This is a genomic window from Flocculibacter collagenilyticus (genome assembly GCF_016469335.1).
Classification (GTDB): Bacteria; Pseudomonadota; Gammaproteobacteria; order Enterobacterales; family Alteromonadaceae; genus Flocculibacter; species Flocculibacter collagenilyticus.
The window spans coordinates 1,614,587-1,672,257 of sequence record NZ_CP059888.1 but is presented as its reverse complement, the minus strand read 5'-3'; the positions used below and the strand labels follow the sequence as shown (position 1 = coordinate 1,672,257).

Below are 57,671 nucleotides of genomic sequence, written 5' to 3'. Positions count from 1 at the left end.
ACCATTTTGAGCGAAGCTGACAATACTTTGCCCATCAAATTTAGGCTGTTGCATATCATAAAGTTCACACTCAATATTCGTACAATAACTAATACCGTCGGTTTCTCCTCCATCTTCAGATCTAAAAAACGGCATCTCATTATCACAACTATTACAAATTTGTTTTTTCATATGTAACACCGCTTATTTGGAAATACGCCCTATGCCTAACGCCCACAATAATGGGCAAATAATACTTGGCTAAAATAGTGAACGGAGTGAACAAAAGCCAAGCTGTTATTTGTCCACTTTAATTAGCTTGATACTTATTGAACCTTCTCCCCGAAGTTTAGCGAACAGCTAAACTTCAAGGCGACCAAACCAAAAGGAGAAAGCTCAATGAAATTCTATACTACTTTCAACAAATATTATTGTGGAATTGACCTTCATGCACGCATTTTATACGTTTGCATTCTTGATGAGCGTGGCAGTAAGCTTGTTCATCAGAAAATAAAAGTCGATAAACATGAATTACTTAAACTGATTTTACCTTATCTTGAAGATATTGTTGTTGGTGTTGAATGCATGCATTGCTGGTATTGGGTCAGTGATTTATGTGCCGAGCATAATATCGATTTTGTACTTGGTCATGCGCTGTACATGAAAGCCATTCACGGTGGTAAAGCCAAAAACGATAAGATTGATTCTTATAAAATTGCTAGCCTATTGCGTGGAGGCAACTTTCCACTGGCTTACAATTATCCTGCTCAAATGCGCTCAACTCGTGATTTACTTCGTAGAAGAACACGGCTTGTTCAACATGGTGCGCAACTTAAAGCGCATATTGTTAATACAAACAGCCAATACAACTATCCGCCTCTTGAACTGCATATGAAAAACAAATGTGTTCGCCAAGAGTTTCAAACGCGTTTTGACGACCAAGCTGTTCAACGCAATGTCAATTTTGATTTAGCCATCCTCGATGCCTACGCCGAGGAACTTAAAAAGCTTGAATACTATTTAGAGAGTAAAGCTAAAAAGCATCAACCAAACTATTACGCACAGCTACGTACTATACCTGGCATTGGTCTCATTCTAGCGATGACTATCTTGTATGAAATTGGTGACATTAATCGATTTGAGTCTGTACAAAAGTTTTCGTCTTATTGTCGGCTTGTAAAGTGTAAAGCGGAATCTGCTGGCAAAACTTATGGCACTAGCGGCAACAAGATTGGCAATGGTCACTTAAAATGGGCGTTCAGTGAAGCCGCAGTGCTTTATTTACGTGGAAACGACAAAGCAAGGCGTTATTTAAACAAGCTACAAAAACGTATGAGTAAAGCCAAAGCATTATCTGTGCTTGCTCATAAGCTTGGTCGTTGTGTTTATTTCATGTTGAAAAACAAAACGGTATTTGATGATGATCGATTTTTAAAAAGTTAAGTCGCACAATGGGATGAGCTCTATACCTAACTAGATAGCCATGAACAACCATGTACTATTTGTGTTTAAGTCAGCAAAAGTTGAACGTTACAGGTAAGTATTGTCGAAGTAATAAGCTATTTGGCCTTGATTAGACACCCCATTGGTGCGCATTAATTTAAGCAATGCATTAAATCGTTTACACCTTAGCTGAGCCTTTAACTAACTGGACGAAAGAGCCATCCCCTTGAGTAGTGCCAGACTAAGGTTAACCGATAAATGTCTAGTGCCCCTAAACGACAGCTGTATCGACTGATTTAGGCAGCGATGAGCTCGCAATAAGAGAGCCTCAATATGTGTTTGCCGTAAACGATTTTAACGGCTACCCGACATAGCGAAGTTGAATAGATTTAAAACATTGCTAAAACAAATTAGCTGCTTAAAAGCAGCTAAAAAGAATCGTTATGCTTACTTGACCCGAGAAGGTTCATATGTGTTAGCCGGATATTTCTTCTACCTGCACTAAGACACCACTATGATCATTAACATCATAAGAAATACCTGCGCCTATATTAAAGTCTTTAACATATGACTCTAAATCTTCAGATTGAGACTCAAATAAGATAAACCTAAATGATTTTTTTATATCAGCTTTTTGGTCGAGTGTTTTAACATTTATATGAAACTGATAGTCTCCTGGTTTCCATATAAACTTATTTTTGAACATTTGGGTAAATGGTTCAACAAATTGGTCTGTAACTTTTACGTTGGTTTTATCACCATCTTTTAATGGTTCTCTTAATCTTATTATTTCCTCTCTCAAAGCTTTCTCAGAAGCTTTAAATGACTTCTCTTCTTCTCTGTCAAAATAATTCAACAAGTTAACCCTATTTGACCACTCATCATTTGGAGAAAGTGAGAAATTTGTAAATAAAACGCTTTGATTGTTCAATGCATCAGGTAGGTAATTTTGTGCAATTAATGTATCTAAAAATTTACCATCTCTTTCTATATCAATACTAATTTCTTTAATTCTAGTATTACGGCCACCAATGTTTCTTAAAATGAGATGTGTTTGAATATTAGGGTTTCCAACTTTGTGTGTTATATGAACTCTTGAATACAGTTCAAGATCCAACTTGGCTTTTTTAAACCAAAGTCTAATCGGTGGGAGTTGAGACAAAATCAATGCAACAAAAGCAACTAAGAACGACCAAAATTTCCAATCCATTTAAAACTCCTTACTCACTTTGAAATACTCCGAACCCGAGATACGGCTAACGCCTAAATGACCTGCCCCGCCAGGGGTCAGGTTGATTTATTTGTTATGTTGACAGCCACTTATACATTACCAAAGCATCAACAAACCCTTTACTTGGATGCGAGAAAGCATTTGGCAATCGGCCCACTGTTTCAAAACCAAGTTTATTCCAAAGCCTTACTGCACCTTCATTAGTAGAAGCTACAAAGTTGAATTGCATAGCTTTGTAACCAAGTTCTAGTGCTTGAATCTGCGAGTGCTCGCACATTTTTGTTGCTATACCTTTAGCTCTAGCTTTCGAAGACACCATATAGCCACAATTACAAACATGCTGACCAGGGCCAGATTGATTAGTTTTTATGTAATAGGTGCCCATAATCCCATCTTCGTCTTCAAAGACGAACGTCTTACGTGGATAGTCTATCCATAAGCCTTTAGCTTCATCTTTAGATATGTCCGTTGGATAAGCATATGTTTCTCCGGCACGTGCAATCTCCTCGAATATAGGCCATATCCTATCGAAGTCATTCTCTGTTGCTTCTCTTATTTTCATATTCCCACCTTACGAAACATAACGCCCGCATAAAATGCGGATAATGCTTGGCTATAATTCGCGAAGAATGAGCGTCAGCCAAGCGTTTGACGTCATTTTTGATGCGCTTGTTAGGCTTTCTTTTCACCTAAGTAGGCCAACATTTCCCTCTCTATTTCTTCCGGATTCCCGTAAACACAATCATATGCAAGATCTAGCGAGTCCCAAAATGAAACAAAGCCTGAATAGCCCTCCAACGATGTTTCATATGCTGACCAAAAAAATAACCGTCGGGCTACTGTTGAATAGTTCGCAACGCCATTTTTTAAAGCTTCATAGCATAAGTCAAAAAAGAGTTTCATTGCTTTTTCTTCGTCATAGCCCGCTGACAAAATCTTTAATTGAAGAAGAGCTTCGCTTTCTTTTTGGGCGGCAGATAATTCTATGATTTCGATACACGGTTCATCTTCTTCAACAATCGCAGTATCCGCCCACTTAACAATGTCTTCTAAACTAACTACACCAGAAGGTAAAGCTTGGAGAAATGCGTATGCAACATTACATCGAACCATCGTGAAAGCCTAACGCCTTACTAATGGGCGCATAAATGCTTGGCTACAATTAGCGACGAAGGAGCGCAAGCCAAGCGTTTTGCGTCCTTTTGAGTAACTTGTTAGCTGCCGCTTAATTAATCAAACTTAGGTCGAAGATCTTCAATAAATTTTGCATCAATCCAATACATGTCATGGTGTCTATTAAAAAATAGATATTTACCATCAGGAGTTATATACCCAACGGCCTCCCATGATTCTGAATTGACCTTATCTCCCAAGTTGATGGCCTTTCCCCATGATCCATCTTTTTGTCTAAAACTGATATAGAGGTCAGATTCGCCAAACCCTTCTTCTCTTTCAGCATCCCAAATTAGATAAGTTTCATCCGGTGATATAAATGGATGTGCACTATATTTACCAGCATTGATCATGGGAGGCATTTTTCGAGGTGGTTGCCGTTTGCCATTTTCAAAAGTAGATATACGTATTACATCACCATTTTTATAATCATCTAAAACATAAGTTCCATTTTCAGAGGCAGAAAGCCGCATTATGCCCCAATCTTCTCTATCAAACATTGGCCCAAGACTCTTTATATCAGACCAACCTATCTCGGTTCGCTCCATGTAGTGCTTCCCTAAATGCATCGTATTACCATCAGGAGAGAGGATCGGCCTACCAACTCGTGGGCCGACTGTAGATTCGCGCCATTGATTATTTTCATTTTTATAAACAATCAATGTCCACTCTTCTGTTTCATTATCCATCCTTGTGAAATAGAACTCTTGCATATCTGGCGAAAAAAAGCCGCTAAAATCTCGATGTTCTGTCGAAACAATACCAGGTGCAAAAATTTCAGCATTTTCCCCCGGAGGCTGCTGCCCTAAATAAGCCCCTTTAATAACTAAGCTATCATTTTGGCTAAAACCTTTGTTACCCAAAACGGATAAAGAAAGCAAACTAATTAAAATCCATATTTTTTTCACAGCTATTCCTTAAAGTAAAAGTATTCATAAAATGCATCCGACTACAACTCGAAGCTCAGACAGGCAGCTAACGCCCCTATTAAACGGCCCAGACTTGCTGGCTATACTTTGCGAAGAATGAGCTAAGCCAGCGAGTTTGGGTCCGGTTGAATGGTTTGTTATATTGCTTCACTTAATACAACCACCTTGTTGCTACTATTTGATGATAAAAAGCTGTTTAAACATATTAGTTGACCGTACTCGTCCATGTCGTTTTCACGATTCGTTTTATTTAGCCAAGTCGAGTAAAAATCATCAAAACTTCCATCCGCAATGGGAGTTGGGTACTCATTTAAAATAAAACTTGAATCTACATCATCGATTTGAGGTAACGAGTCATTTGAAACTGACGAGTTAAAACAATTAAGCAATATCATTAACTCCTGTTCCGACTTCAAACATATCGTTTCTTGATGCTCAATTCGCGACTCTAGGTCATTTAGTAATGTAAGATCTAAATCATCCAAGAGCACAAAAGAAAAATGCTTCATTACTCCATTCCTCTAAGCAATATAACAATTTATTGGATCCCATTTTGGGGTGTTTAAACACCCCAAAGTGGTAAATAATATTCATGTGCGTTTTTACCACGGCTACAGGCTATATTCAATAACGCTTTCCGGCCTGTCTGTTTTTTGTACGTTTAAAAAAGACATTTTGTCTTATATCTGCTGTTATTTGACATTATGATAGTGGCTGTAAGAAAAACCAGTATTTGTTTAGCAATGAATGTTATTAATAATTTTCTTTCTAACAAATTGCAGAGTTGATGTTCGGCAGAAGATGTCAGCTTTGTAACACCTAGAAATTATCATTTAAATGTTGATGCCATAGACTCTGGTGTGGCTTTAGCGATCTATACGATCAATGGACGTAGTCAATAAGTTCAGGGTAGAGAATAAAAAAATGAATTAAAAAAAATTTAAAATGCGGCACAGTAAAATACAGCTAAACCAATTTAAGTTATCTTATCCTTGGTTAAGTTTACTTATGTTCATGTGCACTGTGCCCCGCCAGAAAAACTGACTTGAGGCACAGTTAAAATGAGCGGCTAAGACCTTCTTCTAAAGCCTAGCGCGCCTAATAATAACAAGCCAAATGGCCAGAATATGCTTGCCCCTTTACGCTCTGTTTGAACATTATCAGGTGTTCCGCATTCTTCTTTTTCGCCATTGGCAATTGGTGTTAGTTTAATGGCACGCAATGTATCAACCATCACTGTGTTACCATCATCGTCTTTAACCACTTCACCTTTTTCGTCTTTTTGTTCAACAGTTACTAATGCTGTTGCTGATATTTCACCATTGTCGTTAATGCCTCGGCCACTCACTATTGTGTAAGGGCTGTCGCACGCTAAAAAGTCGTTTAAGTCTGTAAACGTGTCGGTATTAATATCATATAAAAAGCCGTGACGTCGTCTAGTTACTTGAGTTTGAGTTTCAACTTCACCCTCACCTACTACTTGACCAAGGTTATTGATGGCATGCGGAATACTTGCCGAGCCATTAAAAAAGTCACTAGGAAATGTTGTTTGCTCTGTAGCAATATCGTAAGTGAAAAACTTGGTACGAAAGAACCCATTGACGCGCTTTGAGATATATCCAACAACCGTATTGTTGTCGTTTATGTCAGTGGCTCTACCGCCTGATATATCTGTATGGTCAATAAAATCTAATACTTCACCATTGTTGAATATTGCAGGGTAAGTCAACACTCTTTCTTCACCCTCTACAAACAATGCTGACGAATATCCCACCGCAGTTCCCGCTTCATTTACTGCTAAAGCAACGCTGGTATATTTTGTTGAGCTATCAGCTTCTGGCGTTAATGCCAAACCTAGGTTTGTTGACTCAACAATTTGGTTGTTTTCATCTAGCTTCCAGCGGTAAGCTCTTATTTGGTATGGCTCATCACCAAACGAATTATAAGATAAGTGTCCACCTTTTAAACTCCATTCACAAACAGTCAAGGGAAGTAGGTTCTCATCACAGTTTTCAACTAAAGTAGGAAAAAAGCTGAGCACCGACACGCTGCTATAGCCAACCATGTAGCCGCTATCTGATATATCAAGCACACCAGAATTGCCGCCATGGCTAGTATCTTCAGGCATCACGGGGAAAGCTTCACCATTAACTACATAGAATCCGCGTTTACCAAACTCACTTTCCCACAGTACTCTATCAACTGGATCTGTGTCATCGGTTGGTGTAGTTGTGAACTGAATTTGTTGATATGGATCAGAAGCAAATCCAACAAATATCCCATTATTATTTATCGCTGTAACATAGTCGAACGTGCTATAAGTTAGGGAATTATTCAGAGCAGGCTCTTCCACATCAAAAATAACCTGTTGTTCCAACCCGCTTTGCTTCAAGATGAAAACACTATTATCACCAACTTTTTGTGCTGTTGGCGTATTGTATATGACAGGAGTAGGGTCTAACCGTGTTATTGGGGGCTTTAAATATAATTTAATTGTCGCTAACGCATCCGCGTTAATCGTGCCAGCCTTTACATCTTCTACACTTTCTATACTGGCAATTGTGGCGTTAGTATAATCTAAATTTACATAATCAATCGGGAAGTTAAATCTACCTGATTGAGAGCCAACCATTGTACCGTTATTATTAATATCAACTGCTACACTCTGTGTATGAGTGCTAGTGTTATTTACTTCTGCTACTTGATACACAGCAGCATTGACTGAAAGAGTGACACCACTTAATGCGAATATTGCTGCAATACTATTTAATTTCATGTGTTATACCTAACTACTACTATTTTGTAGATCTTCTAATTCTTCCCATCTGCCGTATGCAAACTCAAGCTTCGACTCACTTTCTGCAAGTTCGTTCAATTTAGCTTGTGTTTCTTCTGAAGATTGTTTGAAAAATTCTGGGTCATTAACGTCTTGCTGTAACGCTTCAATTTTGTTTTCTAGTTGTTCAATTTCAGCAGGTAACGACTCTAACTCCAATTTTAACTTGTATGATAGCTTTTTCTGCTTAGGTGCTGAACCTTTTATCTCTTTATTTACTGGTTTAGTGTTTTCTTGATTTGATTCGGTAAGCTTTTCTTTAGATGAGCCTGTATGAAACTTTTTATGCTCGCTATATCTTAAATAGTCCTCATAGCCACCTACAATCTCTACTAAATTACCATCAGGCTCAAAACAATAGGTATTAGTTACAGTATTATTTATAAACTCTCGGTCGTGGCTAACAATTAATACCGTGCCATCATAGCTATCTAAAATATCTTCAAGTAGCTCTAACGTTTCTACATCAAGGTCATTCGTTGGCTCGTCCAGAATCAACACATTACTTGGCTTTAAAAATAATTTAGCCAGTAATAAACGATTTTTCTCACCACCTGATAACGCCTTCACTGGCGTTCTTGCTCGTAATGGGCTGAATAAAAAATCCTGCAAGTAGCCTAGTATATGCCTTGAGCGGCCGTTAACCATGACTTCTTGTTTGCCCTCGCCCACGTTTTCTTGAACGGATAATTCTTCATCAAGTTGATTACGATATTGATCGAAGTAGGCAACATCTAAATTAACGCCTTGCTTAACTTTACCGCTAGTTGGCGCTAAATCACCCAATAACACTTTAATTAATGTTGTTTTACCAACACCGTTCGGCCCTAAAATACCAATTTTATCGCCACGCATAACCAGTGTAGAAAAGTCAGAAAAAAGCGTTTTATCGTTATATTTGAAGCTAACATTTGTCGCTTCAAACACTAGTTTGCCCGACTTTTGTGCGGTTTCAATGTTAAAGTCGGTTGTGCCTTGTCGCTCAATACGCTGGCTGCGTTCAAAACGAAGCTGCTTTAACGCACGAACTCTGCCTTCATTACGGGTTCGTCTTGCCTTTATTCCTTGTCTAATCCAAGTTTCTTCTTGAGCAAGCACTTTATCAAACGCTGCATTATGCTGTTCTTCAACTTTTAGCCATTCTTCTTTTTGCTCTAGGTAAGTTTCGTAATTACCCGGATAGCTTTTTACAATACCACGATCTAAATCAACAATTCTTGTTGCTAGTGCACGTATGAATGCACGGTCATGGGAAATGAAGAGAATTGCACCTTTAAAATCTTTAAGGAAGCTTTCAAGCCATTCTACACTTGCTACATCTAAGTGGTTTGTTGGTTCGTCAAGTAGCAAAATGTCAGGATCACATACTAACGCCCTTGCTAACGCAACCTTTCTTAACCATCCACCTGATAATGATTCCAATTGGCTTTCTAAATTAAGTCCTAAACGCGTTAATACTAACTTAATTCTAGATTCTAGCTTCCACGCATCAGCAACGTCTAACTCATGTTGAACACGTTCTAATTTTTTTAGGTTTTGCTCAGACGGGTCGTTAACAATTAGGTCATTGATATGATGATAGCGCTTCAGTAATTCAGCTGCTTCAGGTAACCCTTCAGCAACGTAGTCAAACACTAGCCCTTGTGCAGATTTAGGTGGGTCTTGCTCTAATCGCGCTACAGTCAAATCTTTAACGCGGTTAATTTCACCTGAATCTAGCGCCACATCTTTATTAATGACTTTGAGTAGCGTTGATTTACCTGTGCCATTTCGGCCAACAATACAAACACGCTCGCCCTTAGCAATTTTAAACTCAGCATCTTTGAGTAAAGGCGTTGTGCCATATGCTAAGTCAGCATTGGTTATTCTTATTAAATCCATGTTTTATAACTCTAAAAATTCGGCTAACTGACGCTCTGTAAATGGCCAGTATAATCGCAGTTTTTGTTCTTTATTTTCAATCACCGGAATGTGGACACCAAATTCAGCAACTAGTTGATCATCTTTAGCAATATCTATGACTTCAAATATTGCTGCCTGCCTCAGATTGGCTATCAGCTGCCAAGCTTGTTCACATAAATGGCAGCCGTCGGTTGAATACAGTATCTGCGTTTTCATTACACCGTAAGTTCCCAACAATTATGTATTTTGTGGTTGCGCTTGTAGTCCAGTGGTATGGTTTGTTTAGTAATTTCTTTTACATTAAAGCCTGCGTCTTGCAGTGCAGTAATATCCATTTTGAAGTTACGTTTGTTGTTTGAAAATATAATCGCGCCACCCGCCATCAAGCGTTTTTTCAACGTTAAAAGTATCTCTAGATGATCTCGTTGAATATCTAAACTGTCTTCCATTCTTTTTGAATTAGAAAAAGTTGGTGGGTCGATAAATATTAAATCGAAAAACTCATTTGCCTTTTCAATATACTCTAAGCAGTTGGCTTGAACAAATTGATAGTTTTTGCTGTACAAGCGGTTTAACTTAAAGTTGTCTTTGCCCCAATCTAAATACTTTTTAGACATGTCTACCGATGTGACCGATTTTGCACCACCTAAAGCCATGTGTACTGATGCTGTAGCCGTATAGCAGAATAAGTTAAGTACATGCTTACCTTCTGCCATTTTTTGCAATTTGTGGCGCGTAATACGATGATCTAAAAACAAACCTGTATCTAAATAGTCGTAAATGTTAACCCAAAACTCAGCGTTATATTCTTTTACCGCAAAACGCTCGTCACGTTTATCAATGGCAGTATATTGATGGCTACCTTTTTGTTTTTGACGCACCTTTAAACTAACTTTATTAATATCTACGTCAAGTATATTCACAGCAATAAGTAAAGCGTCTTCTAAACGTTTTCTCGCTTTATCCATATCAACTGTTTTTGGTGGCGCATATTCGTTTATAACTAAGTGGTCGGCATAAACATCTATTGCAAAATTATATTCTGGAATATCGCCATCATAAACACGGTAACATTCTATCCCTTCTGACTTAGCCCACTTTCTTACTGGTTTTAAATTCTTTTTAACCCGGTTAGCAAAAGACAAACTTTCTTCAAAATAAATAGGTAATTCTTCAGCATATGGTTTAAGTGTTACTTGGCGTTCATCAAGATAGTAATTTGTTAATACGCAATCTAATGGCCCATTCGATAATTTGTATTCTTTTTGTTTACCTAACTTCACACTGCGCAACACATCTAAATTGCTGGTAAATAACGAAACATTCCAGCCCTTAAAATTGCGTTTTAAGTTAAGCCCTAGATATGCGTGTAAATGAATAAGCTGAGGCAAATCACCTAAACGCTCGCCGTAAGGTAAGTTAGATAAAATAGTGCCGCTATCACCATACACATTATTTGTATCTGCAGCATCGGCAACATTAAACTCAATATATTGTGCAACATCGGCTACGCTTGCATTCTTTCTTGCTTTATCAAGCACATGCGAATTGATATCAGTACCAATTATTTGAATGTTATCAATTGCTTTAGTATCAGCTAGGTCAAAAATTGCTTGTTTTTCTTGCTGAAAAGCTTGCTCGTCAAAGTCTGGGAAGCGTTCAAATGCATATTCATCAACACGAAGATAACCTGGAAAGATATTGGCTGCCATTAGTGCGGCTTCAATTAATATCGTACCTGAGCCACAGCATGGATCAATCAGTGGTTGTGACATATCGTTTATCCAACCACTACGGATCACAAGTGCCGCTGCCAAGTTTTCTTTAAGGGGGGCTTTACCCTGCGCAACACGATAGCCTCGTTGCGATAAAGCATTTCCGGAGAAGTCGCGATAAATGTGCAATTTATTTTGTATTAAGCGCCCTTGAAATACATATTCAGCGCGCTCTTTATCTACGTTTGGTCTTGAACCGCATTTATCTCTGAAGAAATCTACAATGGCATCTTTTATTAGTAAGCCACCAAATAAACTATTTTGTACAAGTTTATTCTTTCCTACAAATTCGGTAGAAAACGTACTTCTTTCATTGAGGAACTTTGACCAATTTATTTTATTTTTTAACGATGCTACTAACTCATCTTTATTTTCAACAGAGTCAACCGTTGCTATTTTTTGCATCACACGCGTTGCTAAACGCGTTCTTAACACGACTTTAAAAGCAACATCTAATTCAGCTCTAAATTCAACTGAGCCTAAGCTAGTTTTATCTATTTCACCACCAAGACGCTCTATTTCGTCTTGTAATAATGATTCAATACCTTTAGATGTTAGTGCGATATAAGATTTCATGATGACTCCAGTATGTATAAGGCGCGAATTATAGCAGGAAACAACAAGAAATTGGCGAGCAATATTAAATACGAACTGATAGATTAAAAATCAAACACGAATATTACAAAACTGTATGAATGCGATCATTTATCGAACGATATTTGAGTAAACAGTCGTTTTTTGAAAAATAATTTCACTTTGGGCTTGTCATAATGATTAATAATGGTAGTATGCACCCCGCTTTAACGGACGCGGGATGGAGCAGCCTGGTAGCTCGTCGGGCTCATAACCCGAAGGTCGTCGGTTCAAATCCGGCTCCCGCAACCAATTCTTCTAAAATGAATTAAAACTTTTAGGGCTTATCATTCGGACGCGGGATGGAGCAGCCTGGTAGCTCGTCGGGCTCATAACCCGAAGGTCGTCGGTTCAAATCCGGCTCCCGCAACCAATTCTTCTAAAATGAATTAAAACTTTTAGGGCTATATCATTCGGACGCGGGATGGAGCAGCCTGGTAGCTCGTCGGGCTCATAACCCGAAGGTCGTCGGTTCAAATCCGGCTCCCGCAACCAATTCTTCTAAAATGAATTAAAACTTTTAGGGCTATATCATTCGGACGCGGGATGGAGCAGCCTGGTAGCTCGTCGGGCTCATAACCCGAAGGTCGTCGGTTCAAATCCGGCTCCCGCAACCAATTCTTTCTATATTTCTTTCTATTCCCCTTTTACTTTACTTAATTAAATCTCATTCTCTATCTTATCGATATTAACTGCAGTACCGCTAACAACCAGATCATCGATGGCTTTAGCTTTTGTACATTATAAAGAATAATTTACCAACGTAATGTGGTTTAAAAAACGGAAACTAAGCAGATTGTTTGGATACACTTGGCGTTAATTGAATATCGTAAATACGATCTATAGACACTTTAATCACATCAAATTGCTTTAACGACTTGGTATCTGATACTTGAAACTGATCTTCAACGATAAGTAACATTACAAAATTCGTACTCGCTTCAAGCACTATACAGGTGGAAAAAGCAAAATCCGAATATAACGCAACCAATAGCGGAATCGCCCGCCTTTGTTGATTATTTACTTTAAAATGCCAACTCTTAGGCATAACAGGTTTATAAAAGCGTTTTACCGCTGTTGCATTTAACGCAGTTTGCGTACAAAAAGCCCGAGACCAAAGATTTAAATTCAACAGCGTATCTTGCAAATAGGTAAAATAATTCGCGTCTTCTACGTTAAACGAGTCATCAACATGAATCTCATTCGTTAGTTGGCAAGATTGATAAGGCGTTAAAAACGCCATCTCATCACTCATGTCCAAAATAAGTGATGAAGAGTGTTTACATAATTGCCAACGCCATTGATTAGTGGGATTCAAACTACTTTCCTAACATTACTTTGCTTAGCATACCGTAATGTATATGGCACTTAGCAACAATACACAAAAGAATATTTTGGAATGAATAAAGCCCAAGCATTACTGATCCTTATAACGAATTAACGATCTGCTTGATCAAGTTCGGCCCTTTATAAATAAAGCCTGTGTAAACCTGCACTAACGATGCACCCGCTGCTATTTTTTCTTGAGCTGCGTGATCAGAATCGATCCCACCTACTCCGATAATTGGCAATGATCCATTTGATAGTTGATTAATCTTTTGAATAACGTTGGTGCTTTTTTCTTTAACCGGTGCACCACTTAGCCCGCCAGCTTCATTTGCATATTGCAAATGCTGAACGTCGCTACGATCTAATGTTGTATTCGTGGCAATAACACCATCAATGTTATTTTCAATTAATGACGATGTAACCTGCTCTACTTGAATGTCATCTAAATCTGGCGCTATTTTAACAAACAAAGGAACTTGCTTATTGTGATGATTAATTAAATCAAGTTGTTCATTTTTTAGTGATGACAGTAACTCGTCTAATGCTTCACCATATTGTAAGTCGCGAAGCCCAGGTGTATTCGGTGATGAAATATTTACCGTAATGTAATCTGCATACGTAAAGACTTTGCGCATACAAGTAATATAATCATCTTTACCCTTTTCGTTAGGCGTATCTTTATTCTTACCAATATTAATGCCAAGCACACCGTTATACTTTGCTTGTTTAACATTAGATACAAGCGCATCAACGCCATGGTTATTAAAACCCATACGATTAATAATCGCATTGGCCTCTGGCAACCTAAACATTCTCGGTTTAGGGTTTCCATCTTGCGGCTTAGGGGTAACAGTACCAACTTCTATAAAGCCAAAGCCCATTGCAGAAAATGCATCAATACATTCGGCATTTTTGTCTAAGCCAGCCGCCAAGCCAACTGGGTTTTTAAACTCGATACCACATACTTCGCGTGGTTTAGCCTCTACCGACTGTCGCCACATATTTTCAATTGGTGTATTAGCAAACCGTTTTAAATTATTAAGAGTAAAATCATGCGACCATTCAGCGTCTTGAGTGAATAGTAACTTTCTGGTTAAGTCGTAAAACATATTTTCCCCTAATAGTAAAAAGCCCCAGCTAATGCCGGGGCTTATTCTAATGATTTTTCAATTAAATAGAAGTGTCGCAGTTATGACTTAATAACATTAACTCACGCAATGCAACCGAGAACTTAGCAAACTCATGGCTCTGAGTTGTTTTAAACTCAGCTAACATGTGATTCCAGCGTTCAAGTAATGACGAGTGCTCTTCAACCCATTGATCAATTAATTCTTGTGCATCTTTTGGATCAGTTTTACTTGTTGAATGTAATACAACAGAGGTTAATGCACGTTGCTGCCAGTCAAGCTCTTCACGATAAGACGAGCGAGCTAATGCCTGCCAATGATTTGCTACTGGTTGATTGGTAATTTGATCCAAGAACCAGTGTAAGTCCATTGTTGCACCTAACTTGAAGTAGATATCAGCAACTAAATTAATATTTCTTTGTTCTAAGTTCGCAATTTGCGCTAAATCCATTACCGAGAACAGGCTACTTAATTGCGAGATTCTACGTGCAATATCTTTTGGCACACCTTCACGTTTTAAGTCTTGCTCAGAGCGTTGTAATTGTGAAACTTCTTGTTCAACCAAGTAATCATCTAAATTAGATGAAATTTCTTTAAACGCAGGAGCGTAGAAATTGATGGTTTCAACAATATCCATCGCTTTATTTCTGTGGCGCAAGAACCAACGTGTGGCACGACGGATAGTACGACGTAATTGGAACAGCATTTCTGTTTGCACAATAGCCGGTATCTTGTTATCAAGATCTTCAATTGCTTCCCATGTTTCTCTAAGCTCAAATATTTCTCGTGCCATTACATAACAGCTAGCAATCTCAAATACTGTCGCACCTGTCTCTTCTTTCATGCGATGCACAAAATTAAGACCCATATCATTGATTATTTCGTTAGCAAGCTTAGTTGCAATAATCTCTGATTTAAGTGGATGCTGAGCCATCTGCTTACTGTACTTTTCTTGTAATTTCTGAGGGAAAGCACCAATAAGTAAGCTTTGGAAATAAGGATGTTCTGTAATTTCGTCAACAACAAACCACTCTTTCATTACCATTTTGCCATATGCAATAAGTACTGAAAGTTCTGGTCGTGTGAAACCTTGGCCTGTTATCGCACGTTCTGATAATTCTTCATCAGTTGGTAAGAATTCTAATTCTCGGTCTAAGTAACCATCCTTTTCCAACTCATGAACAAATCGAATTTGCTCTTTAAGGTGCTCAGGTCCTTTAAGTTGCGTAATTGAAATAGAGTGAGTTTGGCGATAACAGTCTTGTAGAACAACTTCACCCACATCGTCAGTCATATCATATAGTAATTGATCACGTTGCTTACGGGTCATATCACCATCGGCAACTAAACCATTTAGCAAGATTTTGATATTTACTTCATTATCTGAGCAGTCTACACCGCCAGCATTATCAATAAAGTCGGTATTCATTTTGCCACCGTTAGCAGCAAATTCTATACGACCTAACTGAGTAACACCTAAATTACCGCCTTCACCAAATACTTTTGCATTTAACTCGTTACCGTTAACGCGCAATGGATCGTTTGCACGGTCACCTACTTGAGTATCAGTTTCTTTAGTACCTTTAACGTACGTGCCAATACCACCATTCCAGATTAAATCAACATGCGCTTTTAATAACGCTTTGATTAGCTCATTTGGTGTTAGCGATGCTTTTTGTGAGCCAATTAGCTTCTTAATTTCTGGTGTAAGCTTAATAGACTTAGCAGCACGAGAAAAAATACCACCGCCTTGAGAAATTAATTCTGCGTTGTAATCTTCCCACGATGAACGTGGCAAGTTGAATAAGCGCTCACGCTCTTTATAACTGGTTGCAGCATCAGGATTCGGATCAATGAAAATATGCATATGGTTAAACGCTGCGACTAAGCGAATATGCTTTGAAAGCAACATGCCATTACCGAATACATCGCCGGCCATATCGCCTATACCTATACAGGTAAAATCAGTTGTTTGGCAGTCAACACCTAACTCTCTGAAGTGGCGTTTAACCGATTCCCATGCACCTTTGGCAGTGATACCCATTTTCTTGTGGTCATAACCAACGCTACCACCTGATGCAAACGCATCGCCCAGCCAGAAGTTATATTCGTCAGCAATGCCGTTGGCAATATCAGAGAATGTGGCTGTTCCTTTATCCGCAGCAACAACTAAATATGGATCGTCTCCATCCAGTCTTACTACATCTTGAGGGTAAACAACTTTGCCATGAACAATATTGTCAGTAATATCTAATAGACCGCGGATGAAGGTTCTATAACACGCTTTACCTTCTTCAAAAAATGCTTCTCGTCCACCAGTTGTTGGCAGTTGCTTACATACAAAGCCACCTTTTGCACCAACCGGCACAATGACAGTATTTTTAACTTGTTGCGCTTTTACTAAGCCAAGTATTTCTGTACGGAAGTCTTCCATACGATCTGACCAACGCAAACCACCACGTGCAACTTTACCGCCACGTAAGTGAACACCTTCAACACTTGGTGAGTAAACAAAAATCTCGTACTCAGGTAAAGGCTTAGGAACTTCTGGAATTAGCTTAGGTTGTAGCTTAAAAGAAATATACGACTTGAAGTTACCTTCAGCATTCTTTTGGTAGTAGTTGGTACGCAATGTTGCATTTACCATATCAACAAAGCGACGAATAATACGGTCGTCATCTAGGTTTGCAACATTGTCTAACTCTTCGTTAATTTGCTTAAGAAGTTTTTCAATTGTTTTAGGTGAAGCTTTAGTTTTAGGAGAAAACTTGCGCTTAAATACTTCAACAATCAAACCGGCAATATGCGGGTAATTTGCAAACGTGCTTTCAATATAACTTTGGCTGAATGTACCACCAATTTGTCTAAAGTACTTTGCGTAAGCACGAAGAATAGAAGCTTCTCTACCCGTTAAGTCAGACCCTAATACAAGTCGGTTAAAACCATCATCTTCTAGGTTATTTCTCCAGACTTTAGCAAATGCGTTTTGAAAACGAATTTGTGCTTTCTCTAGGTCAAACTCTGCCCCAGAGTTAATCATCATCGAGAAATCAAGTATCCAGTTTACACTTCCATCTAACGTGTGAACTTCTGATGGCGTTTCACCAATAACTCTTAAACCAAAGTTCTCAAGCATAGGTAAAACATCTGAAAGGTGAATAGGTTCATCTTTATGATATAACTTGAGCCTTACAAGGTTATTAGAAAGCTTTTCTTCTTGCGGTTGATAAAAAAGCATCTCAAGTTTGTTGTCATCATTCAGTAGTTCTAATTTATCAATATCGACTAACGATGCTGATGGTAAGTTATCTTCTTTATAACTACGTTGGAATGCGTTTGAGTATTTGCGAGCAAGCTCTTTGCCTGTAGCTTCACCAAAAGATTCAAGTAATGCACTGTGTAATTTATCATCCCAAGTGCGCGCAGCTTCTCTTAAGTTATTTTCAATATCTTTCACATCAATTTCTTTATTATTATCTTGAACTCGTACAATGTAATGAGTTCTGGCTAATACCGATTCTGAGAAGTATGTTGTAAACTCAACATATTCGTCACTGCCAAACGCTTTTTTGAATAACGCTTGCGTATCTCGACGTAGTTGGGTGTTATAGCGCTCGCGCGGTACATACACCATACAAGAGAAAAAGCGTCCAAAGATATCTTTGCGAACAAATAAGCGCGACATGTCACGCTCTTGCATCTGTAATACGCCTTGAGCCACATCTTTTAATTCAGCTTCACTTGCTTGAATCAACTCATCTCTTGGATATGTTTCTAAGATATTTAACAACGCTTTGTATGCATGACTATCTTTTTCATAGTCAAAGCTATCCATAATACGGTTAAGCTTGTTGTTTATCAGTGGGATATCAGACGCGCGATTATTATAAAATGAAGCGGAGAATAAACCGATAAAGCGATCTTCGCCAATAACATTACCTTCATCATCAAAGCGCTTAATGCCAATATAATCGATATAAGCAGGACGATGAACGCGAGATTTAGAATTCGTTTTCGTTAAAATTAATAGGTTATCGCTTAGTGCTTCTTTTCGAGCTGATGTAGGTAATTCGCTAAACTTCCGTACCTTGTTCGATACTGAGTTTTTCATTAAGCCTAAGCTGGTACCCTTCACGCCAGACAGCTCATGGTCACCTTTAACAGGTTTAACTGTGTACTGACGGTAGCCCATTAAGGTGAAGTTATGATCTGCAACCCACTTTAGGAAATCTTGAACTTCTTTTATTTTTGCTTTTGAATTTTTTCCAGCAGATTTAGGTATCTCTGTAATCACTTCTTTTAAGCGATCACTTATTGCTTGCCAGTCAGAAACAGAAACAGACACATCAACAACTACTGACTGTAGTTCTTCTGTGATTGCTTTCAATGTTTTGGTATTAGTCTGCCTGTCTACTTCAATTAAAAATACCGTTTTATTTTTGTCAAAACCTTGTGCTGCACTGCCTGTTGCCAAGTCTGTTATTTTTCCACTTTTATCAGTAAATAATTTAAGTGGGCAATGCATTAACAAGTGAGCAGTAATACCTAAGCGGTTAAGAGACATGCGCACAGAGTCAACTAAAAATGGCATATCTTCAATAATAAGTTCAACGATGGTATGTTGAGATTCCCAACCGTGTTTAGATAACTCTGGGTTATACACTTTAATGGTTGGTTTTGTACTATCTTGGTTTAACCCATTCCATAAACTTAATGCTGCGCCATATAAATCGCTATCATTACGATTCGCTAAATCTTCTTTCGACATATTGCCATAAAAAATAGTAGCGAACTTTTCGATTAAAGACGTTTGATCGCCTTTCACTTTCTTACGAATTAAATTGATGACATTTTCTAATAACACTGAGGGTTGACCATCGATAAGCGCCATATATTTTTACCTTCTAATTCTTGCCCTGTTTTTGAAGCAAGCTTAATTTCTAAGCTTAACCACCCAATAGTATAGGCGTATTCTCTCGCTTTGACTGCTAACATGCGGAGTTTATTAAGAAAGCTAGCGCTTTTCGAGCTTTTTTTAATACTTTTGTAATGGTCGGTGGAGTTAACTGAGTGAAAATGAGGATTTTATTCTTACTTCAAAAATAAAAAGTGGCCAAAAGGCCACTTTTCTATCAAATATTGCATGAATATGCAGGATAAATTATTTTTTCTTATTTTTAGGCTTCGGCCATAAAATCGCTGAAATCGCCGGTAACACAATAACGGCACCTAACATATTCACCAAGAACATAAAGGTAAGCAATATACCCATATCAACTTGGAATTTAAGTGCAGATAACACCCACGTACTTACCCCAATTGCCAGCGTAATCCCGGTAAAGAATACCGCACTACCACGCTCTCTTAACGCAGCTAAATACGCCTCTGGAATCGTTTTTCCTTGGTTAATTAGCCCAACCATGCTTGAAAGTATATAAATACCGTAATCAACGCCTATACCAACACCAAGTGCAATAACTGGTAGTGTTGATACCGTTAAGCCAATATTAAGTTTAGTCATCAGTGCTTGCGCAAGGGTTGATACAACAAACAGTGGTAACACAACCGCGATGGTTGCCCTAATGGATCTAAAGCTTAATAAACAAAGTAGCACCACTGCCCCATATACATAGTACATCATAGGTTCTTGTGCTGCGGCTACGGCTTCATTAGTAGCTGCCATTACGCCAACTGGACCTGATGCTAGCTGGAATTTTATATTGTCAGTATCAAATTCTTGCTTTAACTCTTTTACTTTAGCCACAACACGCTCAATGGTCTCTGCTTTATGGTCTTCCATAAACAGAATAATAGGCATAACGCTACAGTCTCTATTTAATAGGCCTGTTGATGTTTCTACGCGAGAAGTTGCCTGAACCAAACTCTGTGTGTTGCGAGGTATCGTACGCCACTTTGGATTACCTTCGTTAAAACCTTCGTTAACACGCTTTGACACCGACGCTAAACTAATAGCCGACTGAACACCTGCAACATTTTCTAAACGCCACTGGAATCTATCAATTCTTTCCATTACATCATGATATGTACACGCTTCAGGCTTTGCTTCAACAATGACTCTCATATAATCAACAGAAATGGCGTATCTGTCGGTAATTAAGAAAGTATCTTGGTTATAGCGAGACTCTTCATGAAGCGCAGGTGCTCCTGCATGAAGGTCACCAATTTTCATGTCTTTACTTTGTTGATGGCCAATATAAAACAGCACAGAAACACACAAAATAACAATCATTGCAGGTACTGGCTTAGCAAAACCACTGATTAACTGCCAAACACCATCAGCAAAATGATTCGGCTTACTTACGTTTGCTTTAAATCGTTCTGAGAACTTGATGTAAGACATCAGCACAGGTAGCAATATTAAGTTGGTTAAAATAATAACCGCTACACCTAAGCTTGCAGTAATGGCAAGTTCTCGAATAATGCCAATTTCTATAGTTAATAGCGTTAAAAAGCCTACTGTATCAGAAAGTAAGGCAATACCACCTGGTACCAATAAACGGTTAAAACTCTTTTGCGCTGCCATTTTAGAGTCATCGCCAGCCGCAACTTGCTTACCCACGGAGTTGATCATCTGAACACCGTGACTCACACCAATGGCAAAGACTAAAAACGGCACAAGAATTGACATTGGATCAATACCAAAGCCAATCACAGACAATAGACCCATTTGCCAAACTACAGCAATTAATGAACATACAATGGGTAGTACTGTCAGTAAGATAGACTTCGAAAAGAACAGTACCATCAATGCGGTGATACCGATGGCAATCGCAAAAAAGACAACAACGCCTTTGGCACCTTCGGCAACATCACCAACCATTTTAGAGAAACCAATAATATGCACAGAAATATTATCGTTCTCGTACTTTTCTCTAATATCTCTTTCGAGTGTTTCAGCGAAAGTAATCGTATCTACTTTCTTTTTAGTATTAGGGTCAATATCAAGGAGTTGTGCTGTCACCATTGCGCAGCTGTAATCGTCAGAAACTGAGCGCCCTACTATTCCAGCTTTTTCTATATTACCTTTAACAATTTTCATGCCTTCTGGTGTAGGTTGAAAATCAGCTGGTATAACAGGTCCACCGGCAAAACCGTCTTCCACAACTTCAATAAAACGCGTACTTGGCGAATATAATGATTTAACTTGAATTCGGTCGATACCACTAATAAAGAAAAGCTGATCATGCACGCCTTTTAACGAGGTGAAGAACTCTTCATTAAAAATATTTCCACGCGTATCGCACACACTGATTAAGATGTTATTCGCGCCACCAAAATCTTTTTGGTGCTTTAAATACGTCTGCATGTATTCATGCTTTAGTGGGATGTTTTTAGTAAACGCAGCATCAAGTTTAATTTGTGTTGCTTTATAGCAAAGGAAAACCGTTGCCAGTAAAAAAACAAAAATAACAGCTAAACGATGACGAAATACGAATCGTTCACAGAAAGAAATAACCGAGTTTGATTTCATAATACTTATAATTTTTAAGAGTTAACTTGTTTAATACCAACTTCAGACACTAAAAGGAGATTTTTATTGTAAATAATACCGTTTAAAATCGCCTTTCTATCTGCTTGTTCTATCAACTTGAACGACTTGCCATCATCTTCACTAATTAAAATTGCACCGGCGTTACCGACCAATACCACCCGATTAAATTGATCGACGAATGCACTATTTAGTGATGCGGTAATTGGTGAAGTTACTTGTTCCCAATCAACGCCATTATTTGTACTGCGAAAAATATTACCGCGTAGGCCTATCGCAATGATACTAGACTTAGGCGTTCTGATGATGTCATAGAATGATCCCATATAAATTTCAGGTAAGCGCTCCCAATTACTGCCAAAGTCATTACTCTTTGCCATAAAGCCTGCTTCACCAACCATAAACAAGGTTACGCCATCTGCATATAATCTATTGAAATGAGGCAATATGAATTCTTTCTCTAAGTTATATGCTTCAACATCTTCTTCTTTTAATTCTTCCAAATAAATTTGATCATCTTCTATCAGTAATTCAGACTGAAACTCTTCTTGCCAAGTAATGCCACCGTTTGTTGTTCTGAAAAAGAGGCCGTAAGCACCTATTGCAATGCCCTCATTTTCATTACGAAAATGAATATCTAATAGTGGTTTATCTGTTTCTGGCAAATGCTGTTGCACAAACCAATGCTCACCCGCATCATTTGTTCTTAAGATTGTTGCATCATGACCTACAGCCCAGCCAATATTATTATTAACAAAAAATACTGCAGTAAGTAATACATCTACTGGAACATTTTTCTGAGACCAATTAATGCCGTCTTCTGATTTAATAATGTGTCCGCGTTCACCAACAGCAATAAGGTGATCTTGAGAAGTTTTTACAATGTCAGTAAGTAAAGATTTAGACGCAAGTTGTGCTTCAACTGAAGGTGCCGCTTTTGCAAAGATTGAGCTTACCAATACAACAGAACAGCAAAGAAAATGGATAGCAAATTTATTCATATTAATAGAGCATTTACTCAGGTGTTAAATTGAAATTAAAACGGTTGGCCTAAGCCAACCGTTCGTCGATATTATCTTCGACCTTCTCTACGCAGCGCTGCTGGCGTAAACTCTCGGTCATCGAAGTTAACCTGAAAATCGTACATCTTCTCTTCGTTATCTAAACCAATGGCAATATAACGACGAGAGTTCAGATCATGATAAACGTCTAACGTACTCCAATGAGTTGGTACTTCATAATAGTTCAGACCATAAGCAAATGCCACACGATAAAGCTCATCACGGTTATCGTATAGATCTGCAACATGGATCTGCCAGCTATCTTCGTCTATGAAAAACTTACGCTTCTTATAAACATGACGCATACCATCTTTTAAGTTTGCTTCAACAACCCATACACGGTGCTTTTCCCAGCGAACGTGTTCTGGGTTAATATGACCAGCATGAAGAATATCGCTATATGCTAAATCTTTGCTATGAAGCTTATAGCTGTTGTAAGGAATATAAAGTTCTTTCTTACCTTTTAGTTCCCAAGTATAACGGTCTGGTGAGCCGTTAAAAATGTCAAAATCATCGGTTGTTCTTAAACCATCAGATGCTGTACCTGGTGCGTCATAAGCTACATTTGGCGCACGACGTACACGGCGTTGACCAGTGTTATATGTCCAAGCTAAACGAGGTGTTTTAACCTGATCCATTGTTTCATGAACTAATAGTGCAGTACCGGCTAAACGCGCTGGCTCTGTTACCTTCTGCTTAAATCTAAATAAGATATTTTCCTTACCTAGCTCTTCTGCAGTGGCATCTTTATCACCATATTTATTCATTAGTTTTTCATCAAAACCAATAATTGTATAATCGCCAGAAGCCGTTGGTGCTGCTTGTCCACCAAAACGCTTCACCGATGCACCACGATAACGAACAATATGGTTCCAAATCGCTTCTATACCGTTTTTAGGTAGAGGGAATGGAATACCAATTGCAGCATCTGCCAAACCATTTCCGCCTTCAACAAGCCTTGCATTTACTGCATTTTTCTTTGTTGCTTCATACACAAACTCTGGGTAACTAGCAGAACGACGTGTTGGGTATACATGCATTTTAAACGTGTCAGGATAAAGCTTAAATAGCTCTAATTGACCCGCTGATAAATGATTTTGATATTCCGCAAGATTATCTTTTGTAATAGTAAACTTAATTTTGTCGTCAGCGAACGGATCTGGGTGATGATCACCAGCACTAAATCCTTTCGGTAATTTATTAATACCACCAGTCCACGCAGGAATAGAGCCATCAGCATTTCCTGCAACTGTCGCTCCCATTGGCGTTAACTCTTTGCCAAGTTGTGCAGCTTCTTCTTGAGAAACTTTTGCATTAACAGAAATAGATGTTAATGCAAACGTTATAGCTGCTGAAATGAGGGTGATTTTTTTCATTATTTTCCTATCCCCTAAATTGAATACTTAATACTGAACGAAACGTAGTCACGGTCAGCAAAATTATTTGTAGTGCCTTGGCCACCCCAGAAAGAGTTGTACGAGAAGTCTGCTGAGATTTTACTTTGATAGTCAAAGTTAATGCTCACACCAACAGATTTTCTGTCTTCAACAAATAGATATAGTGGATCTGGTGTAATACCACTTACATCGTGTGCGAAAACAATTTTAGGCGACACGTTAACACCGGCAAACACGTTGTTATAATCGGCTTTAGCAATTAAACGGTAACCCCAAGAATTTTTAGTCGGGAATGGGTTTGTTTCAGCGCCGTTGGAAAGCCCAGTGTGTAAACCTGCTACACCAGTATCCAATGCAGCTGTACGCGCAGTATTAGGGCCATTTAAACGCAGTTCGTCAAATGCAGGCATATCATTAATTGTTACACCACCTACTTCTGCAACCACTGCAAAATTATCAGAACCTAACGTAGGTCCAAATAAGTGCGCAAACGTAAATTGTAGCTGGGTAGTATCACTTAAAATATAACCTTTTGCATATTGACCAGAGCCAATACCATCTACTTGAGAAATACCTGCTAAATCAGGACGTAACCCAGCATTAGCAAGCTGTTCTGGCATACCTGCATATAAGATTTCAACATCATCAATTTGGAGTGGCTCATCTTGACGATAAGCTAACTCACCTGAAACAGCTGTTTCACCAATTGTGGTGTTAAAACTTAAACCGTATAACTTAATATCTTCAGGGTACTCTAAAACACCTTTACTGAAAGCTTTAAGCTCAGTAACGTTGTCTTTCGTGATTTCCTTCGTGGTTAGCATTTGTAAATCGTGCTGTAGTGCAGGAAGCCTAAAGTCAGCGGAGATTCCAGAAATAACCGGACGTCTTGAGTGATAATTTACGTAGTATAAACCAAACTCTGTATCGTTAAGCTGAGGAGCGAATAAAGCTAATTTAGCACCGTACTGACCTGAATCCTTTGGCTCATTAACACCGTATTGGTCAAAACCTGCAACCTGCAAATCATCCTGTGGACGTAAAGTAACTTTAGTCGGATAAGTCATGTACATCTTAGTTAATAACTGCTGTGCTTGTGGCGATGAAGGATCAACACCTAGAGTAGCCATTGCAGTCATCCAGTCACCTTGTAAACCATTTAAACGTTCAATCAAGAAGTCTAAGTCAATATCAGGGTTAGCAGTAAAGCCAAGTTGGATGTTATTTAGGTAACCACCTTCACCAGCAAAGTCGTTTGTTGAGAAATATGAACCTGGTGTCGGAAGGTAAGTTTCTTGCCAGTCATACTGATAGAAAAATTCTGCTGAAATATTTTCAGTTATGCCAACTGAAGCCCAAACCATACCCACAGGTATGAATGCTTCTTTTAACTCTGCACCTGGAGCACGTAAACGGGCAATATCTACAGGGTTAATATTAATACCGTGAGAAATAAGGGTACTTTCCCCCCAACTTAACACTTGATTACCGATACGAACTGATACTGGTGTCTCGCCATCATTAAAATCAAAATCAGCGTATACAAACGCATCTAATAAGCGAATGTCAGAACATGATAAATCTGATGCGTCAGAATCACGACAAGGATCTAATTCTTTTCCTGAAGTAGGGTTAACGTACGAACCGCCACCATTCTTCATTTTAAAATCATAGAAGTACATAAAACGGGTAAATAAACCGTAATTGCTCATTACTGAGCCATAGTCTTCTTTATTGATTGATAATTCGTGCAAACCTTTAAAGATTTGAGAGAAAGCGCTGCCTGAATCCCAATTTAGGTTACCTGCATCGCCATTATTTGAGTAGCTACCCGTTGGTGTATTCCACACATCGGCAGAGCTATATTTTTGCGCGCTTAAATATAAAGGAGTATTTTGATAAGCAGCGCCAAGTGCTGGGTTATAATTACTCCAGTCAAATGACGGGTTGTTTGACTTACCAATTAAATCAAAATTTCGGTCTTCTACGCGCCATGCAGCGCCAAGTGAAAAGGTTGAGTCGAAACTGACTTGAAAGTCGCCAACATCAAAGTTGACTGCTGAAGCTTGTGTGCTTGCGAGCGCCAGTATTGCAGAGGCAACACTTACGGCTAACGGCTTTTTCGCAAAATAGCCTGGCCCTTTGTTCATATTTTCTGTCTCCCCCTGTCCCTGCAGGTTTATTGTTTTATATTGCTTTTATTATTTTAGCCACATTAAGCGGCAATTTAAGGCAATAATTACATCATTTATAGTGATTAGCAAGGTCTAACCACTTGTAAATTTCAAGTTTATGCCTTGATTTTGTTATCAAATTTCTCTAGCTATTCTCAAGCTTAATAACATTAGTTTGCTAAATTTCTTTTTAAATCAACAGGCTAGACATCTTACCAGTCAAACCTGTTACTAATTCAGTTTTTCTAACGTCACAAATGCATTGTTTTCAGTAAGAACAAGTTTAAAACGGCCTCTAATTCCTAAGGAAGATCCGAACGGCCGTAACCTATTCGCGGGTAACTGAATTCTTTTACCATAATCATCCTTAACAATAACTGAATGGTAATCACCTCGATAAAACGGTAACCACTCGTTATAGCTTAATGTTAAGTTAAAATAGTGTACTTTCATCCTTCGCCAAGCCTAGTTTTCAGCTAACGCCTTTTGCACCTTTTCATACAAATCACTAGACAAGCTTTCAAGTGCTTCTATCCTTCTTAATGTTTGCTTCATTAATGCTTGGTTTGATTCAGGGTACTTTCTCCATGACAATAACGGAGTAATCAGATTAGCTGCTACTTGAGGATTCACAGCATTCAGTTGAATAATAATATCTTCTAAGAAAGCATAACCTTCTTGCTTATGGAATTGTGCAGGATTACGCATTACAAATGCGCCAACTAGCGACCGAGTTCTATTAGGGTTCTCAAGATTGAATGCTTTATGCGTCATAAGGTTTTTTATGGTCAATAAAGTCTCTTCACTATTTACCGTCGCATGTAACGCAAACCATTTATCCATGACCAAAGGCTCGTCAATCCACTGCTGCTCAAATTCGCTCATTAGTTCGTTAAATAACGTTTTATTGGCCGATTTAGCCCCAGCTAACACCGCCAGCTTATCGGTCATATTTCCGGTGGCTCGGTACAACTCTTTTGCAAGACGTATTTGCGTTTCAGAATCAACGTTAAGCATATATTTCAAACAAACCGATTTTAAACTTCTAATTTGTTTATTAATTGTCGAATCGGTTGCGTTGGTATTCTTTGTAGATGCTTCTTCCAATGATTGATATAACGACAACCACTCAGCGTCGAACCAATTTGCAATATTTTTCTCTAACTGCTCAATAGCATTTGTCAGAAGCGCTGGTTGAATAATCTGATATTGCGCCGCTAAAGCATCAAAACTTGGTAATGAAAATAATTCAGCCGCAAACTGCTTATCTTCTGGCAGGTTACTAAATAAATAACTAAGCGCCTGCTTTAACTCGCTTTCAAGCTTGCTACTTTCTTCTTGTGCGACCCTGCTCTTTAGTACTTCAAGATAAACTTGTTGTGTTGCATCCCATCTTGCGTACTCATCTTCTTCAAATTTCATTATACGAATTAGCTCATCCATGCCATATGAGTATGCGATCTGCACTGGCGCTGAAAAACCTCGGTTAAACACAGGCGTAACGGCTTTCACATCTTTAAACTCAAACTCATACGTTTGTTGCTCAGCCTTTAATTCAAGTAACAGCTGTTCAAGTACAGTTCCGTCGTCAGCGAGTAATGAAAAGTCGATAGGAATATGCAGAGGAAGTTTTTCTTTTTGATCAGCCGTCGGTAAGTTTACTTGTTTACATTGTAGGATTAGCTTGAGGCTATTTTCAGTGCGCTCTTGCTGTAACTCAAATTTAACTGTGGGCGTGCCTGATTGCGAGTACCAGCGCCTAAAGAGTGACAAGTCAATGCCTGATGCATCTTCAAGTGCTTTTACAAAATCATCACAGGTAACCGCTTGCCCGTCATGTCGTTCAACGTACAAGTCAATGCCTTTATAATAGTTATCTTTACCTAATAAACGATAAAGCATCCTGATCACCTCAGCACCTTTTTCGTACACTGTAACGGTGTAGAAATTATTCATTTCTATTACTTTTTCAGGACGAATAGGATGAGACATTGGACTTGCATCTTCTTTAAACTGTACCGTTCGCATGCCTATTGCTTGATGAATACGATTAACGGCACGCGAGCCCATGTCGGCGCTAAACTCTTGATCACGAAATACTGTCAAACCTTCTTTAAGGCTTAATTGAAACCAATCTCTGCACGTAATTCGATTACCCGTCCAATTGTGGAAGTATTCGTGAGCAATCACAGCTTCTACGTTATCAAAGTCTGTATCAGTAGCTGTATCTTCACTTGCTAAAACATATTTACTATTAAAGATATTTAAGCCTTTATTTTCCATCGCGCCCATGTTGAAAAAATCAACAGCAACAATCATGTAAATATCTAAATCATATTCAAGACCATACACTTCTTCATCCCATTGCATCGATTTTTTCAGCGATGCCATGGCATGAGTCGCTTTATGTCGATTACCTTTATCAACATAAATTTCTAACTGCACTTCTCTTCCAGAGCATGTGATGAATGTGTCTGAAAGCAAATCAAAGTCACCTGCAACTAGTGCAAATAAATAGCATGGTTTTTTAAAGGGGTCTTCCCATTGCACCCAGTGCTTACCATTATCTAATTTGCCAGCACCAACCTTATTGCCGTTAGATAAAAGCTGTGGGTAAGTTTCTGCGTCACCAATAATTTTAGTGGTGAATTTGGCCATCACATCGGGACGATCCAAGTAATAGGTTATCTTTCTAAATCCTTCGGCTTCACACTGAGTACAGTACGCACCACCAGATTTATATAATCCTTCAAGGGACTTATTATTAGCAGGGTCAATATGAGTAACAATTGTAAGCGTAAAAGACTGTTTACCTGTATTAATATATAATTTTTCATCCGTTAGCCGATAATCATCTGACTTGATGGTTTTGCCATCAATAGCGATGCTTTTCAATTCCATTTCATGACCGTCTAATTCTAACGTACAGCTTTCAGCGCTAACTCTCTCTATTTGAGAAACGGCTGTTACAACAGTTTGGTGGTCGTCTAACTCAAAAGTAAGATCGATATGATTGATTAAAAAATCTGACTGTCGGTAATCTTTTAAATACTTAGCTTCAGTGGTCATGTGTACCCCAAACAAAATTATTTACTTGATGTGTAGTAAGCTGATTTTCCTTGTCTTGATGATGATAAATAATGGAAAGGCAGCTCATCTTAAAAGTAATACAGGATTTATCATTTCGAATCGGAATATTAGAAATAATTTAGATTGGAAATAAGTATATTGTATTACGTTAAATTTGGCTTATTAAAGAAAAAGCCTACCAGAGGTGGTAGGCAGTTCCATTACGCTGTTTGCTCTTCACGCATTAAGTGTTTAGGTTCTATACGTAAAATTTTGTAGCCTAAATAAGCATAAATAATGGCTAGCAGAGGATTGATAAGATTAAAGAAGCAATAAAACATGTAATCAAGAGGATTAACAGATAGCACACTTTGCATATAGGCACCACAGGTATTCCATGGGATTAATGGACTAGTAATAGTGCCACCGTCTTCCAGTGTTCTAGAAAGGTTTACGCTATCTAACCCTCTACGCTCGTACTCTTCTTTGAACATTCTACCTGGCATCACTATCGCCATATATTGGTCAGCCGCAATAACATTTGTGCCTAAACTTGTAAGTAGCGTACTCGTAATTAATGACCCTGTTGATCTTGCTGCTTTTAGAATAGCTTCAAGTAGCTTTTGTAGTAAGCCAACTTTTTCCATCACTGCGCCAAACGTTAGTGCCATCATCACTAACCATACCGTATTTAACATACTGGACATGCCACCACGGCTTAACAAGTCATTTAACTGAGCATTGCTTGTTTCGATAGAAAAGCCATTAAATAATGTTTCCCATACAACTTTTAAATAGTTAACCCAAGATGCCGAGTCTGCCCCCGACATGTTAGCCACTACATCACCTTGAAAAAGAACAGCCCAAAGCCCTCCCAATAGCGCGCCAATAAAAACGGTTGGAAAAGCGGGTACTTTTTTAATGGCCATGGCTAATAGTACGACCAATGGCACTAGCATGGCTAAGTTGATATTGAAATGCGCTTGAAGTGTGTTAGACAAAACCGCCACGTTATCCGCATTCCCATCAACTGTTTCAGTTAATCCGATTACGACAAAAATAATAATAGCAATAATAAACGATGGCACTGTGGTCCATAGCATGTGCTTAATATGACTAAATAAATCTGTGCCTGCTACCGCAGGTGCTAAGTTTGTTGTTTCTGATAATGGTGACAGTTTATCACCAAAATATGCACCTGAAATGATTGCACCTGCCGTAATAGCTGGCGATAATCCTAGCCCTGTTGCCACACCAATCAAAGCCACACCGATTGTTGCAGCAGTTGTCCAAGAGCTACCAATACTCATTGCAACAACACCACACAAAATACACGACGCGGCATAAAACCAGCTAGGATCTAGTATCTGTAGACCATAATAAATAAGCGTTGGAACCGTACCAGACAACAACCAAGTGCCGATTAACGCACCAACAGATAGTAAAATCAGTATCGCACCAAGCGAAATAGAAATACCATCGACCATTGCTTGTTCAATGTCTTTCCACTTATAGCCATTTTTTAAGCCGATAACTGATGCAACTAGCGCTGCAAGAATTAACGCAATCTGATTAGGCCCATAAGACGAGTCTCCACCAAACAATGCCACAGATGCTGACAGAAGAACGATTAAAAATATAACCGGTATAAACGCATCAGAGTAACTCGGTTTTTTCACAGTTTCATTCATTTAATTAGTACCAACCACTTAACTTCATGTCTTTTAAATATAAACAGCGGAATAATAAATACATTTTGCAGTTTTAAACCTGAATTTTGACCAGAGGAAATGAAATATAATTTCATTCAGAGGTTTCATGAGCATCGTTCACAGACTGAAATCTTAAGCAATGAAAATACAAATAGCTACAGGCTACTTATTTCATTTTTATGACTAACAAGCTTAAAATTGTAATATTGTGATGTTTTACCCGTCCAGAATTAAGGTTATTTAGTTATTATGCTATTTAATCTTGTAATTATTAGATATGCAGCAGGTTTGTAAATCTACCCAGAAGTGGTCTAATGACCATGACGGTAATAGGCATAAGCTGCGGTGCGTATCATAGTATTTGCAGCTGTTTCTGACAACCATATAATGAATAAAACATGAGAATTGGGCTTAATTTATTTAAATATAGATATTCATAAATTTTGACTAAACTCAACATATCATTCCTTTTCTAACTTCTAAAACTAAAAAAAGCGCCTAAGCGCTTTTTTTAGTTATTAAATGATATAAACAACTTATTTTTTAGCTAATTTATCATACATTATTAAATCGGCAGTAATATTCGCTGCCTCTTCTAAAAATGGATCGATTTCTTCTACTTCTTTAGGCAAGTCGTCTAATGATTTAACTTTTTCTAAACCAAGGCGTTCAAGTCGCTCATTCGCCCTAACCAAGTTAGTTTTTTCATTATCTTCACGTTTAGCTTTACGCTCTGCTTCAACTAAAGAAATAGACTTCTTATCTTTTTCCGTTTTATAACGTTCAATATCGTTAGCCAAATACTTAAATTCTGGCTCACTTTTTATACGCTGTTGATGCGCTTGTTCCAGCTTATTCACTAATTGATTCATTTCACCTTGAGCAATATATCCCGCTTTACCAATACTATCCCAAGGCAAAGCGTTTTCTTCTTGGCTTTCACCCCATTCACTTGGATCAATTGCTGATGGGAATTGAATATCAGGAATAACCCCTTTGTGTTGGGTGCTGCCACCATTAATCCGATAGAACTTCGCCATGGTGTATTGTACGCTGCCCAGCTTATTATCATAAAGATCAAATACTCGACTTAAACCACGATGTTGTTGAACAGTACCTTTACCAAAGGTTTGCTCACCAATAACAATCGCACGACCATAATCCTGTAAAGCAGCTGCAAATATCTCACTGGCTGATGCACTGTAGCGATTTACTAAAACCGTTAATGGACCATCATAAAACGTTCTGCCATCATGGTCTTTTTTAACATTAACATTACCTCGGCCGCTTCGTATTTGTACTACAGGCCCTTTGTCAATAAACAAACCTGTTAAACGAGTGGCTTCTTCTAATGAACCGCCACCATTATCTCGTAAATCGATAACTATGCCGTCTACTTTTTCTTTTAAAAGCTTGTCTATTTCAAGTCTAACGTCTCTAGCTAAATTGTTATAAAAGCTAGGAATAGTAATTACACCCAGTTTGGCGTCAATTTTAGAATAGGTTGGCTCAAATACTTCAGACTTAGCAGCTCTGTCTTCAAGTTTAATTTTATCTCGTACGATAACAACTTCTTTAGTGCTATCACTTGATGCTTTTTCACCACTGATAATTTGTAACTTAACCGACGTTCCTTTTGGTCCTTTAATTAATTCAACAACATCATCTAAACGCCAGCCAATGATATCAACAAATTCTTCGTCACCTTGTGCAACGCCAATAATTTTGTCTTTAGGCTTTAACTGTTCAGTTTTATCAGCAGGTCCGCCTGGTACTAGGCTCCTAATAACTGTGTAGTCTTCATCTGATTGTAATACAGCCCCAATACCTTCTAATGAAAGGTTCATTTCCATACGGAAACGGTCTGCATTTCTTGGTGATAAATATGAGGTGTGCGCTTCAATGCTTCTTGCATAAGCGTTCATTATGATTTGGAAGGCATCTTCGCTTTGGGATTGGCTTAAACGCTTAATCGCATTGTTATAACGTTTAGTAAGAACGTCTTTTATTTCGCTCCAATCTTTGCCCGTTAACTTTAAACTTAACGCGTCAAACTTAACTTTTTGACGCCAAATTTCATTTAACTCAGCTTCGTTTGCAGCCCAGTCGGCATCTTCTCGATCGTAAAAATATTCATCTTTTACGTCAAACTTCATTTCTTTATCTAGAAGTGAAAGTGCGTATTCAAAACGCTGAAAACGACGCTTCATGTTTAAGTTGAAAATAGAGTATGCATCTTCAAGCTTGCGTTTTTCTATTGCATCATCAAAAGATTTCTCTAAATGATCAAATTTTTTGACGTCATCAGCTAAAAAATAGCTTTTGTTACTATCAAGCGACTTTAAATATCGATGATAAATTTTTTCAGACAATGTGTCTGACAATTCTACTTCAATGTAGTGATTACGGGTAAAGTGCTGAGTCAACCGTTTTATCGCAGCGGTGTGTTGCTGTTCTTGACTCAATACGGGTAGCTCGTTAATAGAAACGGTTGAATTTACTTTTACTGCAAAACTGGGAAGTGTAACAACACTAACGGCCCCAATTAAACAACTCAATACTTTACCCATAATTCCTCCAATTAGGCCGTGAACAAACTCTCAGCTCTCGTTTTGACAACCATACCTGTGTCTAGTTGAACATGTATGTCGTCTTTTGCTACTTCAGTAATAGTACCTTTCATTGGTGACTTGCCTAATTTCACATGCACCTTAGTACCGACCTTCATTAGAGACTCATCTAGCTTAGATAGTTCAACTTGAGGTTTAACTGTTTTCTTTTGAACTTTAGCAGGAGCGTTTTCTCTCTTTTTCGATTTTGCGCCCTTTGGTGGAACTGTGCCAGTTTTGCTTGCACTATTTTTGTAAGATTTCTTTTCGTTACGTTTAGCCGCATTTTCTTTTTTGCGCTGCTCGTAACGCTCTTTACTCTCTTTCAGCGCTTTAGCTGCATGCTCTGCATGTTCAGCTTCAACTTTTTCACACTGTTCACCTTCAAGGTTAATACGGTGTTCGCCTTCTTTTACACATTCTAGATAACGCCAAGAAGCAGTATATCTTCTTAGTGCCTGCCTTAACTGTGTACGACTAACTTTTGGCTCGTCTTCAGTTTTTTCTGCAATTTCTTTAAAAATACCAATTTTTAATGGCTTAGCTTTACCTTTTAAAGTGAAACATTGCGGAAATTTTTCTGACAAAAACGTCAGTACTTCATTTACATCTTTTAATTTTTGGTTGTCATCCATCAGACAATTACCTTAAAACCTTAATTTTCATTCTGTTTACATTGCTCAACGTACTGCTCAGTCCACATCAACAAGTCGTCTAAGCTTGCTTCTAATATGGCCGTTTCACCACGAAACTGCTCCCAAATTCCAGCCAGTATTGTATCAGCTTTTTCCGTGGAAATATCCTCGGGAAGATGATTCCATGCCAAATAAAGCATTTCATTGAGCCTGTCGGCCACAATTTCTTCTTCACCTTCCCAATCGCCTACATCCATAGATGTAAACAAGTAATCCCTAATATCTATTAGTTCTTTCATTGCAGCATACGCTCTAACACAGTGATTACTTCCTCTAAACCAGATTGATCTTCATGGTCAAAACGGCTTAATAACGGACTATCTATGTCTAAAACACCAATCAGTTCACCATTTTTATGAAGTGGTAAAACGATTTCAGAATTGCTTGCGCTGTCACAAGCTATATGGCCAGCAAATTGATGTACATCTTCTACTAATAATGTTTTATCTTCAGAAAATGCTGTGCCACATACCCCTTTTCCAACAGGAATACGAACACATGCGGGCTTGCCTTGAAATGGGCCAAGTACGAGTTCGCTTTCACTGTCTTTTAAATAAAAGCCAGCCCAATTAACGTCTTCCAAGGCTTCAAAAATTAAAGCACTAACGTTAGCTAAATTGGCAATTAAGTTTGGCTCTCCGCTTGTTAAAGCCTCTACTTGTTTCGCTAATAGCGAGTAGGTTTCATGTTTCGAACTATTCATTAATCATCATTCGAATTGTTAAAATTGCGGTAAAGGTACTCTTTCTAGTAACTAAATTAAAGTCTTTAGCGCTATTTTTTTAATTTATATTAACTCATTAAGCGTATAACTATTTAATTTCAAAGCGAATTCTTAAGCTTGCTTCGACAGGACGAAGTGCTACTTGCATACTTTCTGCACTTTTAAAAGCCTGTACATCTGCCATCATTATGCCTTGTGCCTGACTCATTTCTATAACGTTATGAACACCCAAAATTGATGCGTTACTCTTTTTTGCAATAATCCCAGCTTTCTTTTTTGCGTCAGAGAATGCTAGCTCTAGCGCTTTTTCATACGCTTTGTCTGCCTGTGAATAATATAAGTTTTGCTGGAGTATTTGCGATGCGCCACGACGTGTTAAACCGTCAATAACTTTAAACAAACTTCCAGTATCGTTAAGCGTGAAGCTAATCTTTCTTGATACTCGGTAACCAATTAAATCTTTACCTTCTTTATAATTATATTGAGGATAAATATTGTAACTAGATGTATCTAGCGCGGTTTCATCGATATTTTGATTTAATAAAAACTGGGTTATTTGCTTTGTATCTCCGTCAACAACTGCTTTGGCTTTTTCCGCTACACGAGACATTTGTTCAACTAACACCACCACACTTGCACGGTCTGGCTTGTTATAAACCATGCCTTTACCAGATACTTCGATGACTTTCGTTTCTTTCGTGTCAGCATTAACACCACACGTCCCAACCAGTAGTGAAAATAAAAATATAAATTGCACCAAAACCTTAGTTCGACTAAAAAAATTATTCATAGTTTGTCCCATTGTTTTTAAATCACAAATTAAGCCTGTACTAATGTACGCCCTTTATAAGCTTAAATCTTCAGAAGTGAACCTTGACTGAACTCATAGGTATTTATTTGAAATAGATTTCACTTGTTTGGTACTTATTCATCACCTTTCCTTTTAAATAACAAACATATCTATAAATTCATTAACTGACATTTCAGATAGCTCATCTTGATCCGCACACAATTCAAATATCTCTTCACAGCGCCATTTAGGAAAGCGGGTTGCTAGGTTATCTTTAAATTTTTGTTCTAAAATGGGCAAACCTTCATCGCGACGAAAACGATGCCCGATTGGATATTCAACTTCTACGTTATCGGTACTTGTTCCATCGCTAAAATATATTTGAACTGCGTTAGCAATTGAGCGCTTTTCAGGGTTAAGATAATCCTTGCTATAACTTTCACGTTCAACCACTTCCATTTTACTTCTTAATTCATCTATTAACGGATTACTTGCATGAAATGAATCTTCATAATATTCAGCACGTAGGTTACCAAATATCAATGAAACCGCGACCATGTATTGTAAGCAGTGATCTCGATCTGCTGGATTTGCTAAATCACCAACTTTTGAAATAATTCGAATGGCCGATTCATGAGTCGTTAGCACAATTTTATGAATATCTTTTAGCCTATCTTTCACTTCTGCATGTAATGTAACAGCAGCTTCACATGCTGTTTGTGCATGAAATTCCGCAGGAAAAGACAGTTTGAATAGAATATTTTCCATCACATAACTGCCATATTCGCGCTGAAACTTAAACTTACTTTGTTCACTAGGCTTTAGTTTGTTATCTTGGTTAAGTTTACTGAACAGCACATTATAGAACCCCCATTGCTCAGCTGTTAGCGCACTAGGAACACCCATTTCACCTCGCATAGCCATGTCTACCAGCCGAACGGCTCTGGATGTTGCATCACCCGCAGCCCACGATTTCCGTGAGCCTGCATTTGGTGCATGCCTATATGTTCGTAGCGCCTGCCCATCTACCCAAGCATGTGAAACGGCAGAAAGTAGTTCTTCACGAGTAGCCCCCATTATTTTTCCAGCGACCGCTGCTGAAGCCACTTTTACAAGAACAACATGATCTAAGCCAACTTGGTTGAAGCTATTTTCAAGTGCTAATACCCCTTGGATCTCATGCGCTAGCACCATTGATTCTAAAACGTCTTGCATTTTCAAAGGGGGATACCCTTTCGCCATTCTTACCTGCGAGGCATAATCTGACACAGCCAAAATTGCACCTAAATTGTCAGAAGGATGTCCCCACTCAGCAGCTAACCAAGTATCATTAAAGTCTAACCATCGAACCAAGCAACCTATATCCCACGCCGCCTTTACCGGATCTAGTTTCAACTGCGTACCCGGCACACGAGCGCCATTTGGGACAACCGTGCCGTCCACAATTGGCCCTAAGTGCTTTGTACACTCAGGAAAACGAAGGGCTAACAATGCGCAACCTAAACTATCAATTAAACAATTACGAGCTGTATTCAAAGCCTCTTCAGACGTAACATGATAACTCAGCACATAATCAACAATATCTTGTATTTCGTGATCGTAATCTGGACGGCGATTGGTATCAGCCGTTTCTGCTTTACTCATAAAATCCTACATTCATTTCATTAAGTGGCGTGCTTTTAGCGCATAAAGCTAGCAACAACATCAATACGCCTACGTATGCCAACAAGTAATAAAGTTATAGAATGAACCTGCTATTAAGTACAATAAATACTAATAAAAACCGTTGAATATTAATAAGATAAATCTAGCCAAAGAACCAATAACATACCGCAATTGCAGCAGTTATACCGGCTACATCAGCAATTAAGCCACATGCAATTGCATGGCGTGCATGCTTTATCCCTACAGAGCCAAAATACACTGCTAACACATAAAATGTTGTTTCTGTTGAACCTTGAATGGTTGAGGCAATTCGACCGACAAAGGAATCTGCCCCATGTGTAGACATTGTCTCTATCATCATGGCTCGAGCACCGCTGCCGCTTAGCGGCTTAATCAGTGCGGTAGGTAGTGCGTCTACAAACCGGGTATCCCCCCCCAAAGCGGCAACAAGAAACCGAATTGAATCGATTAATATATCAAGTGTGCCGCTGGCTCTTAACACACCAATCGCCACTAGCATTGCCAATAAATAAGGAATTAATGAAATGGCTAAACTGAACCCTTCTTTTGCACCATCAACAAATGCATCGTAAACATCCAGTTTTTTTCTAGCGGCTACTGCCAAGCAAAAGACTATAAAGCCAAAGATTAAAAAGTTGCTTAACAATGATGATTGCTGAGAAAGTTGAGTAGCCGTTAACGTTGCAAAATAACCTATTAAGCCCATTATCAGTGCCACAAAACTGCCTAAATATAAAAGTACCACAAAATTTGTGAGCTTGATTTTTTGAACAAACGCGACCGCCAATAATCCCGCAAAAGAAGAAGCCGATGTGGCAAGTAAAATAGGAAGAAAAACATCAGTAGGCTCAACAGCTCCTTGTTGAGCGCGATAAACAAACACAGCGATAGGAAAAATAGTTACCGAAGATGTATTTAACACTAAAAATAAAATTTGCGCGTTAGTTGCCTTTTCAGGTTCAGGGTTCAAGGTTTGTAAGTCTTTCATTGCCTTAATCCCCATTGGCGTGGCGGCATTATCTAAGCCAAGTACATTGGCAGATAAATTCATTGTCATACTGGCAATCGCAGGATGATTTTTTGGCACACCCGGCATTAGTCTTACAAAAAGTGGTGTTAACGCCACTGACACTTTGTCTACTAGCCCTGCCTTTTCGGCTATTTTCATTACGCCTAACCAAAAGCTCAGTGCACCCACTAAGCCAATTGCTATTTCTACCGTAATTTTAGACATAGAGAATACTGAGCCAACGATGCGCTCGAAAACTAAGCTATCGCCGTTTACCAACCATTGAAAGACACCAGAACTAAAGGCAATAAAGAAAAATGCTAACCAGATCTTATTTAACAAAAGGTGTTCCTATTTATCTCGTGCTAGAATGCAATTTTTTGATAGTCTACCTGAGGTTATAAGTGAACGAAAATAGTTATATTCCTGAATCGTTTATAAAAAAAGTAAAAGAAATAATTCCGGAACATTTAAACCTTGATGATTTCATACGTAGCTGTCGACAACCTCTTAGACGAAGTATTAGAGTTAACACGCTTAAAATAAGCTGTGCCGCCTTTATCGACAAAGTCAAATGCAAAGGTTGGCAATTATCTCCTATTCCGTGGTGTACTGAAGGTTATTGGTTGGAAAGGCCAAAAGAGGAAGAAGCTATATTACAACTCGGTAATACTGAAGAGCACTTAGCTGGCTTATTTTATGTTCAAGAAGCAAGCTCAATGCTACCTCCATTCGCCATGCTTACAAACGGATCTCTTGATGCTGAAACCGTACTCGATGTTGCGTCAGCACCCGGCTCTAAAACTACCCAATTAGCAGCTTATATGAATAACAATGGCTTTATCGTTGCTAACGAGTTATCGGCAAGTCGCGTAAAAGTGTTGTATTCAAATATTGAGCGATGTGGAGTAAAGAATATTGGCTTAACTCACTTTGACGGGCGGGTATTTGGCGATTATATGCCCGAGAGTTTTGATGCTATTTTGTTAGACGCCCCCTGCTCTGGTGAAGGTACAATCAGAAAAGATCCCGACGCATTAAAAAATTGGAATCAGGCACACTTAGACGAAGTTGCTGTTCTGCAAAAAGAATTAATAATAAGTGCATTTAAAGCATTAAAACCTAATGGTGTACTTATTTATTCTACTTGCACATTAAACCTTGAAGAAAATCAGCAGGTTTGCCAACACTTAAAGACGACCTATCCTGAATTAGTCGAACTTGAGTCGCTTCAAAATATGTTCACAGATGCCAGCAAAGCAACAACCCCTGAAGGCTTTTTACACATTTGGCCACAAATCTTTGATAGTGAAGGATTCTTTGCAGCACGCATACGAAAAACTGGCTCACTGGAAGATAATCGGCCCACCAAAAAGAAGCTAGGTAAATTTCCATTTGAGCCTGCAAAAGAAAAACAAACCAACGCGCTTGCTACTTATTTCAATAATCAGTTTGGCTTAAACTTAACGGATGAACTAGGTAAAGTAATGATTAGGGATAACGAATATTGGTTATTTCCTCATGCTGCTTTGCCACATATTGAAAAAGTAAAATACCAACGCGTAGGTATTAAGTTAGCTGACGAGCATAAAAAAGGGTTTCGTACACATCACCAAGTAGCAATTACTTTTGGTAAGCATTTCATCAAAAATATATACCAATTAAACGCAGATCAAGCCGTTAATTACTTTAAAGGGCAAGACGTACAGCTTAATGACCTAGTGCCAGATACGGGAGAAGTATTATTGATGTTGAATAACGCGCCCATTGGGTTGGGTAAATGGCAAAAACGTAAAATTAAAAATACTTTGCCACGAGAACTAGTAAAAAATAGCCGAGTAATTCAGTAGGACAAATAACGTTAACGCAAGCATGTAACTGGTACATGCTTGCAGGAAAGTAGGATTAATTCGCAGGGTGCCATTTACCGTCTTTAAACGCAGCTAGAAGAATTTTTGCCCTTCCCTCGCCTAAATCTAAATATGAATTACCCGCCAAGAAGAAGTCGTTTAACCCTTTAATCGATCTTAAATCGTCTGTGGTCACTTTTGGGTAAGCCATAGACCATTTCTCAAACGCTCTTTCTTCAATAGGCTCTTCCACTACCTTTTTGATGTCTGTGTGGCGTGGATCGCGCGAAATCTTGTTATAAAGATTATTAATAACTTCTTTGTCTCCCTCCAACACTTGGAAGAATGAACCTTTGTGAAAAAGAAGGATGCCTGTTACATCTATTTTTTTATTATTCTGTCTACTCGACTCTAATAAAGCTTCAAGTGCTTCTTTACTGATATTTTCTTCAGTAGTGGCACTACAATAAATTAAATGTGTTAACTGCATAAATAACTCCTTATACCTAAAACTGATGAGGTACAAACAATATTACGAAGCAAAAATGCTATTGGTTCAATTTTTATTCAAATATAGCTAATTTTTTATTTTGTGCCTATTTAAGAAAATATAGATATCAGTATTTTTGGTATTAAATCGTAATTTATGTACCATTAGCATCATATAAAACTAAGAGAACACATCATGATCGGCACTTTGTCAAAAATGAAATCATCACTAACCCAAAACAATAGTGTTGAGTATAACCTGCCCATTGGCGAACATTTAGTCCCACTCAACCCACTGCTAGGCAAACACATTGCTTTTAAACATACAGGACAAATTTTTTGCAGTTCATGCGGCAAAAAAACAAAAAAAAGTTTCTCGCAGGGCCATTGTTTCAGATGCATGCAAAAACTAGCAAGCTGCGATATGTGTATTTTAAAACCGGAAACATGCCATTTTGCACAAGGAACCTGTCGCGAGCCTGAGTGGGGTGAGCAAAACTGCATGATCCCTCATTTTGTATACTTATCTAATACCTCAGGTTTAAAGGTGGGTATTACTCGCCATAGTCAAGTGCCAACACGTTGGATTGACCAAGGTGCCACTCAAGCTCTGCCTATTTTTAAAGTAAATACCCGCTTGCAGTCAGGGCTAGTTGAAACTGCACTGGGCGAGTTTATTGCTGACAAAACAAATTGGCGAGCAATGTTAAAAGGCAACAACGAGAGCATGGATTTAAAGCAGCATGCCAACGAGTTAATTCCGCAAATTGCAGCACGATTGGAACAGATTCAGCTTGAGTTTGGAGAAGAAGCGGTTCAACAACTTGAAGAAGACATTGTTAATATTGACTATCCGGTAGACCAATTCCCAACTAAAATAACCTCGTTCAACTTAGATAAGCACCCTGAAGTTAGTGGAATACTACAAGGTATAAAGGGGCAATATTTGTTGCTTGATACAGGGGTAATCAATATTCGAAAATTCACTTCATACGAGATTGAAATGCTCGATTGACGTTAGAATACATAAAAAGTGCTCAGTTAGTCGTAGGCTAACTGAGCATCACACACTCTAAATTTCGGCTTTGAATTAAGTAAATATTATAATTATCTATTTTGTGCCATTTCCTCCTGTTTGTTAATGAGTTCAATAGATACTCTTCGATCAAAGAAATCATTCTCATATGATTGGTTGGTTTGAAGCGGTTGACTTTCACCATACGCTGAAAGGCTAATTTGGCTATCAGCTACTCCTTGGCCTATTAGGTAGCTTTTTACAGCACTGGCACGTTGCATTGATAATTTATGGTTAAATGCTTCATCGCCTCTTCGGTCTGCAAATCCAGATAATTTAATATGCATATCTGGCTCTTTTTGTAATTTTTCTGCAACCTCAGCTAGGTACGCTTGATAAACAGGCTCTACTTTTGCCGAACCCGTTTTAAATTGCATTGCAACTGGAATATTCATTAATTCAGCATTTTTCTCATCAAGGTAATTTTGATAACGTTCACTTTGGCTAGCCAACAAGGCGTTTTTATTTTCTAACTCATCAGATAGTGATTGTGCCGCTTGTCTTGCTGCGACTAAATCGTTCCCTGTTTCCATTAGCGCAATTTCCAGTTCCTTTTTGTGCTCGTGCTCATTAACTTGATTACCCATCATGATGCCAAATACACCGGTTACAACCGCGCCAACTGGTCCAGCAATTGCGGCACCAATTAATACGCCAGTACCAAATCCTATTAGTTCTTCTTTTCCTGAGTCATCTTTGGCAGGCACTGTAAATTCTGAAGTATGGCTATTTGCGTAAACCGGCGGAGTGATAAATGGTGAAACTGCTAAAGAAAGTGCTAATGCGATAGTGGTTAATTTCATGGTAATACCCTTCTACTTTTTATTTGTCTTGGTGCAAGAATGTTTCTCGTCACCTGAAGTTGTGTTTTGTTTCGATGGAACACATTAAACACTTGCAACATTGCAATGACAGGGAAAGAAAAAGCGAATACAACGATGAAATATGGCAAAAAAATGGCAATGTATTGTTTGGGGTATAATTTCATTCCAACCATAGGTATATTGCGCCTAACAAAAGTGCTGAAACATGATTAAGTAAAAAGTTATGCCTAAAAGAATCGCAATAGTAGAAGACGAAGCAGCAATCAGAGAGAACTATACCGACGTACTCACCAAGCAAGGCTATCAAGTTTCAGCCTATGCCAACCGTGAATCAGCGTCTAATGCTTTTAATACTCGCTTGCCTGATTTAGCCATCATTGATATTGGACTAGAGGATGAAATAGATGGTGGATTTGCATTATGCCAGCACTTAAGAACACTTTCGCCAACCTTGCCAATTATGTTTCTTACAGCACGCGATAACGACTTTGATACCGTATGCGGTTTACGCATGGGGGCGGACGATTATTTAACAAAAGATATTAGCTTCCCTCACCTTATTGCACGTATTGCAGCGTTATTTCGTCGCCTTGAAGCAATGGAACAGCCACCACAGCAACATGCATTGCTTGAGCAAGGAAGCCTGACCATTGATACAAATCGTATGGAAGTGCGCTGGCAAAATACCTTGATAGATGTAACTGTAACTGAATTCTGGATGGTTTATGCATTAGCAAAGCACGTAGGCCATGTAAAAAGCCGAGATGATTTAATGGCTGAATCAAAAATTGTTGTGGACGACAGCACCATTACCTCACACATCAAAAGAATTCGTAAAAAGTTTATCGCAGTAGACAGTCAATTCGATTGTATTGATACGGTTTACGGCATGGGCTACCGCTGGAATGTTTAAGTTTTTTTTGGGGTTGCGCTTTAAGCTTGTTTTACTATCAGGCTTTTTATTTACCATTCCTTGGCTGGGTTACCAATATGTTTGGGAAATGGAAAAGTTTTTACGTGAAGGACAAGAAAAAACATTAACGGGTACTGTTTCTGCGCTGGCAACAGCTCTTCACGAACGACCTAACCTGTTTAATACCAAAGCCAGCTTTTTGCAACAAGTTGAAAAAGGGAAAGACCTTTACGCCTACCCAATAAACTCTGCCATTCAACTAGATGGTAAATTAAAAGATTGGAATCACTATAAAAAGCATGCGCTAATGTATAGTGAACAAAACATAATCGAGCATAATAAATTAACTGAGCAACCAAGTGACCAGCAACTCCTTGTACAGGAATATCAATCGGAAGATTTATCTTTCATTCATTTAGTGGGTCAATATGGTAACTATTTATACGCCTATTTTGAGGTCACTGATAATAACGTTATTTATCGCCCAAGCAATTTATTAAGTGTTGACCAAAACGATCACCTTCGTATTAGTGTTTTAACACCAAGTGGAGAATTTGAACGCTTTATTATTTCCCCCAAACAAGCTGGCTGGATTAACGCTTATACCCTTTCTGATGATCGTTCCCGCTTATTGGCCGCCAAGTTTAGTAACAACATACAAGGTTATTGGCGGCAAACAGATCAAGGCTACAACATAGAGTTGCGTATGCCATTAAGCTTGTTTAGCCACAAGCTTAGTTTCGCGATTGCAGACTATGACGCGCCGTTTGATGAACAAAAAGGCAATCAAGCACCAAAATACGTGATTGGCACAGCACATACTCAAACTCCTGATAATTTAGGCTCTGTGTTAGTTCCATCACCTGAAATAGAACGTATTATTAAAGGGATGGCACAGTCTGAATCTCGTATTTGGGTTGTAGACAAACACCGCCGAGTACTAGCCAGTTCTGGAGATTTAACTCAGTCTCATGGTATTTGGAGTAGCCAAAACAAACATCCGGCGCCTGCCTCTTGGTGGCATACGTTTGAACAACAATACTTACATCCTCTTTATTATCGCGTTTTAACTCGCCCTCCTGAGTCGTTCGTTGATCAACTGTACGATTCCGCTCAACTGGAAGGCAAACATATATCTCATGCATTAAACGGCCAAACAGGATCGCACTGGCGATTATCGTCAGACAATCAAGCGGTAATATTATCTGCCGCTCATCCAATATGGATAGATGGTCAAGTGATGGGTGCCGTTATTGCAGAAGAAACCACAAATGGCATTCGAACCCTGAGAAATAAGGCGTTAGAAAAGCTTTTTAACGTCATCTTAGCGGTTTTATGTGTAGGTACCCTTGTCTTATTCTTATTTGCATCTCGTATTTCTTCACGTATAAGGCATTTGCGTGATCAAGCAGAACAGGCCATTGACGCACAAGGACGCATTACAGATATTATCCATGCCTCAAAAAGCCATGACGAAATTGGCGACCTAAGCAGAAGCTTTGCTAGCGTTGTTTCCAGATTAGGGCAATATACCCATTATCTTGAAAATATGTCTAGCCGACTGTCTCATGAGCTACGCACGCCCGTTGCTGTTGTCAGATCTTCACTAGATAACTTAGCAATGAACTTAAAAGACAGTGAAAATCAAAAATATATGGCTCGTGCACAAGAAGGTATAAGCCGCTTAAATACGATTTTAACGAACATGAGTGAAGCAACACGTTTAGAACAAACACTAAAAGACTCTGAACGCATTCCATTTAATTTAACTGATGTAGTAACAGGATGCATGCAAGGCTACCAGCTAGCTTACCGTGATACAGCATTTGAGCTTGAATTAACAGACCAGCCTTTATCTGTGGTAGGTTGCCCAGACTATATTGCCCAGTTACTAGATAAATTAGTCGCCAATGCGTGTGATTTCTCTGACAACAGTCCAATTGAAGTAACACTTTTCCGACAAGGTAATCAGGCAATATTCAGCATCACCAACTATGGCGCTCAATTACCTAATGAAATGAAAGATAGAATATTCGACTCAATGGTATCCGTTCGCTCTCAAAACCAGCAGCAACAGCCTCATTTAGGTATTGGCTTGTATATTGCCAGAATGATCACTCTTTTTCATGAAGGGGCTATTTCAGGCACAAATAACTGTGAGGAGAACAGTGTTACGATAATGGTAACACTGCCTTTATCTAGTGAGTAATAAGTTATTATTTCAGGTGATAAGTGACTATTCATCACCTCGCGTCAAATAACGCATTAACTGGTCTTTTAAATTAGGTGGCAGCCCTTTGATAATCATGGTGTCGGTTTCTGGTTGATAAATGATGCGATCGCCTAGCAGTTTTTTCTCAAAACCTAAGCTTAAACCGCCACCTTGGCCACTAAACTTTACGAGTGTGGTGATGGTTTTTTTATCAACAGGGAATTGCTCTTCTAATTCGTAACCCTGCTCTTTGTAAAACGAAGAAAAGTCTTCATCAACTTTGCTGTTCAATGTGCTTGAAAGCTCATTAACGTTTGCTTCTTCTCCTAGTTGAACTCGCTCATTACAGTAGTCGTATACTTCTTTTCGGGCTGCTGTTTTTTCACCATGATCCAATTCAGTAGTTGAGATAAAGTCTTCAACTGCGTCTAGCATTACTTTGCTTTGCTGCTTGGCATCTACCCCTTCTTCGCACCCTAAAAAGTCTAGGAAGAAATCAGATACTTTTCTGCCTGCTCTCCCTTTAATAAATGAAATGTATTTATTACTTTCAGGGTTAGTTTTATATTCGGTGAGATCAACACGTGCAGCCAGTTGCATTTTAGATAAATCTAAATGACGGGAAGTTAAAATATCCATTTCTGCGGAAACACTAAAGTGTTCTTGGATGTTTAATAGCATAATGAATACATAGCGCGTAGCAAGGTATTCATAATCAGCAACTAATAAATAGCCTGTTTCGTCGAACGCATACTTTTTTAATTCTTCACCTAATTGCTGGGTAGCACTGCCCGCAAAGTCATGAAAACTAATTTCATTTGTGTGGTAGCTCTCTAATGTGGAGGCAAACAAGCCACTTTTTTCATCTGAAAAACAACAAAAGCCTTTGCCTGGTTTACTGTTATAAGCAAAATGGATTTTTTCCATTAATGCGGCTACTTTTTCGTTAATTAATAAATCTTGTTCACGAATTCGGGAAATTACATCACCGTCTTCGCGTTTTTCAAGATAATTTATGACCAATCGATTAACTTCTATAGACATCTGCGTTTTAATTACCCTAAGTTTTTGTAATAATGCTGCGTATTATTATTTACGACATAAGTACATTCATGCCAATCATTTCTAAGTATTCTAATCAAGAAGTAGAACAGATTATAGCCGAGCTATTAGCAACGCTTAAAAAAAATAATGCAAGTGCCGAACTAAGCCTAATGTGTTTAGGAAATGCGGCAAGCATTATAATTAAAGATAACTTCCCAAAACAGACCCGTGAACAAATAGCTGAATCATTTTCTGCCGCATTAAAAGACGCAGCTAAGTAGCATTATGTTAATTAACCCTAACCATGGCTTTGTCTCAAAAGTTCAACAACTGATGAGTTGGGGCCACTGGTTTGTATTTTTTAATATTTTTCTCTGTGCTGTTATTTCGCTTTTATACGTTTTTGCAGAACCGTTGCCAACTACCCTACTAGGCACAGCTTATTTACTGACTAATTGGATTGGCCATACAGCTTTTCTTACTTTTATAGTTTTTCTTTTTACTATTTTTCCCGCTACTTTACTGTTTCCTTATCTACGGCATGTTCGTGGGCTTGGTGCTGTTCTCACAACTATTGCGTTTCTTATTCTTTGCGTTGATATATTTACATATCAAAAACTGGGCTACCACTTAGGGCCAAACTCTTATATCCAAGCGATTGAATTACTCAAGCATAACCTTAAAGTGCATCCGTTAAGGTTTGTAGCCGTTTTAGGCGTATTAACATCAACAATATTAGTGGTACAAATCACGCTTAGTAATTTAGTTTGGAAACGTATTGGCCAATTAAGGCAGGTTTCTTGGGGCAAATATGCAACGGCATTTTATTTAATTTGTTTTATTTCGAGCCACTCTTTACATATTTGGGCAGATGCAAAAAACCTTTATGATGTGACTAAGCAAGACAATATGTTCCCGTTGTCATACCCGAGTACTGCTAAAACATTACTTACGAAAAATGGGCTACTGACGAATGGCAGTAAAGGACTCATCAATCATGACACATTTGAAACGGAGCATCAGCTACAAAACCTATCGTTAAATCCTGCACAACAATGCAATAAAGACAGCATGAAACCTGTACTCATCGACGTTTATATTGCTGACAATGATACTGCCATTAACGACGTAGAATTTAAGCTAGACGCATTAGGATATCAGTTATTTGACAAATATTATGGCCCTAGCAACCTTGATGACCATGCTTTTAATTTAGTTTACGGCTTACCTGCCAACTATAACTACCACCTTGAGAAGAATGCCCCCGCTCTTACCAGTATGAAATTACTCTCAGTCACTAACGAGACTGATTTACTGGCTAATTTGACTGTAACGCGCAACTCTAATTCGCCAGCACAAATGCATCTCAAAGCATGGGATAAAACAACACAGAATCCAATTCAAAGTCTAAATGATGTGGACCAATTTTTATTGGTGTTATTTCCAAGCGATAACATTATTTCTAGGCATGTTTTAGGGATAAAGTCAGATACGCGTTATCGTATTCGTAATAAGATAACCCAGCCTTACGATGTACCGCATACTGTGCTGGGGCGCTGGTTAGGATGCAGTGAATTAGCAAATAAAATCATGCTTGGCATTGACTTATTTAAGCGCAATAAAAATATTGTGAGTGCAAATTTCACCGAGCAAACCTTGGTTGTTATGCAGAAAGATAAAATTTCATTAGTGTATAGCAATGGTGAGATAAACACTCACTCTGCTTCGGGATTTAAATTGCTTGATTATAACGTTAACTATCCCACATTAGTGGACGGTGTGAATCAGATTAAACGCTTCGCCTTGCCAACTTCTCAAAATGATTAAATTCGTTAAGTAACCAAGTGCTATGCGAGTTGCTAGATAAGCTTGAGTACATCTAACTTGAGTAAATTTAGAAGCTTAACTATTAGCAGAGCGTGTTAAACACAAATAAAAAAAGCCCATGCATTAGTTTGCAATGGGCTTTTTAGCTTTAAACGTGATATACAACGATAAAGCTTATAACTTACCTTCTAATTCAGGTAATACGTCAAACAAGTCGCCTACTAATCCATAGTCTGCAACTTGGAAAATTGGCGCTTCTTCATCTTTGTTGATTGCAACAATCACTTTCGAGTCTTTCATACCCGCTAAGTGCTGAATGGCACCAGAAATACCTACAGCAATATATAGGTCAGGTGCAACTATCTTACCTGTTTGGCCTACCTGCATATCATTAGGAACGAAGCCAGCATCAACTGCTGCACGAGACGCACCAATTGCAGCACCAAGTTTGTCGGCAATACCTTCAAGTAAGTTGAAGTTTTCACCATTTTGCATGCCACGACCACCAGAAATAACAACTCTAGCGGCTGTCAGCTCAGGTCTTTCAGACTCTGTTAACTCTGCACTAACAAATGAAGAGTTTGCTGACGCTTTAACAGTTGCAATTGACTCAACACTAGCTGAGCCATCAGTACCTGCTGCATCAAATGCTGAACTACGTACAGTGATTACTTTAATGTCGTCGCTCGATTGAACAGTAGCGATTGCATTACCTGCATAAATTGGGCGCTTGAATGTATCAGCCGACTCTACACTGATAATATCTGAAATTTGCTCTACATCTAATAAAGCTGCAACACGAGGCATAAAGTTTTTACCTGTAGTGGTTGCCGCCGCTAAAATGTGGCTATAAGCTTTACCCATTTCTGCAACTAACTCAGCAACATTTTCAGCAAGCTGGTGTTCATATTCAGCAGCATCAGCGCAAATAACTTTTGAAACACCTGATATTTTTGCTGCTTCTTCAGCAATAGCTGACACATTGCTACCCACAACCAGAACGTCTACATCACCGCCAATTGCAACAGCAGCATGTACCGCTTTGTGAGTATCAGCTTTTAATGCTTGATTGTCATGATCTGCGATTACTAAAATACTCATTAGATCACCTTCGCTTCAGATTTCAATTTTTCAACTAGCTCGTCAACACTTTCAACTTTAACACCGCCACCACGTTTCGCAGGTTCTTCAACCTTTAATACCGCTACTTTTGGCTCTAGTGAAATACCAAAGTCAGCCGCAGGCTTAACATCTAATGGCTTGCGCTTAGCTTTCATAATGTTAGGAAGCTTAGCGTAACGTGGTTCGTTCAAGCGTAAATCCGTAGTAACAATTGCAGGTAAATTTAGCGCAACTGTTTGTAGGCCACCGTCAATTTCACGCGTCACTTTTACCGTTTCACCGTCAACAACTACTTCTGATGCGAATGTACCTTGTGGCATATTCGTAAGTGCACCCAACATTTGACCTGTTTGGTTGTTATCGCTGTCAATTGATTGCTTACCTAATATCACTAAGTTTGGCTGCTCTTCTTCAACCACTTTAGCTAGCAACTTAGCAACTTGTAGTGAACCTAAATTGGCATCCGTGTCTATTTGAATGCCTCGATCCGCACCTAAAGCTAATGCTGTTCTTATTTGTTCTTGGCACTCTTTAGTACCAATAGAAATAACAACAACTTCAGTCGCAACACCCTTTTCTTTCAAACGAACAGCTTCTTCTACAGCAATTTCACAGAAAGGGTTAATAGACATTTTGGTATTGGCTAAATCAACACCTGAATTATCGGCTTTAACGCGCACTTTCACGTTATAATCGATAACACGTTTTACGGGGACGAGTATCTTCATTTTTTCTCCGATCATCTCTTGGTTTACGTGCACGTAAACTTTATTATAAGATCATGGTTTTAAAGTGTGCACAATCTACTTGAGGCTGACGTGCACGTCAACTTAAAGCCGCTTTTTATCACTAAAAAACGTAAACTAAACGTTCTTTTTAACTATTTTTTTCTTAAATGATTTTAGATAGAAAGCTAGCACTTTAATTAAGAAACCAGTAAATTTAAAACATCCGTTTGAATTTTGATGATTGATACTCTTTTCAACCATCATTTGATTATTAACTAGCGTAATTTGAATACAGAAACTTACTTTCAAATTTTCTAGTAACACAGCACTGATTAAGATTTGTTTAAATATAACAACCAAAACAACCTATACTAGGTCATCAGACCCTATCTGATCAGAACAATTAATATAGAACAATAAGAGGTATATGGCGTGGAACGTGAATCAATGGAATTTGACGTTGTCATCGTAGGAGCAGGACCAGCAGGCTTATCGACGGCAATAAGACTAATGCAACAAGCACAAGAAAAAGAACAAGAGCTCATGGTGTGTGTTGTTGAGAAGGGTTCTGAAGTTGGTGCACATATTTTGTCCGGCGCGGTATTCGAGCCTAAAGCCCTGAATGAGCTTATCCCTGATTGGAAAGAAAAGTCAGCGCCACTCAATACCCCTGTTACTGGTGATGAAATTTATTTATTGCGTTCAGACAGTAACGCTACACGTTTACCAAATTTTTCTGTACCAAAAACCATGCACAATGAAGGCAATTACGTTGTTTCAATGGGTAATGTGTGTCGTTGGTTGGCCGAACAAGCTGAAGCGCTGGGGGTTGAAATTTTTCCAGGCTTTCCAGCCGCCGAGCTTATTATTGAAGAAGGTACATTAAAAGGCGTTATTACTGGCGATATGGGTATAGCCGCTGACGGTTCTGAAAAAGATTCATATATGCCAGGTATGGAATTACGCGCAAAATATACCGTATTTGCTGAAGGTTGCCGCGGTCATTTAGGTAAACAGCTTATTGCTGAATATAATTTAGACGAAGGTAAGTCACCTCAACATTATGGTATTGGCTTTAAAGAAATTTGGGATATTGACCCAAGTAAACATAAAGAAGGCTTAGTAGTGCATGCTGCTGGCTGGCCATTATCTAGCGATACTAGCGGTGGTTCCTATCTTTACCACGCTGAAAATAATCAAGTTGTTGTTGGCATCATCATTGATTTGAATTATTCAAACCCTTACCTAAGCCCATTTGATGAATTCCAACAGATGAAACATCACCCACTTTATAAGCAATATCTTGAAGGCGGAAAGCGTGTTTCTTATGGAGCGCGTGCACTTGCAAAAGGTGGCTTTAACTCATTACCTAAAATGACATTCCCGGGCGGCATGCTAGTTGGCTGCGACGCGGGTACGTTAAATTACGCGAAAATTAAAGGCAATCACACTGCAATGAAATCGGGCATGATTGCCGCAGAAGTTATTTTTGACGCGCTAGCTAAAGATGATCAAGGCGGTCAAGATTTAACTCAATACGAGCAAGCGTTTAAAGATTCATGGTTATATGATGAATTATTCCGTTCAAGAAACTTCGGCCCTGCCTTGCACAAGTTTGGCACTATATTAGGTGGTGCATTTAATACTATTGATCAAAATTGGTTTGGTGGAAAAATTCCAGTTACATTAAAAGATGAAACATTAGACCATGAGCAGCTTAAAAAAGCAGACGATGCTAATAAGATAAATTACCCTAAACCTGACGGTGTACTTAGTTTTGATAAATTATCATCGGTATTCTTATCAAATACCAACCATGAAGAAGAACAGCCTTGTCACCTTAAGCTGAAAGATCCTAGCATTCCAATTAATGTTAATTTAAAACTGTATGACGAACCAGCTCAACGTTATTGCCCAGCTGGCGTTTATGAAGTGATAGAAGACGAACAAGGCGAGCCTAAATTCCAAATTAATGCGCAAAACTGTGTTCACTGTAAAACGTGTGATATTAAAGATCCTAGCCAAAATATCACATGGGTAACACCTGAAGGAACAGGCGGTCCTAACTACCCAAATATGTAATTCATTTAATTTGAATTAAACATATACCTTGTAAATAAGCCGACTTTATTAGTTGGCTTATTTACAAATACTGCCACTTTTTATAAGTAGATTTGCCCTACTATTTATTTCAGCTACCCTCTCTTCACTGTAATACGGTGCATCGAGAGCCCACATACTATTCGCAATTTCTTCGTAGTTATCTAGGCCGTGTCTTAATGCCATGCAGCTTCTTGCTCGTAGCTCATCCTCTTTTTCAGCAGCTAACGACTCCAATACAAGTGCATAAATGTCGTTTTGCGCTAAAACGCTACTCTGCAATGTGCTTGTGATAAAGCTCATTGCAATCAAAACAGTCACAACCCCACCCGCTACAAATGAAGCGACTGAATAAAGCAAGATCTTCATAACTACCCTTGAACAATGAAAAGAATCAACTGCTCGTTTCTAGCAACATCTTCAATTGTTTAAATATAAATGCTACTCATTAACGATCATTTGAAAGCCGCCATAAATTAGCCTTTTTCCATCAAACGGCATAGGATTTTTTTCCAAGTCCATACGCTCGTCATCCATCAGTTTTTTCATACCATCATCTCTGACTTCTTTTGACGGCCAAACAACCCAAGAGAACACCACCGTTTCATTCTCTTCACACTTTACTGCCATAGGAAACGATGTAACTTCACCATCAGGTACGTCATCTCCCCAGCACTCTACTAACTTTTTCGCGCCGTACTCTTTAAATATCTGGGCGTACTCTTTAGCATGTTGCATGTATATATCTTTATTTTCGGTAGGAACAGCGGCAACAAAACCATCTATATAATCCATAATTTAGCTCCTGTGTTTTGGTAAAAATATAGGTAATTTGCTTGGTAAATATAGTAACCTCAGGCAAATAAATACAGCTTTAAATTAATAAAATAATCGCTGTTATTCAGTGTTTTATATCCACCTTCTCACTTTCAAGGTGTAAGAATGATATTCGCCTCTGAATCGTGCTGATAAATATTGTTCTTCAGCAAGAGTCTGTCTATGTAGCGTAAATAAACCAACGATTAAGCAAACCAATGAAAAGATTGACGGCAATGCTAAAAAAAAGCCTAATTGAGAAACGGCCACCCCAAAGAACATTGGATTACGCGAGTAGCTATAAAAGCCATTTGAAATAAGCACATTAGGACCATTTGGGTCGATACCAGAACGCCATTCACTACCTAAACTTAAGTGAACTGCTATCGTGAAAACAAATCCTGACGTTAATAAGATTAAACCAGCTAGCATGGCATAATCATTATGCAAGTCGGCTATGACGCCTAAGTAATCATCAATGGTAGGGAAAAAAAAGCGAACCACACATACCATCCAGATTGTAGCTCTGAAAATACGAAACGATAAATGGTTCCACCATGTTGCGCAAAAACGACTACCCGGAAATACCAGCTCCCGCTTAATACGCCTTTTCAGCACTACAATTCTAACCGTATAAAAAGCAGCAACAAACGAATAAAAAACAGCTAAATATAGGCGAGTAAATTCGACTAGCTCTGAAGTGCTTTCTGAATAAAAAATAGGTTGATTCAATGTTCTTCTACCACATATAAAAATAACGGCCACGTTCGGTTAACAAAAAACACGCTGTTTACCTATTTGTGTTTATCTTAATATTTAATTTGTTGATACCCCTTACATTGCCTTAATAAATAATAAAAGTCATTAAAAAACAAAGAGAAATTAATAAAACCAATATATGATTACCGAAAAAAACATACCTTGAATCTCTTCACCTTGTTATGCAATCTCCACAAGTTCTTTCAGCAGAGTATTAAATCAGCACATTGTAATTTCTTATTTTTATACAATACTTTAGCTAAACAACTACAAGTAAGTGTAAAAAATGGGCGATCGATCTAGGGAAATACAGTTTCGGTTTTTAGCAGAACCTACCGATGTAAACTTTGGTGGCAAAGTACACGGTGGCATTATTATGAAATGGATAGACCAAGCAGCGTATGCATGTGCTGCTGGTTGGAGTGGTAAATACTGTGTAACAATATCTGTTGGTAATATTCGTTTTTATCGACCAGTATTAGTCGGTAATTTAGTCGAGGTAAGTGCCAAAATTGTTCACACTGGCAACACCAGTATGAATATATATGTATCAGTAAAAAGCCGCGATCCCAAAAGCGCCGCTTTTGCAGAAACCAATCACTGTTTTATCTCATTTATCGCAACCGACGAAGCCGGATACCCTGTCTCCGTTCCCTCTTGGGAACCAAAAAACAAAGAAGATAAACTCTTACAAAAATACGCCATAAAAATGAAATCATTTACTGAAGATAATGAAGCCACACTAAGGGAAGACTTAGCAGGAATAAAGAAACAACAAAGTCAAAAAGAAACTAAAAAATAACAGACTGTGAGCCCACACTTTTGCATCCCAGCAGACCATACGAGCGCCATAGTCTCTTGTATGGCACTTACCTTAGATTTGAGTTTAACGGGTTGCCATTTTTTATTAATGTAATGAGCTTTGAGCACTGTTGATCTTTACCGTTATTGTCAGCACCCCAAAATGATTTTTTTTGCATTTTTAATAGATAATCATACTCAGTTGATTCAGCTCTCACTGTATCAAGTAGCCACTCATGCTCGGCTAACCAGTTTGTGATTACAGTATGGTTACCACAAGGAATTACAGATGTTTCAATTATCGACAACATCCAAGCTCCGCCAGTACTCACTTTTTCACATTTTCCAGAATTAGCATCACAAATTTCCTTTGCGCTTGCTTGCGTGGAAAATATCACAATGATGAAAAATAAACACCGAACCATATTTATGCCATATAACTTTTAAATAAGGGGCGCAGACGCGTGGGCTAAAATGCGAAGCAGCCCACGTGTATACGTCCCAGCGAACGAAGTGAGTGACTTTATTTTTTGTTATGTGTCATCGTTTGGATGTCCTAGGAGTATGATTTCGATTTCCTGAAGATTCAAAATTTCACTTCCCCCTGAATCCTTTCGCATGTGAGAAAACATCTTTGTGAAAGCGTCTTTCTGTTTTTGAGAATTAAATACACCGCCTAGTGCAAGGAATTCAGAGTAAGCTGTAATAACCTCACTAGAGCCATAAAGACAGATTCTGGCCTTTGCATCAGCTATTTTGGCATAAACTCTTTTTTGTGCTCTACTGCCAATTTCGTGATTATATGAGGCATCTTCGGAAATAGCATCTAAGTAATCCGCGTAAGCTTTGGATTTCAATTCTTTCGCATGTTTTAAACTTTCAACATGCTTGGTAAAAAAGTATTGGAGCGTCGCCCCAATAATAACGCCGAAAAATGTCAATACTCCAACTGCTAGTTTAACGTCCATAACTCAAACCTCCTCCTTGGCACATAAATATTAATATAAGCGGCATAAATGGTTTGGCTATACTGCGCGAAGCGCGAGCCAAGCTATTTATGTCCACTTGATGTTTTTGTTATGTTTATTTTATCAAAACTCTTTTTGAGGCTTAACAAATACCGTAGTACGATTAGCGCCAACAAATTCAACCGTCAAATCGGTTACATATACATTTTGAATAGTATTTATTAACCCACTAGACTTTAACTGTTTCAAAATATTATGCTTGGCATTATCAATTCCATTCTTTGTTAACTCTTGTAATGACAATGAGCTCAAAGATATTGCAATAATCTCTCTGGCAGCCAAAACATCTGCTGCGTCAGCAAGAGGAGAATCCACAACTAAATGAATTGAGGCAATGACCTTATGTGCGGAATCATCATATGGATTAACCTCAATTCGATTAAAGCTTTCGATAGAATTTGCATACAACAAGCTGGAGAAAATCGTAAACACAAATAAAAAAGTTAAAAGTTTCATAATACTCCTTTATTAACACTGAACTTTAGATAAACATAACGTCCACACTAAGGGGCTGATAATGCTTGGCTATACTTGTGGAGCGAAGCGGAACCGTGCCAAGCGTTAGCAGTCCCGCTTTAGTTGCTTGTTATATTTTATACACATTTAAAGTGAATATATCGATAAGAAGAGGAAACTGTTTGTGAAACAAAGCCAGTATTAGTCTCCGAAGTATAAGTAATAGGTGTTGTTTCGGAATCTGTCTCAGCGATTATGTCGTATTTACCTTCACACATAGTAAACATTTTTTTGTATGCATCTTCACGTCTAGCCTCTCGCACAAAAGAGGCTCCTTCATTTAAATAACGCATAACACCAATATTATTTTCAGTTTTTCTTTCGTTTTGAGGTGCATATTTGCTAGTTTTTGCAACTTCGCCAGGATGTCGTAAAACATCTGCGGATGTGCAACCTGCAAGTAACGCAACGTATGTGATTGAGATAAGAGCTTTTTTCATCATTGTTCCTTATTTGATGACTGCAAAAAAATATAACGCCGCCATATGGGGCATTGTTTGTGGAGTGGTGCTTTGGGGTAAAGTGGCGAAGCCACCCCAAAGCGCCGCGGAGCAAACAATGTCCCTATGATGACCTTGATACTTATTGAACCTTCTCCCCGAAGTTTAGCGAACAGCTAAACTTCAAGGCGACCAAACCAAAAGGAGAAAGCTCAATGAAATTCTATACTACTTTCAACAAATATTATTGTGGAATTGACCTTCATGCACGCATTTTATACGTTTGCATTCTTGATGAGCGTGGCAGTAAGCTTGTTCATCAGAAAATAAAAGC

49 protein-coding genes and 4 tRNA genes (2 of these 53 running past the window's edge) are annotated in these 57,671 nt (G+C 38.5%); 14 read left to right on the top strand and 39 right to left on the bottom strand.

The features are described 5' to 3' along the window. Positions 1-171, bottom strand: partial view of a hypothetical protein gene (locus HUU81_RS07430; protein WP_199611595.1) — the 5' end (the start) only. The gene continues 510 nt to the left of window position 1, outside the view; the window shows 171 of its 681 coding nt (coding positions 1-171); the start codon lies at positions 169-171; the stop codon falls past the left edge of the window. Positions 172-378: 207 nt separating this feature from the next. Here HUU81_RS07430 and HUU81_RS07425 point away from each other — a divergent pair, with 207 nt between their 5' ends. Beyond that, positions 379-1,422 (top strand): IS110 family RNA-guided transposase, encoded by a 1,044-nt coding sequence (locus HUU81_RS07425; RefSeq protein WP_199611594.1) that lies wholly within the window; start codon positions 379-381, stop codon positions 1,420-1,422. A 475-nt stretch (positions 1,423-1,897) separates the two neighbouring features. Here HUU81_RS07425 and HUU81_RS07420 read toward each other — a convergent pair whose 3' ends face one another. The 9 genes from HUU81_RS07420 to rlmKL all read right to left on the bottom strand — a co-directional run bounded on the left by HUU81_RS07420 (position 1,898) and on the right by rlmKL (position 11,844). Next, on the bottom strand, positions 1,898-2,632 hold the full coding sequence (locus tag HUU81_RS07420; RefSeq protein ID WP_199611593.1) for a hypothetical protein: 735 nt from the start codon (positions 2,630-2,632) through the stop codon (positions 1,898-1,900). A gap of 94 nt (positions 2,633-2,726) precedes the next feature. After that, positions 2,727-3,215, bottom strand: coding sequence for a GNAT family N-acetyltransferase (locus tag HUU81_RS07415; protein WP_199611592.1), 489 nt, complete (start codon positions 3,213-3,215; stop codon positions 2,727-2,729). Between the two features lie 110 nt (positions 3,216-3,325). After that, the gene (locus HUU81_RS07410; protein WP_199611591.1) at positions 3,326-3,766 is read right to left on the bottom strand and encodes a hypothetical protein; all 441 of its coding nucleotides are present in this window, start codon (positions 3,764-3,766) and stop codon (positions 3,326-3,328) included. A gap of 116 nt (positions 3,767-3,882) precedes the next feature. Continuing rightward, entirely contained in the window at positions 3,883-4,734 is an 852-nt protein-coding gene (locus HUU81_RS07405) for a TolB-like translocation protein (RefSeq protein WP_199611590.1), read from the bottom strand. A gap of 158 nt (positions 4,735-4,892) precedes the next feature. Further along, positions 4,893-5,264, bottom strand: coding sequence for a hypothetical protein (locus HUU81_RS07400; RefSeq protein WP_199611589.1), 372 nt, complete (start codon positions 5,262-5,264; stop codon positions 4,893-4,895). Positions 5,265-5,824: 560 nt separating this feature from the next. Next, positions 5,825-7,531 carry a DUF3466 family protein gene (locus HUU81_RS07395; RefSeq protein WP_199611588.1) on the bottom strand — a complete coding sequence of 569 codons (1,707 nt, stop codon included), beginning with the start codon at positions 7,529-7,531 and terminating at the stop codon, positions 5,825-5,827. Between the two features lie 9 nt (positions 7,532-7,540). Next, a complete protein-coding gene (gene uup, locus HUU81_RS07390) occupies positions 7,541-9,472 on the bottom strand; it encodes an ATP-binding cassette ATPase Uup (protein WP_199611587.1) in 1,932 nt (643 codons plus the stop codon). 3 nt (positions 9,473-9,475) lie between these two features. Beyond that, complete coding sequence (locus HUU81_RS07385; RefSeq protein WP_199611586.1) at positions 9,476-9,709, bottom strand: glutaredoxin family protein; 234 nt, start codon at positions 9,707-9,709, stop codon at positions 9,476-9,478. Next, positions 9,709-11,844, bottom strand: a complete 2,136-nt coding sequence (gene rlmKL / locus HUU81_RS07380) for a bifunctional 23S rRNA (guanine(2069)-N(7))-methyltransferase RlmK/23S rRNA (guanine(2445)-N(2))-methyltransferase RlmL (protein WP_199611585.1) — start codon at positions 11,842-11,844, stop codon at positions 9,709-9,711. The genes HUU81_RS07385 and rlmKL overlap by 1 nt, the downstream gene beginning before the upstream one ends. A gap of 232 nt (positions 11,845-12,076) precedes the next feature. Between rlmKL and HUU81_RS07375 the strand changes: the two genes are divergently transcribed. From HUU81_RS07375 to HUU81_RS07360, 4 genes are all read left to right on the top strand, one after another. Next, positions 12,077-12,153 (top strand) — tRNA-Met (locus tag HUU81_RS07375). Positions 12,154-12,197: 44 nt separating this feature from the next. Continuing rightward, positions 12,198-12,274 (top strand) — tRNA-Met (locus HUU81_RS07370). 45 nt (positions 12,275-12,319) lie between these two features. Next, positions 12,320-12,396: transfer RNA gene (locus HUU81_RS07365), tRNA-Met, on the top strand. A 45-nt stretch (positions 12,397-12,441) separates the two neighbouring features. Next, positions 12,442-12,518 (top strand) — tRNA-Met (locus HUU81_RS07360). Positions 12,519-12,688: 170 nt separating this feature from the next. Here HUU81_RS07360 and HUU81_RS07355 read toward each other — a convergent pair. The 17 genes from HUU81_RS07355 to HUU81_RS07275 all read right to left on the bottom strand — a co-directional run bounded on the left by HUU81_RS07355 (position 12,689) and on the right by HUU81_RS07275 (position 39,135). Then, entirely contained in the window at positions 12,689-13,219 is a 531-nt protein-coding gene (locus HUU81_RS07355) for a cell division protein ZapC domain-containing protein (protein WP_199611584.1), read from the bottom strand. A gap of 109 nt (positions 13,220-13,328) precedes the next feature. Then, positions 13,329-14,339 carry a quinone-dependent dihydroorotate dehydrogenase gene (gene pyrD / locus HUU81_RS07350; protein ID WP_199611583.1) on the bottom strand — a complete coding sequence of 337 codons (1,011 nt, stop codon included), beginning with the start codon at positions 14,337-14,339 and terminating at the stop codon, positions 13,329-13,331. 61 nt (positions 14,340-14,400) lie between these two features. Next, positions 14,401-19,248 carry an NAD-glutamate dehydrogenase gene (locus HUU81_RS07345; protein WP_199611582.1) on the bottom strand — a complete coding sequence of 1,616 codons (4,848 nt, stop codon included), beginning with the start codon at positions 19,246-19,248 and terminating at the stop codon, positions 14,401-14,403. Positions 19,249-19,518: 270 nt separating this feature from the next. Beyond that, positions 19,519-21,849: an efflux RND transporter permease subunit gene (locus tag HUU81_RS07340; protein WP_199611581.1), complete on the bottom strand. Its 2,331-nt coding sequence runs from the start codon at positions 21,847-21,849 to the stop codon at positions 19,519-19,521. A 14-nt stretch (positions 21,850-21,863) separates the two neighbouring features. Beyond that, the gene (locus tag HUU81_RS07335) at positions 21,864-22,868 is read right to left on the bottom strand and encodes a WD40/YVTN/BNR-like repeat-containing protein (protein ID WP_199611580.1); all 1,005 of its coding nucleotides are present in this window, start codon (positions 22,866-22,868) and stop codon (positions 21,864-21,866) included. Between the two features lie 71 nt (positions 22,869-22,939). After that, positions 22,940-24,304 carry a DUF1329 domain-containing protein gene (locus HUU81_RS07330; RefSeq protein ID WP_407644836.1) on the bottom strand — a complete coding sequence of 455 codons (1,365 nt, stop codon included), beginning with the start codon at positions 24,302-24,304 and terminating at the stop codon, positions 22,940-22,942. A 14-nt stretch (positions 24,305-24,318) separates the two neighbouring features. Then, positions 24,319-26,475 carry a DUF1302 domain-containing protein gene (locus HUU81_RS07325; protein ID WP_199611579.1) on the bottom strand — a complete coding sequence of 719 codons (2,157 nt, stop codon included), beginning with the start codon at positions 26,473-26,475 and terminating at the stop codon, positions 24,319-24,321. Positions 26,476-26,730: 255 nt separating this feature from the next. Continuing rightward, positions 26,731-26,952 (bottom strand): DUF2835 domain-containing protein, encoded by a 222-nt coding sequence (locus HUU81_RS07320; protein ID WP_199611578.1) that lies wholly within the window; start codon positions 26,950-26,952, stop codon positions 26,731-26,733. Between the two features lie 12 nt (positions 26,953-26,964). Beyond that, complete coding sequence (pepN, locus tag HUU81_RS07315; protein WP_199611577.1) at positions 26,965-29,568, bottom strand: aminopeptidase N; 2,604 nt, start codon at positions 29,566-29,568, stop codon at positions 26,965-26,967. A gap of 221 nt (positions 29,569-29,789) precedes the next feature. Next, entirely contained in the window at positions 29,790-31,259 is a 1,470-nt protein-coding gene (gene nhaC / locus HUU81_RS07310) for a Na+/H+ antiporter NhaC (RefSeq protein WP_199611576.1), read from the bottom strand. 557 nt (positions 31,260-31,816) lie between these two features. Then, complete coding sequence (prc, locus tag HUU81_RS07305; RefSeq protein WP_199611575.1) at positions 31,817-33,850, bottom strand: carboxy terminal-processing peptidase; 2,034 nt, start codon at positions 33,848-33,850, stop codon at positions 31,817-31,819. 11 nt (positions 33,851-33,861) lie between these two features. Further along, positions 33,862-34,524: an RNA chaperone ProQ gene (gene proQ, locus HUU81_RS07300; protein WP_199611574.1), complete on the bottom strand. Its 663-nt coding sequence runs from the start codon at positions 34,522-34,524 to the stop codon at positions 33,862-33,864. A 20-nt stretch (positions 34,525-34,544) separates the two neighbouring features. Further along, a complete protein-coding gene (locus HUU81_RS07295) occupies positions 34,545-34,823 on the bottom strand; it encodes a hypothetical protein (RefSeq protein WP_199611573.1) in 279 nt (92 codons plus the stop codon). Continuing rightward, positions 34,820-35,287, bottom strand: a complete 468-nt coding sequence (locus tag HUU81_RS07290; protein WP_199611572.1) for a GAF domain-containing protein — start codon at positions 35,285-35,287, stop codon at positions 34,820-34,822. The genes HUU81_RS07295 and HUU81_RS07290 overlap by 4 nt, the downstream gene beginning before the upstream one ends. Positions 35,288-35,396: 109 nt before the next feature. Continuing rightward, complete coding sequence (locus HUU81_RS07285) at positions 35,397-36,098, bottom strand: SIMPL domain-containing protein (RefSeq protein WP_199611571.1); 702 nt, start codon at positions 36,096-36,098, stop codon at positions 35,397-35,399. A gap of 153 nt (positions 36,099-36,251) precedes the next feature. Next, the gene (locus HUU81_RS07280) at positions 36,252-37,742 is read right to left on the bottom strand and encodes a bifunctional 2-methylcitrate dehydratase/aconitate hydratase (protein WP_199611570.1); all 1,491 of its coding nucleotides are present in this window, start codon (positions 37,740-37,742) and stop codon (positions 36,252-36,254) included. 163 nt (positions 37,743-37,905) lie between these two features. After that, positions 37,906-39,135 (bottom strand): nucleoside recognition domain-containing protein, encoded by a 1,230-nt coding sequence (locus HUU81_RS07275; RefSeq protein ID WP_199611569.1) that lies wholly within the window; start codon positions 39,133-39,135, stop codon positions 37,906-37,908. A gap of 62 nt (positions 39,136-39,197) precedes the next feature. Between HUU81_RS07275 and rsmF the strand changes: the two genes are divergently transcribed. Further along, positions 39,198-40,643 (top strand): 16S rRNA (cytosine(1407)-C(5))-methyltransferase RsmF, encoded by a 1,446-nt coding sequence (gene rsmF / locus HUU81_RS07270; RefSeq protein WP_199611568.1) that lies wholly within the window; start codon positions 39,198-39,200, stop codon positions 40,641-40,643. 55 nt (positions 40,644-40,698) lie between these two features. Here the strand turns inward: rsmF and HUU81_RS07265 are convergent, their stop codons facing one another. Beyond that, on the bottom strand, positions 40,699-41,133 hold the full coding sequence (locus HUU81_RS07265; protein ID WP_199611567.1) for a BLUF domain-containing protein: 435 nt from the start codon (positions 41,131-41,133) through the stop codon (positions 40,699-40,701). A 195-nt stretch (positions 41,134-41,328) separates the two neighbouring features. Between HUU81_RS07265 and HUU81_RS07260 the strand changes: the two genes are divergently transcribed. Next, the gene (locus tag HUU81_RS07260) at positions 41,329-42,147 is read left to right on the top strand and encodes a DUF2797 domain-containing protein (protein WP_199611566.1); all 819 of its coding nucleotides are present in this window, start codon (positions 41,329-41,331) and stop codon (positions 42,145-42,147) included. Between the two features lie 92 nt (positions 42,148-42,239). On the opposite strand, the gene pdsO is transcribed toward HUU81_RS07260, so the two are convergent. Next, entirely contained in the window at positions 42,240-43,010 is a 771-nt protein-coding gene (gene pdsO, locus HUU81_RS07255; protein ID WP_199611565.1) for a sortase-associated OmpA-like protein PdsO, read from the bottom strand. Between the two features lie 244 nt (positions 43,011-43,254). Between pdsO and pdsR the strand changes: the two genes are divergently transcribed. Together pdsR and pdsS are read left to right on the top strand one after the other, a co-directional pair. Further along, complete coding sequence (pdsR, locus tag HUU81_RS07250) at positions 43,255-43,944, top strand: proteobacterial dedicated sortase system response regulator (RefSeq protein WP_199611564.1); 690 nt, start codon at positions 43,255-43,257, stop codon at positions 43,942-43,944. After that, positions 43,937-46,153: a proteobacterial dedicated sortase system histidine kinase gene (gene pdsS, locus HUU81_RS07245; protein WP_199611563.1), complete on the top strand. Its 2,217-nt coding sequence runs from the start codon at positions 43,937-43,939 to the stop codon at positions 46,151-46,153. The genes pdsR and pdsS overlap by 8 nt, the downstream gene beginning before the upstream one ends. Before the next feature lie 27 nt (positions 46,154-46,180). Here the strand turns inward: pdsS and yejK are convergent, their stop codons facing one another. After that, positions 46,181-47,200, bottom strand: coding sequence for a nucleoid-associated protein YejK (gene yejK, locus HUU81_RS07240; RefSeq protein ID WP_199611562.1), 1,020 nt, complete (start codon positions 47,198-47,200; stop codon positions 46,181-46,183). A gap of 68 nt (positions 47,201-47,268) precedes the next feature. Between yejK and HUU81_RS07235 the strand changes: the two genes are divergently transcribed. Further along, positions 47,269-47,481 (top strand): YejL family protein, encoded by a 213-nt coding sequence (locus HUU81_RS07235; RefSeq protein WP_199611561.1) that lies wholly within the window; start codon positions 47,269-47,271, stop codon positions 47,479-47,481. 4 nt (positions 47,482-47,485) lie between these two features. Further along, entirely contained in the window at positions 47,486-49,027 is a 1,542-nt protein-coding gene (locus HUU81_RS07230) for a DUF3413 domain-containing protein (protein WP_199611560.1), read from the top strand. A 174-nt stretch (positions 49,028-49,201) separates the two neighbouring features. On the opposite strand, the gene HUU81_RS07225 is transcribed toward HUU81_RS07230, so the two are convergent. Together HUU81_RS07225 and HUU81_RS07220 are read right to left on the bottom strand one after the other, a co-directional pair. Then, a complete protein-coding gene (locus tag HUU81_RS07225) occupies positions 49,202-50,128 on the bottom strand; it encodes an electron transfer flavoprotein subunit alpha/FixB family protein (RefSeq protein WP_199611559.1) in 927 nt (308 codons plus the stop codon). Then, the gene (locus HUU81_RS07220) at positions 50,128-50,877 is read right to left on the bottom strand and encodes an electron transfer flavoprotein subunit beta/FixA family protein (protein WP_199611558.1); all 750 of its coding nucleotides are present in this window, start codon (positions 50,875-50,877) and stop codon (positions 50,128-50,130) included. The genes HUU81_RS07225 and HUU81_RS07220 overlap by 1 nt, the downstream gene beginning before the upstream one ends. 447 nt (positions 50,878-51,324) lie before the next feature. Here HUU81_RS07220 and HUU81_RS07215 point away from each other — a divergent pair, with 447 nt between their 5' ends. Further along, entirely contained in the window at positions 51,325-52,959 is a 1,635-nt protein-coding gene (locus HUU81_RS07215) for an electron transfer flavoprotein-ubiquinone oxidoreductase (RefSeq protein WP_199611990.1), read from the top strand. 57 nt (positions 52,960-53,016) lie between these two features. On the opposite strand, the gene HUU81_RS07210 is transcribed toward HUU81_RS07215, so the two are convergent. From HUU81_RS07210 to HUU81_RS07200, 3 genes are all read right to left on the bottom strand, one after another. Continuing rightward, positions 53,017-53,346, bottom strand: a complete 330-nt coding sequence (locus HUU81_RS07210) for a hypothetical protein (protein WP_199611557.1) — start codon at positions 53,344-53,346, stop codon at positions 53,017-53,019. 72 nt (positions 53,347-53,418) lie between these two features. Next, the gene (locus HUU81_RS07205) at positions 53,419-53,772 is read right to left on the bottom strand and encodes a DUF1428 domain-containing protein (protein WP_199611556.1); all 354 of its coding nucleotides are present in this window, start codon (positions 53,770-53,772) and stop codon (positions 53,419-53,421) included. 114 nt (positions 53,773-53,886) lie between these two features. Further along, on the bottom strand, positions 53,887-54,525 hold the full coding sequence (locus HUU81_RS07200) for a methyltransferase family protein (protein WP_199611555.1): 639 nt from the start codon (positions 54,523-54,525) through the stop codon (positions 53,887-53,889). A gap of 313 nt (positions 54,526-54,838) precedes the next feature. On the opposite strand from HUU81_RS07200, the gene HUU81_RS07195 reads away from it, so the two are divergent. Next, positions 54,839-55,354 carry an acyl-CoA thioesterase gene (locus HUU81_RS07195; protein ID WP_199611554.1) on the top strand — a complete coding sequence of 172 codons (516 nt, stop codon included), beginning with the start codon at positions 54,839-54,841 and terminating at the stop codon, positions 55,352-55,354. A gap of 67 nt (positions 55,355-55,421) precedes the next feature. On the opposite strand, the gene HUU81_RS07190 is transcribed toward HUU81_RS07195, so the two are convergent. The 4 genes from HUU81_RS07190 to HUU81_RS07175 all read right to left on the bottom strand — a co-directional run bounded on the left by HUU81_RS07190 (position 55,422) and on the right by HUU81_RS07175 (position 57,340). Next, on the bottom strand, positions 55,422-55,778 hold the full coding sequence (locus HUU81_RS07190) for a hypothetical protein (RefSeq protein ID WP_199611553.1): 357 nt from the start codon (positions 55,776-55,778) through the stop codon (positions 55,422-55,424). Positions 55,779-55,886: 108 nt separating this feature from the next. Continuing rightward, positions 55,887-56,321: a hypothetical protein gene (locus HUU81_RS07185; protein ID WP_199611552.1), complete on the bottom strand. Its 435-nt coding sequence runs from the start codon at positions 56,319-56,321 to the stop codon at positions 55,887-55,889. A 123-nt stretch (positions 56,322-56,444) separates the two neighbouring features. Beyond that, the gene (locus HUU81_RS07180) at positions 56,445-56,837 is read right to left on the bottom strand and encodes a hypothetical protein (RefSeq protein ID WP_199611551.1); all 393 of its coding nucleotides are present in this window, start codon (positions 56,835-56,837) and stop codon (positions 56,445-56,447) included. 137 nt (positions 56,838-56,974) lie between these two features. Next, positions 56,975-57,340, bottom strand: a complete 366-nt coding sequence (locus tag HUU81_RS07175) for a hypothetical protein (RefSeq protein WP_199611550.1) — start codon at positions 57,338-57,340, stop codon at positions 56,975-56,977. Between the two features lie 212 nt (positions 57,341-57,552). Between HUU81_RS07175 and HUU81_RS07170 the strand changes: the two genes are divergently transcribed. Next, positions 57,553-57,671 carry the 5' end (the start) of an IS110 family RNA-guided transposase gene (locus tag HUU81_RS07170; protein WP_199611549.1) on the top strand. 925 nt of this gene lie beyond the right edge of the window, so the window shows 119 of its 1,044 coding nt (coding positions 1-119); it begins with the start codon at positions 57,553-57,555; its stop codon lies beyond the right edge, outside the window.

Bases quoted from the DNA above. Each gene is read 5' to 3' on its own strand.
- HUU81_RS07425 (WP_199611594.1), top strand. From the start codon at position 379: ATGAAATTCTATACTACTTTCAACAAATATTATTGTGGAATTGACCTT.
- HUU81_RS07420 (WP_199611593.1), bottom strand. From the start codon at position 2,632: ATGGATTGGAAATTTTGGTCGTTCTTAGTTGCTTTTGTTGCATTGATT.
- HUU81_RS07415 (WP_199611592.1), bottom strand. From the start codon at position 3,215: ATGAAAATAAGAGAAGCAACAGAGAATGACTTCGATAGGATATGGCCT.
- HUU81_RS07410 (WP_199611591.1), bottom strand. From the start codon at position 3,766: ATGGTTCGATGTAATGTTGCATACGCATTTCTCCAAGCTTTACCTTCT.
- HUU81_RS07400 (WP_199611589.1), bottom strand. From the start codon at position 5,264: ATGAAGCATTTTTCTTTTGTGCTCTTGGATGATTTAGATCTTACATTA.
- HUU81_RS07395 (WP_199611588.1), bottom strand. From the start codon at position 7,531: ATGAAATTAAATAGTATTGCAGCAATATTCGCATTAAGTGGTGTCACT.
- uup (WP_199611587.1), bottom strand. From the start codon at position 9,472: ATGGATTTAATAAGAATAACCAATGCTGACTTAGCATATGGCACAACG.
- HUU81_RS07385 (WP_199611586.1), bottom strand. From the start codon at position 9,709: ATGAAAACGCAGATACTGTATTCAACCGACGGCTGCCATTTATGTGAA.
- rlmKL (WP_199611585.1), bottom strand. From the start codon at position 11,844: ATGAAATCTTATATCGCACTAACATCTAAAGGTATTGAATCATTATTA.
- pyrD (WP_199611583.1), bottom strand. From the start codon at position 14,339: ATGTTTTACGACTTAACCAGAAAGTTACTATTCACTCAAGACGCTGAA.
- HUU81_RS07345 (WP_199611582.1), bottom strand. From the start codon at position 19,248: ATGGCGCTTATCGATGGTCAACCCTCAGTGTTATTAGAAAATGTCATC.
- HUU81_RS07340 (WP_199611581.1), bottom strand. From the start codon at position 21,849: ATGAAATCAAACTCGGTTATTTCTTTCTGTGAACGATTCGTATTTCGT.
- HUU81_RS07335 (WP_199611580.1), bottom strand. From the start codon at position 22,868: ATGAATAAATTTGCTATCCATTTTCTTTGCTGTTCTGTTGTATTGGTA.
- HUU81_RS07330 (WP_407644836.1), bottom strand. From the start codon at position 24,304: ATGAAAAAAATCACCCTCATTTCAGCAGCTATAACGTTTGCATTAACA.
- HUU81_RS07325 (WP_199611579.1), bottom strand. From the start codon at position 26,475: ATGAACAAAGGGCCAGGCTATTTTGCGAAAAAGCCGTTAGCCGTAAGT.
- HUU81_RS07320 (WP_199611578.1), bottom strand. From the start codon at position 26,952: ATGAAAGTACACTATTTTAACTTAACATTAAGCTATAACGAGTGGTTA.
- pepN (WP_199611577.1), bottom strand. From the start codon at position 29,568: ATGACCACTGAAGCTAAGTATTTAAAAGATTACCGACAGTCAGATTTT.
- nhaC (WP_199611576.1), bottom strand. From the start codon at position 31,259: ATGAATGAAACTGTGAAAAAACCGAGTTACTCTGATGCGTTTATACCG.
- prc (WP_199611575.1), bottom strand. From the start codon at position 33,850: ATGGGTAAAGTATTGAGTTGTTTAATTGGGGCCGTTAGTGTTGTTACA.
- proQ (WP_199611574.1), bottom strand. From the start codon at position 34,524: ATGGATGACAACCAAAAATTAAAAGATGTAAATGAAGTACTGACGTTT.
- HUU81_RS07295 (WP_199611573.1), bottom strand. From the start codon at position 34,823: ATGAAAGAACTAATAGATATTAGGGATTACTTGTTTACATCTATGGAT.
- HUU81_RS07290 (WP_199611572.1), bottom strand. From the start codon at position 35,287: ATGAATAGTTCGAAACATGAAACCTACTCGCTATTAGCGAAACAAGTA.
- HUU81_RS07285 (WP_199611571.1), bottom strand. From the start codon at position 36,098: ATGAATAATTTTTTTAGTCGAACTAAGGTTTTGGTGCAATTTATATTT.
- HUU81_RS07280 (WP_199611570.1), bottom strand. From the start codon at position 37,742: ATGAGTAAAGCAGAAACGGCTGATACCAATCGCCGTCCAGATTACGAT.
- HUU81_RS07265 (WP_199611567.1), bottom strand. From the start codon at position 41,133: ATGCAGTTAACACATTTAATTTATTGTAGTGCCACTACTGAAGAAAAT.
- HUU81_RS07260 (WP_199611566.1), top strand. From the start codon at position 41,329: ATGATCGGCACTTTGTCAAAAATGAAATCATCACTAACCCAAAACAAT.
- pdsO (WP_199611565.1), bottom strand. From the start codon at position 43,010: ATGAAATTAACCACTATCGCATTAGCACTTTCTTTAGCAGTTTCACCA.
- pdsR (WP_199611564.1), top strand. From the start codon at position 43,255: ATGCCTAAAAGAATCGCAATAGTAGAAGACGAAGCAGCAATCAGAGAG.
- pdsS (WP_199611563.1), top strand. From the start codon at position 43,937: ATGTTTAAGTTTTTTTTGGGGTTGCGCTTTAAGCTTGTTTTACTATCA.
- yejK (WP_199611562.1), bottom strand. From the start codon at position 47,200: ATGTCTATAGAAGTTAATCGATTGGTCATAAATTATCTTGAAAAACGC.
- HUU81_RS07235 (WP_199611561.1), top strand. From the start codon at position 47,269: ATGCCAATCATTTCTAAGTATTCTAATCAAGAAGTAGAACAGATTATA.
- HUU81_RS07230 (WP_199611560.1), top strand. From the start codon at position 47,486: ATGTTAATTAACCCTAACCATGGCTTTGTCTCAAAAGTTCAACAACTG.
- HUU81_RS07225 (WP_199611559.1), bottom strand. From the start codon at position 50,128: ATGAGTATTTTAGTAATCGCAGATCATGACAATCAAGCATTAAAAGCT.
- HUU81_RS07220 (WP_199611558.1), bottom strand. From the start codon at position 50,877: ATGAAGATACTCGTCCCCGTAAAACGTGTTATCGATTATAACGTGAAA.
- HUU81_RS07215 (WP_199611990.1), top strand. From the start codon at position 51,325: ATGGAATTTGACGTTGTCATCGTAGGAGCAGGACCAGCAGGCTTATCG.
- HUU81_RS07210 (WP_199611557.1), bottom strand. From the start codon at position 53,346: ATGAAGATCTTGCTTTATTCAGTCGCTTCATTTGTAGCGGGTGGGGTT.
- HUU81_RS07205 (WP_199611556.1), bottom strand. From the start codon at position 53,772: ATGGATTATATAGATGGTTTTGTTGCCGCTGTTCCTACCGAAAATAAA.
- HUU81_RS07195 (WP_199611554.1), top strand. From the start codon at position 54,839: ATGGGCGATCGATCTAGGGAAATACAGTTTCGGTTTTTAGCAGAACCT.
- HUU81_RS07190 (WP_199611553.1), bottom strand. From the start codon at position 55,778: ATGGTTCGGTGTTTATTTTTCATCATTGTGATATTTTCCACGCAAGCA.
- HUU81_RS07185 (WP_199611552.1), bottom strand. From the start codon at position 56,321: ATGGACGTTAAACTAGCAGTTGGAGTATTGACATTTTTCGGCGTTATT.
- HUU81_RS07180 (WP_199611551.1), bottom strand. From the start codon at position 56,837: ATGAAACTTTTAACTTTTTTATTTGTGTTTACGATTTTCTCCAGCTTG.
- HUU81_RS07175 (WP_199611550.1), bottom strand. From the start codon at position 57,340: ATGATGAAAAAAGCTCTTATCTCAATCACATACGTTGCGTTACTTGCA.